General features: G+C 69.8%; 55 protein-coding genes and 1 pseudogene (1 of these 56 only partly in view). 25 read left to right on the top strand and 31 right to left on the bottom strand.

The window, feature by feature from the left end:
• Positions 1-403 carry the end of a 3-oxoadipate enol-lactonase gene (pcaD, locus tag ACESMR_RS10435; RefSeq protein WP_373046996.1) on the top strand. The gene continues 407 nt to the left of window position 1, outside the view, so the window shows 403 of its 810 coding nt (coding positions 408-810); its start codon lies off the left edge, out of view; its stop codon occupies positions 401-403.
• A gap of 121 nt (positions 404-524) precedes the next feature.
• Here pcaD and ACESMR_RS10430 read toward each other — a convergent pair whose 3' ends face one another.
• The 5 genes from ACESMR_RS10430 to ACESMR_RS10410 all read right to left on the bottom strand — a co-directional run bounded on the left by ACESMR_RS10430 (position 525) and on the right by ACESMR_RS10410 (position 2,968).
• A complete protein-coding gene (locus ACESMR_RS10430) occupies positions 525-935 on the bottom strand; it encodes a YciI family protein (RefSeq protein ID WP_373046995.1) in 411 nt (136 codons plus the stop codon).
• A 100-nt stretch (positions 936-1,035) separates the two neighbouring features.
• Positions 1,036-1,470 (bottom strand): SAM-dependent methyltransferase, encoded by a 435-nt coding sequence (locus ACESMR_RS10425; protein WP_373046994.1) that lies wholly within the window; start codon positions 1,468-1,470, stop codon positions 1,036-1,038.
• A 16-nt stretch (positions 1,471-1,486) separates the two neighbouring features.
• Entirely contained in the window at positions 1,487-1,705 is a 219-nt protein-coding gene (locus ACESMR_RS10420; protein WP_373046993.1) for a dihydrofolate reductase family protein, read from the bottom strand.
• 452 nt (positions 1,706-2,157) lie between these two features.
• Positions 2,158-2,619 carry an SRPBCC family protein gene (locus ACESMR_RS10415; RefSeq protein ID WP_373046992.1) on the bottom strand — a complete coding sequence of 154 codons (462 nt, stop codon included), beginning with the start codon at positions 2,617-2,619 and terminating at the stop codon, positions 2,158-2,160.
• A gap of 13 nt (positions 2,620-2,632) precedes the next feature.
• A complete protein-coding gene (locus ACESMR_RS10410) occupies positions 2,633-2,968 on the bottom strand; it encodes an ArsR/SmtB family transcription factor (protein WP_373047116.1) in 336 nt (111 codons plus the stop codon).
• Positions 2,969-3,096: 128 nt separating this feature from the next.
• Here ACESMR_RS10410 and ACESMR_RS10405 point away from each other — a divergent pair, with 128 nt between their 5' ends.
• Positions 3,097-4,020 carry a class I SAM-dependent methyltransferase gene (locus ACESMR_RS10405; protein ID WP_373046991.1) on the top strand — a complete coding sequence of 308 codons (924 nt, stop codon included), beginning with the start codon at positions 3,097-3,099 and terminating at the stop codon, positions 4,018-4,020.
• Positions 4,021-4,369: 349 nt separating this feature from the next.
• On the top strand, positions 4,370-5,851 hold the full coding sequence (locus ACESMR_RS10400; RefSeq protein ID WP_373046990.1) for an FAD-dependent monooxygenase: 1,482 nt from the start codon (positions 4,370-4,372) through the stop codon (positions 5,849-5,851).
• 304 nt (positions 5,852-6,155) lie between these two features.
• Here ACESMR_RS10400 and vapC read toward each other — a convergent pair whose 3' ends face one another.
• Both vapC and ACESMR_RS10390 read right to left on the bottom strand, forming a co-directional pair.
• Entirely contained in the window at positions 6,156-6,554 is a 399-nt protein-coding gene (gene vapC, locus ACESMR_RS10395) for a type II toxin-antitoxin system tRNA(fMet)-specific endonuclease VapC (RefSeq protein WP_373046989.1), read from the bottom strand.
• The gene (locus ACESMR_RS10390) at positions 6,551-6,784 is read right to left on the bottom strand and encodes an antitoxin (RefSeq protein ID WP_373046988.1); all 234 of its coding nucleotides are present in this window, start codon (positions 6,782-6,784) and stop codon (positions 6,551-6,553) included. The genes vapC and ACESMR_RS10390 overlap by 4 nt, the downstream gene beginning before the upstream one ends.
• 122 nt (positions 6,785-6,906) lie before the next feature.
• Here ACESMR_RS10390 and ACESMR_RS10385 point away from each other — a divergent pair, with 122 nt between their 5' ends.
• Positions 6,907-8,196: a hypothetical protein gene (locus ACESMR_RS10385; protein ID WP_373046987.1), complete on the top strand. Its 1,290-nt coding sequence runs from the start codon at positions 6,907-6,909 to the stop codon at positions 8,194-8,196.
• A 3-nt stretch (positions 8,197-8,199) separates the two neighbouring features.
• On the opposite strand, the gene ACESMR_RS10380 is transcribed toward ACESMR_RS10385, so the two are convergent.
• The 4 genes from ACESMR_RS10380 to ACESMR_RS10365 form a co-directional block, all read right to left on the bottom strand.
• On the bottom strand, positions 8,200-9,255 hold the full coding sequence (locus ACESMR_RS10380; RefSeq protein ID WP_373046986.1) for an NAD-dependent epimerase/dehydratase family protein: 1,056 nt from the start codon (positions 9,253-9,255) through the stop codon (positions 8,200-8,202).
• Positions 9,256-9,308: 53 nt separating this feature from the next.
• Positions 9,309-10,178: an RNA polymerase sigma factor SigJ gene (sigJ, locus tag ACESMR_RS10375; protein WP_373046985.1), complete on the bottom strand. Its 870-nt coding sequence runs from the start codon at positions 10,176-10,178 to the stop codon at positions 9,309-9,311.
• A gap of 15 nt (positions 10,179-10,193) precedes the next feature.
• Positions 10,194-10,664, bottom strand: a complete 471-nt coding sequence (locus ACESMR_RS10370; RefSeq protein WP_373046984.1) for a carboxymuconolactone decarboxylase family protein — start codon at positions 10,662-10,664, stop codon at positions 10,194-10,196.
• A gap of 110 nt (positions 10,665-10,774) precedes the next feature.
• Positions 10,775-11,434, bottom strand: coding sequence for a glutathione S-transferase family protein (locus ACESMR_RS10365; protein ID WP_373046983.1), 660 nt, complete (start codon positions 11,432-11,434; stop codon positions 10,775-10,777).
• Positions 11,435-11,526: 92 nt separating this feature from the next.
• On the opposite strand from ACESMR_RS10365, the gene ACESMR_RS10360 reads away from it, so the two are divergent.
• Positions 11,527-12,054 (top strand): winged helix-turn-helix transcriptional regulator, encoded by a 528-nt coding sequence (locus ACESMR_RS10360; protein WP_373046982.1) that lies wholly within the window; start codon positions 11,527-11,529, stop codon positions 12,052-12,054.
• A 23-nt stretch (positions 12,055-12,077) separates the two neighbouring features.
• Here the strand turns inward: ACESMR_RS10360 and ACESMR_RS10355 are convergent, their stop codons facing one another.
• The gene (locus ACESMR_RS10355) at positions 12,078-13,238 is read right to left on the bottom strand and encodes a mechanosensitive ion channel domain-containing protein (RefSeq protein ID WP_373046981.1); all 1,161 of its coding nucleotides are present in this window, start codon (positions 13,236-13,238) and stop codon (positions 12,078-12,080) included.
• Positions 13,239-13,306: 68 nt separating this feature from the next.
• Between ACESMR_RS10355 and ACESMR_RS10350 the strand changes: the two genes are divergently transcribed.
• From ACESMR_RS10350 to ACESMR_RS10340, 3 genes are all read left to right on the top strand, one after another.
• Positions 13,307-13,750, top strand: coding sequence for an SRPBCC family protein (locus ACESMR_RS10350; RefSeq protein WP_373046980.1), 444 nt, complete (start codon positions 13,307-13,309; stop codon positions 13,748-13,750).
• Positions 13,737-14,087 carry an ArsR/SmtB family transcription factor gene (locus ACESMR_RS10345; RefSeq protein ID WP_373046979.1) on the top strand — a complete coding sequence of 117 codons (351 nt, stop codon included), beginning with the start codon at positions 13,737-13,739 and terminating at the stop codon, positions 14,085-14,087. The genes ACESMR_RS10350 and ACESMR_RS10345 overlap by 14 nt, the downstream gene beginning before the upstream one ends.
• A gap of 149 nt (positions 14,088-14,236) precedes the next feature.
• Positions 14,237-14,731, top strand: coding sequence for a VOC family protein (locus tag ACESMR_RS10340; protein ID WP_373046978.1), 495 nt, complete (start codon positions 14,237-14,239; stop codon positions 14,729-14,731).
• Positions 14,732-14,744: 13 nt separating this feature from the next.
• Here ACESMR_RS10340 and ygiD read toward each other — a convergent pair whose 3' ends face one another.
• Complete coding sequence (ygiD, locus tag ACESMR_RS10335) at positions 14,745-15,620, bottom strand: 4,5-DOPA dioxygenase extradiol (RefSeq protein ID WP_373046977.1); 876 nt, start codon at positions 15,618-15,620, stop codon at positions 14,745-14,747.
• Positions 15,621-15,910: 290 nt separating this feature from the next.
• Here ygiD and ACESMR_RS10330 point away from each other — a divergent pair, with 290 nt between their 5' ends.
• From ACESMR_RS10330 to ACESMR_RS10300, 7 genes are all read left to right on the top strand, one after another.
• Positions 15,911-16,099 carry a hypothetical protein gene (locus ACESMR_RS10330; RefSeq protein ID WP_373046976.1) on the top strand — a complete coding sequence of 63 codons (189 nt, stop codon included), beginning with the start codon at positions 15,911-15,913 and terminating at the stop codon, positions 16,097-16,099.
• Between the two features lie 14 nt (positions 16,100-16,113).
• Positions 16,114-16,608, top strand: a complete 495-nt coding sequence (locus ACESMR_RS10325) for a helix-turn-helix transcriptional regulator (RefSeq protein WP_373046975.1) — start codon at positions 16,114-16,116, stop codon at positions 16,606-16,608.
• Positions 16,605-17,012, top strand: coding sequence for a VOC family protein (locus ACESMR_RS10320; protein WP_373046974.1), 408 nt, complete (start codon positions 16,605-16,607; stop codon positions 17,010-17,012). The genes ACESMR_RS10325 and ACESMR_RS10320 overlap by 4 nt, the downstream gene beginning before the upstream one ends.
• 78 nt (positions 17,013-17,090) lie before the next feature.
• Positions 17,091-19,478 (top strand): ATP-binding cassette domain-containing protein, encoded by a 2,388-nt coding sequence (locus ACESMR_RS10315; protein WP_373046973.1) that lies wholly within the window; start codon positions 17,091-17,093, stop codon positions 19,476-19,478.
• 89 nt (positions 19,479-19,567) lie between these two features.
• The gene (locus ACESMR_RS10310) at positions 19,568-20,044 is read left to right on the top strand and encodes a GNAT family N-acetyltransferase (protein WP_373046972.1); all 477 of its coding nucleotides are present in this window, start codon (positions 19,568-19,570) and stop codon (positions 20,042-20,044) included.
• Between the two features lie 110 nt (positions 20,045-20,154).
• Complete coding sequence (locus ACESMR_RS10305; RefSeq protein ID WP_373046971.1) at positions 20,155-20,667, top strand: hypothetical protein; 513 nt, start codon at positions 20,155-20,157, stop codon at positions 20,665-20,667.
• A complete protein-coding gene (locus ACESMR_RS10300; protein ID WP_373046970.1) occupies positions 20,664-21,209 on the top strand; it encodes a DUF6036 family nucleotidyltransferase in 546 nt (181 codons plus the stop codon). The genes ACESMR_RS10305 and ACESMR_RS10300 overlap by 4 nt, the downstream gene beginning before the upstream one ends.
• A 68-nt stretch (positions 21,210-21,277) precedes the next feature.
• On the opposite strand, the gene ACESMR_RS10295 is transcribed toward ACESMR_RS10300, so the two are convergent.
• Both ACESMR_RS10295 and ACESMR_RS10290 read right to left on the bottom strand, forming a co-directional pair.
• On the bottom strand, positions 21,278-21,778 hold the full coding sequence (locus tag ACESMR_RS10295; protein WP_373046969.1) for an SRPBCC domain-containing protein: 501 nt from the start codon (positions 21,776-21,778) through the stop codon (positions 21,278-21,280).
• On the bottom strand, positions 21,775-22,119 hold the full coding sequence (locus ACESMR_RS10290) for an ArsR/SmtB family transcription factor (RefSeq protein WP_373046968.1): 345 nt from the start codon (positions 22,117-22,119) through the stop codon (positions 21,775-21,777). Before ACESMR_RS10290 ends, ACESMR_RS10295 begins: the two co-directional genes overlap by 4 nt.
• A gap of 259 nt (positions 22,120-22,378) precedes the next feature.
• On the opposite strand from ACESMR_RS10290, the gene ACESMR_RS10285 reads away from it, so the two are divergent.
• Positions 22,379-22,735: a DUF1428 domain-containing protein gene (locus tag ACESMR_RS10285; protein WP_373046967.1), complete on the top strand. Its 357-nt coding sequence runs from the start codon at positions 22,379-22,381 to the stop codon at positions 22,733-22,735.
• Between the two features lie 78 nt (positions 22,736-22,813).
• On the opposite strand, the gene ACESMR_RS10280 is transcribed toward ACESMR_RS10285, so the two are convergent.
• The 7 genes from ACESMR_RS10280 to ACESMR_RS10250 all read right to left on the bottom strand — a co-directional run bounded on the left by ACESMR_RS10280 (position 22,814) and on the right by ACESMR_RS10250 (position 33,073).
• Positions 22,814-25,405 carry an ATP-binding protein gene (locus ACESMR_RS10280; RefSeq protein WP_373046966.1) on the bottom strand — a complete coding sequence of 864 codons (2,592 nt, stop codon included), beginning with the start codon at positions 25,403-25,405 and terminating at the stop codon, positions 22,814-22,816.
• 46 nt (positions 25,406-25,451) lie between these two features.
• On the bottom strand, positions 25,452-28,004 hold the full coding sequence (locus tag ACESMR_RS10275) for a PQQ-binding-like beta-propeller repeat protein (protein ID WP_373046965.1): 2,553 nt from the start codon (positions 28,002-28,004) through the stop codon (positions 25,452-25,454).
• A 17-nt stretch (positions 28,005-28,021) separates the two neighbouring features.
• Entirely contained in the window at positions 28,022-29,971 is a 1,950-nt protein-coding gene (locus tag ACESMR_RS10270; protein ID WP_373046964.1) for an Ig-like domain-containing protein, read from the bottom strand.
• A gap of 95 nt (positions 29,972-30,066) precedes the next feature.
• Positions 30,067-30,429: a hypothetical protein gene (locus tag ACESMR_RS10265; protein WP_373046963.1), complete on the bottom strand. Its 363-nt coding sequence runs from the start codon at positions 30,427-30,429 to the stop codon at positions 30,067-30,069.
• A 34-nt stretch (positions 30,430-30,463) separates the two neighbouring features.
• Positions 30,464-31,123 (bottom strand): DUF2306 domain-containing protein, encoded by a 660-nt coding sequence (locus ACESMR_RS10260; protein ID WP_373046962.1) that lies wholly within the window; start codon positions 31,121-31,123, stop codon positions 30,464-30,466.
• Between the two features lie 100 nt (positions 31,124-31,223).
• Complete coding sequence (locus ACESMR_RS10255) at positions 31,224-31,874, bottom strand: response regulator (RefSeq protein ID WP_373046961.1); 651 nt, start codon at positions 31,872-31,874, stop codon at positions 31,224-31,226.
• Positions 31,871-33,073: a sensor histidine kinase gene (locus ACESMR_RS10250; protein WP_373046960.1), complete on the bottom strand. Its 1,203-nt coding sequence runs from the start codon at positions 33,071-33,073 to the stop codon at positions 31,871-31,873. The genes ACESMR_RS10255 and ACESMR_RS10250 overlap by 4 nt, the downstream gene beginning before the upstream one ends.
• 240 nt (positions 33,074-33,313) lie before the next feature.
• On the opposite strand from ACESMR_RS10250, the gene ACESMR_RS10245 reads away from it, so the two are divergent.
• Positions 33,314-34,150 carry a class I SAM-dependent methyltransferase gene (locus tag ACESMR_RS10245; RefSeq protein WP_373046959.1) on the top strand — a complete coding sequence of 279 codons (837 nt, stop codon included), beginning with the start codon at positions 33,314-33,316 and terminating at the stop codon, positions 34,148-34,150.
• A 9-nt stretch (positions 34,151-34,159) separates the two neighbouring features.
• Here the strand turns inward: ACESMR_RS10245 and ACESMR_RS10240 are convergent, their stop codons facing one another.
• The 6 genes and pseudogenes from ACESMR_RS10240 to ACESMR_RS10215 all read right to left on the bottom strand — a co-directional run bounded on the left by ACESMR_RS10240 (position 34,160) and on the right by ACESMR_RS10215 (position 43,332).
• On the bottom strand, positions 34,160-35,608 hold the full coding sequence (locus ACESMR_RS10240) for a TolC family protein (protein WP_373047115.1): 1,449 nt from the start codon (positions 35,606-35,608) through the stop codon (positions 34,160-34,162).
• 36 nt (positions 35,609-35,644) lie between these two features.
• A pseudogene (locus tag ACESMR_RS10235) lies at positions 35,645-38,776 on the bottom strand (efflux RND transporter permease subunit); the annotation flags it as partial.
• Complete coding sequence (locus tag ACESMR_RS10230; protein WP_373046958.1) at positions 38,773-39,927, bottom strand: efflux RND transporter periplasmic adaptor subunit; 1,155 nt, start codon at positions 39,925-39,927, stop codon at positions 38,773-38,775. The pseudogene ACESMR_RS10235 and the gene ACESMR_RS10230, both read right to left, overlap by 4 nt.
• A 25-nt stretch (positions 39,928-39,952) precedes the next feature.
• A complete protein-coding gene (locus ACESMR_RS10225; RefSeq protein ID WP_373046957.1) occupies positions 39,953-41,053 on the bottom strand; it encodes a porin in 1,101 nt (366 codons plus the stop codon).
• 100 nt (positions 41,054-41,153) lie between these two features.
• Positions 41,154-42,599 (bottom strand): MFS transporter, encoded by a 1,446-nt coding sequence (locus tag ACESMR_RS10220; RefSeq protein WP_373046956.1) that lies wholly within the window; start codon positions 42,597-42,599, stop codon positions 41,154-41,156.
• A gap of 127 nt (positions 42,600-42,726) precedes the next feature.
• Positions 42,727-43,332, bottom strand: coding sequence for an SAM-dependent methyltransferase (locus ACESMR_RS10215; RefSeq protein ID WP_373046955.1), 606 nt, complete (start codon positions 43,330-43,332; stop codon positions 42,727-42,729).
• Between the two features lie 224 nt (positions 43,333-43,556).
• Here ACESMR_RS10215 and ACESMR_RS10210 point away from each other — a divergent pair, with 224 nt between their 5' ends.
• The 3 genes from ACESMR_RS10210 (at position 43,557) to ACESMR_RS10200 (ending at position 49,072) form a co-directional block, all read left to right on the top strand.
• On the top strand, positions 43,557-46,076 hold the full coding sequence (locus tag ACESMR_RS10210) for an ATP-binding protein (protein ID WP_373046954.1): 2,520 nt from the start codon (positions 43,557-43,559) through the stop codon (positions 46,074-46,076).
• A complete protein-coding gene (locus ACESMR_RS10205; RefSeq protein ID WP_373046953.1) occupies positions 46,073-48,067 on the top strand; it encodes a PAS domain S-box protein in 1,995 nt (664 codons plus the stop codon). Before ACESMR_RS10210 ends, ACESMR_RS10205 begins: the two co-directional genes overlap by 4 nt.
• Positions 48,068-48,148: 81 nt before the next feature.
• Positions 48,149-49,072, top strand: a complete 924-nt coding sequence (locus tag ACESMR_RS10200; protein ID WP_373046952.1) for a LysR family transcriptional regulator — start codon at positions 48,149-48,151, stop codon at positions 49,070-49,072.
• A 153-nt stretch (positions 49,073-49,225) separates the two neighbouring features.
• Here ACESMR_RS10200 and ACESMR_RS10195 read toward each other — a convergent pair whose 3' ends face one another.
• Entirely contained in the window at positions 49,226-49,786 is a 561-nt protein-coding gene (locus tag ACESMR_RS10195; RefSeq protein ID WP_373046951.1) for a class I SAM-dependent methyltransferase, read from the bottom strand.
• A gap of 107 nt (positions 49,787-49,893) precedes the next feature.
• Positions 49,894-50,175: a LysR family transcriptional regulator gene (locus ACESMR_RS10190; protein ID WP_373046950.1), complete on the bottom strand. Its 282-nt coding sequence runs from the start codon at positions 50,173-50,175 to the stop codon at positions 49,894-49,896.
• 97 nt (positions 50,176-50,272) lie between these two features.
• Between ACESMR_RS10190 and map the strand changes: the two genes are divergently transcribed.
• From map to ACESMR_RS10170, 4 genes are all read left to right on the top strand, one after another.
• Complete coding sequence (gene map, locus ACESMR_RS10185; protein WP_373046949.1) at positions 50,273-51,025, top strand: type I methionyl aminopeptidase; 753 nt, start codon at positions 50,273-50,275, stop codon at positions 51,023-51,025.
• Positions 51,026-51,140: 115 nt separating this feature from the next.
• Complete coding sequence (locus ACESMR_RS10180; protein WP_373046948.1) at positions 51,141-51,842, top strand: hypothetical protein; 702 nt, start codon at positions 51,141-51,143, stop codon at positions 51,840-51,842.
• A gap of 174 nt (positions 51,843-52,016) precedes the next feature.
• Positions 52,017-52,322 (top strand): PRC-barrel domain-containing protein, encoded by a 306-nt coding sequence (locus ACESMR_RS10175; protein WP_373046947.1) that lies wholly within the window; start codon positions 52,017-52,019, stop codon positions 52,320-52,322.
• A 213-nt stretch (positions 52,323-52,535) separates the two neighbouring features.
• Positions 52,536-53,558, top strand: a complete 1,023-nt coding sequence (locus tag ACESMR_RS10170; RefSeq protein WP_373046946.1) for a deoxyhypusine synthase family protein — start codon at positions 52,536-52,538, stop codon at positions 53,556-53,558.
• 193 nt (positions 53,559-53,751) lie between these two features.
• Here the strand turns inward: ACESMR_RS10170 and ACESMR_RS10165 are convergent, their stop codons facing one another.
• Positions 53,752-54,078: a PPC domain-containing protein gene (locus ACESMR_RS10165; RefSeq protein WP_373046945.1), complete on the bottom strand. Its 327-nt coding sequence runs from the start codon at positions 54,076-54,078 to the stop codon at positions 53,752-53,754.
• A 1-nt stretch (position 54,079) separates the two neighbouring features.
• Between ACESMR_RS10165 and ACESMR_RS10160 the strand changes: the two genes are divergently transcribed.
• Positions 54,080-54,370 carry a hypothetical protein gene (locus ACESMR_RS10160; RefSeq protein ID WP_373046944.1) on the top strand — a complete coding sequence of 97 codons (291 nt, stop codon included), beginning with the start codon at positions 54,080-54,082 and terminating at the stop codon, positions 54,368-54,370.
• The last annotated feature ends 325 nt before the right edge of the window (positions 54,371-54,695 follow it).

Here is a 54,695-nt window from a genome sequence, read left to right as displayed (position 1 = left end):
CCAGTGGGACGAGGCGATCGCTGCGGTCCTGCGCGCGCCGGACATGTCGGGCACCACGGAGATGTTTCTTCGCAACTGGTTCCCGGCAGCCTGGGTGGAGGGGAGCTCTCCTCTCGTGGAGCCGTTCCGGCGCACGCTCCTGAACACGGATCCCCGCGGGCTGGCCGGCGCGTGGTCTGCAGTACGCGACACGGACATGCGGCGAACGATCGCGCTGATCGCTCGGCCGACGCTCGTCATCGCAGGGCGCAACGACACGGTGACCTCCCCCCGGCACAGCGAGGAGATCGCCGGCACCGTGCCGGGCGCCAAGCTCGTGGTGCTACCCGCGGTCCATCTTTCGAACGTGGAGTGTCCGGAGGCGTTCCTGTCCGCGGTCGTCGGATTCCTGCACCAGTCGTAGGGCGGGCCATCCGCGCAGGGCATCGTCGACCGCGGCGGCGAGCAGCGCGCCCCACCAGCACGGGTGGCGGCGCGCCCAGCTGCAGCGCTCGCGATCAGGCCTTCGCCTGCTGCCGCTGGACCTAGGCGCGGATGCGGTCCTCCTGCGCCTTGATCTCGGGCGTGTAGGCCTCGCCGAAATCCTCCGGCTCGAAGATCGGCCGGAGCTCCAGCTCCGATTCCTCACCGGGCATCGGGGCGGGGCAGCGGCGGGCCCACTCCACCGCCTCCTCCATCGAGCGGACCTGCCAGATCCAGAAGCCGGCGATGAGCTCCTTGGTCTCGGCGAAGGGCCCGTCGACCACGGTGCGCTTGTCGCCGGAGAAGCGGATCCGCTTTCCCTTCGCGCTGGGGTGGAGGCCGTCGCCGGCGAGCATGATGCCCGCCTCGACCAGCTCCTCGTTGTACCTGCCCATCTCGGCGAGCATCTGCTCGCTCGGCATCACCCCGGCCTCGCTGTTCTTCGTCGCCTTCACGATCACCATGACCTTCATCTGCTGCTCCTTTCGATGCGGCGCCCGCAGGCGCCTTCGGGTGGTTCGTGGATGCGACGAACGACCCTCGGCGAGATCGACACGCCCTCGAAGCTTTTTTTCAGCGGCGGTCGAGGGGGACTTCGAGCAGGGGATCCCCGCCGTCGATGAAGAGCCTGCCGCCCGGGGCGAGCGCGTCACGGAGCCGCCGGAGGGCGGCCTGGCCTGCCGCCGGATGGCGCCCGTCGAGGGCGCCCACCCGAACGGCGAAGGCCAGGTCGTAGGGCGGCTCACCCTCGGCGAGCACGAAGTCCTCGACGGCGACGCAGCGGTATTCGAGGCGGCCCGTGGCCAGCTCTGCCACGGAGCCTCTCACAGCCTGCTCGATGGCCCGGGACGAGCGGTCGATGGCGAGGACGTGCCCCGTGCCGATCCGGTGGGCGACGGCCCGGGCCGCCACACCGGGACCGCAGCCGATCTCCAGCACCCGCAGGCCGGGGCGCAGGGGAAGCGCGTCGACGATCGCAGCGAGTCGGCTCGAGATCTTCTCCGGCATCGGTCGCCTCCCTGGCTCAGGCCGCCGTCGAGCGGCGCACCGTGTAGAACAGGTGGGTCACCATCGGCGAATGGACGGTGCGCACGATCTCGAGGCCGAGCCGCTCGCTGTCCATCCGCTCGAAGAGGCGGGTTCCCGCGCCGAGGAACACGGGGGCAAGCGCGATGTGGAACTCGTCGACGAGGCCTGCGTCGAGGTAGTCACGGATGACGTGCGCGCCGCCGGCGATGCGCACGTCCCTGCCGCCCGCGACCTCGCGGGCGCGGCGGAGCGCGCTCTCGACCCGTCGTTGACGAAGTAGAAGGTCGTGCCACCCGTGCGCTCCCAGGGCGTGCGCACCTGCCGCGTGAGCACGAAGACCGGCGTGTGGAAGGGCGCATCCTCCGGCCAATTCGGTTCACCGACGTCGAACATGCGCTTGCCCATGATGCTCGCGCCGGTGCGGGCGAATGCCTCCTCGAGGATGCGGTTGTCCTCGCCGGTCTGGCCGCCCTCGCCGAGCTTCAGGTTCTCGCGGAAGAACCGCTGGTCGAACATGTGCTTCTGGAGCGCCATCCACTGGCCGATCCAGCGCTTGTCTCCCACATCGTCGTAGCGCTGCTCCGGCGCAATGAACCCATCGAGCGACATCGTCACACTGAAGAACACCTTGCTCATCTTTTCCTCCGTGAAGGTTCGCCAGGCCGCCTACCCGTGGGCGGCGATCTCCCGTGCCAGCGCCTCGAGCAGCTGGAGCGTGCCCTCGCGCCGCGCCGCCGATCCGTCGTTGCCGTCGACGTAGGCGGTGTGCTCGGTCAGGCGCAGCAGCGTGCCGTCTCCCGCAGGCAGGAGCTCCATCGTGCCCAGCGAGGAGGACATCGGCGCGCCGTCGAAGGTCATCGAGTAGGCGAAGACCAGGCGCTCGTTGGGCACGATGTCCAGGTAGACGCAGTCGTTGGTCATCGGCGGTCCGCCCTCGGGACGGAAGAGCGTCCGCTCGAAGCCGCCCACGCGGAAATCGAGGCTGTAGCGCTGCACCTCGAAACCCTCACCCTCGGCGAACCAGCGGCGCTTCTTCTCCGGATCGGAGAAGGCCCGGAAGACCCGCGCTGCGGTGGTGGGGTAGGTGCGCTCGACGGTGAAGCTCTTGTGGATCACGGGATGCGTCATTTCGTTTCTCCTTTCAGGTTTCGTCTTCGTCTTCGTCCAGCAGGACAGCGAGGCGATCGAGGCGCCGCTCCCACATCGCGCGGTGGGCGGCGAACCAGTCTTCTGCTGCGGCGAGCGCAGCGGGCTGCAGCTCCACCTGGCGCACGCGCCCCTTCTTCACCGTGCGCACCAGCCCCGACGACTCGAGCAGCTGCACGTGCTGGCCGATGGCGGAGAGCGAAACGGGGAAGGGCGCGGCCAGCTGGCTGACGGAGGCCGCGCCGCGGGTGAGGCGCTCCACCATCGCCCGGCGGGTGGGATCGGCGAGGGCGTGGAAGACCTGGTTGAGCTGCGGCGAATGGTCAAGCATGTGCTTCACTATCCACACCGAGGCGCGGATAGTCAAGTAGGTACTTCAGCATCGGCAGGTGAGCACGCCGCCCGCGCCGTGGACCGGCCGAGCACCCGTATGGGAAGCTCCCCGGGAGGAGCGACCGAATGACCGCAGCCAGCCAGGCGCAGAAGCCCCATTCCGCCGACTATTTCGGGGAATCCCGCGATCACTGGTGGAATGCTGACTTCCTCCACCTCGTCGGCGACCGCCTCGGCTTGCGCCGCGCGAAACATGTCCTCGACGTGGGCTGTGGCGTCGGCCACTGGGGGCGCGTCCTCGCGCCCATCCTCGCCGCCGACGCCCGCGTCACCGGCATCGACCGGGAGCCGCGCTGGGTCGCGGAGGCTGCAGCCCGCGCCGAAGCCCTCGGCCTCGGCGGGCGCTTCCGCTACCAGCAGGGCGACGCGGCCGCGCTGCCCTTCGCGGACGGGACCTTCGACCTGGTGACCTGCCAGACGGTGCTCATCCATTTGAACGACCCGCGGCAGGCGCTGCGCGAGATGCTCCGCGTCCTCCGGCCCGGCGGCACGCTCTTCGTCACCGAGCCGAACAACTTCGCCAACTGCGCCATCGGCAGCAGCCTGACCGAGCGGCTCTCCGTCGACGAGGTCGTCGACCGGCTGCGCTTCGAGCTGCTGGTGCAGCGGGGAAAGCAGGCCTTGGGCCTCGGCTTCAACTCGGTCGGCGATCGGGTGCCGGGCTATCTGGCGGAAGTGGGCGCGGAGAACGTCCGGGTCTTCCTCTCCGACAAGCCCCAGCCCTTCGTGCCGCCCTATGCGACCGAAGGTGAGCAGGCGAGCCTCGCGGAGATGCGGGAGTGGGCGGCGCGGGGCTTCACGGGCTGGGATCGCGAGGAGATGCTGGCCTACTTCCTCGCAGGCGGCGGGCGCGCCGACGAGTTCGAGCGCTACCACGAGCTCCGTTTGCGCGACCTGAAGGAGACGATCGGCGCCATCGACAGCGGCACCTTCCACAGCGCCGGCGGCGTCGTGATGTACCTCGTCGCCGCAACCAGGCCTGCCGCCTGAAGCCGGGTGCTCGAACGAAATGCATCGATGCACCGATGAATTCGGCGCCCCGCCGTCGGTGGGGTGGGCATGAAACTGGTGCAGGAGACGCTGCTGCGCGTCTGGAACGCCCGCCGCCCCTACGACTGGTCCGCGGAGGTCGCAGCTCACTATCGCCGTGGCGGAGCCCTTCCTCGACGGATCGCGAGGCAGCTGGCTGGGGTAGGGGGGGGGGAGCGGCGGGGCGTCGTGCCCTCTCGCCACATCCGTTATCTGCCACGGTGGGGATCTTGCTGCAAGCCCCTGCTCCTGCCCCACAGTCGCCGGTCCTGGTCGCAGGTGAGCGACCAGAGGCGCGGGAGGCATGGAGATGCACGACGGATCCAGGAGGGCAGAACATGCGGTGGTGATCGCCGGCGGCGGTCCCACCGGCCTGATGCTGGCGGCAGAGCTGGCGCTCGCAGGCGTCGACGTCGCCGTGGTCGAGCGGCGGGAGACCCAGGCGCTCCCCAGCTCGCGCGCCGGCGGGCTGCACGCACGCACCATCGAGGTCTTCGACCAGCGCGGCGTCGCCGAGCGCTTCCTCTCGGAAGGGCAGGTGGCCCAGGTCGCAGGCTTCTCGTTCATCCCGCTCGACATCAGCGACTTCCCGACCCGCCACAACTACGGGCTCGCGCTCTGGCAGAAGCACATCGAGCGCATCCTGGCGGATTGGGTCGGCGAGCTGCCGGTGACGTTCTATCGCGGCGTCGAGGTGAGGGGCTTTTCGCAGGACGACGCCGGCATCGACGTCGCGCTCTCCGACGGCCGATCGCTGCGCGCGCATTATCTCGCCGGCTGTGACGGTGGCCGGAGCCTCGTGCGCAAGCAGGCCGGGATCGACTTCCCCGGCTGGGAAGCCTCGACCAGCTATCTGATCGCCGAGGCCGAGATGACCGAGGAGCCGGCCTGGGGGATCCGCCGCGGGGAGAAGGGCGTCAATGCGCTGGGCAAGCGCGAGGACGGCAACGTCGGCATCGTGCTGGTCGAGCCGCACGTCGGCACGGGCGACGAGCCGACGCTCCAGGAACTCCGAGATTCGCTCACCGCCGTCTACGGGACGGACTTCGGGGTTCGCAACCCGACCTGGCTCTCCCGCTTCACCGACATGGCGCGGCAGGCGGCGTCCTACCGGAAGGGACGGGTGCTCCTCGCCGGCGACGCGGCCCACGTGCACGCCCCCGCTGGCGGGCAGGGCCTCAACATCGGCGTCCAGGACGCCGTGAACCTGGGGTGGAAGCTCGCGCAGGTGGTCCGAGGGATCTCGCCCGAGAGCCTCCTCGACACCTACCAGGCCGAGCGGCACCCGATCGCTGCACGGGTGCTCCGCCTCACCCTGGCGCAGACCGCGCTCGGCCGTGGCGACGATCGCACCGAGGCCCTGCGCGAGACGGTATCCGAGCTCCTGGGCATGGACGAGCCCCGCAGGCGCTACGCCGCGATGATGTCGGGCCTCGACGTGCACTACGATCTCGGCGAGAGCCACCCGCTGCTCGGGCGGCGCATGCCCGATCTCGATCTGATCACCGAGACCGGCCCGCAGCGCGTCTTCGCGCTCTTGCACGAGGCCCGGCCGTTCCTCCTCAATCTCGGCGTGCCCGGCGCCTTCGATCTCGGCCCCTGGGCCGGTCGCGTGCGGCAGATCGACGCTCGCTACGAGGGCGCCTGGGAGCTGCCGGTGCTCGGCGGTGTCGCTTCTCCCACCGCCGTGCTCGTCCGTCCCGACGGTTACGTCGCCTGGGTCGGAGACGGCGCGGACCGCGGCCTTCGTGAAGCCCTCACCACCTGGTTCGGACCACCAGCCGCGCAGTAGTCCGCGTTCCGCGGGCCCCGTCGTCAGGCGGCGGGGCCTGCCTGCAGCGCCGCGGGCGCCGGAGCCCCGCGACCAACATCCGGGGCGCCGCCGAGCCCAGCTTCGCCGCCACGACGCCGCCGACGAGGACCTGGCTGAAGTGGGCGAGAAAGGGCACGAGGAACGCCAGGGCCGGCAGCTGATCCCGAGCAGCACGCCGGCGACGTTGCGAAGCGTCGAAGCAGTCTCCTCGGCCTGCGATGCTGACACAGGCCCTGCCCGGAAGCAGCCGCGCCTTGCGTCCCTTCCTGTTGGGGCTCCTCCCTCACGCTGCCCAGTTCTCGATCCGGAAACCCGCGACCCTGCCAAACGCCCGCTCGTCGTTCGTCACCAGGGTGAGCTGCCGTGCGACGGCCTGGGCGGCGATGAGGGTATCCAGCGGACCGATCGGCGTCCCAGCCCGCTCGAGCCTGGCCCGCACGTTCGCGTAGGCCACTGCGTCACCGGAGCCGAATTCGACGATAGCGAGAGGGCGCAGGAAGTTCTCGACGAGGCGCAGGGTCTTCGTGCGGGCGCTGCTCTTCGCAGCTCCCGTGCGGAGTTCGGCCTCGGTGATGACGCTCACCGCTACGTCGGAGCGGCTCTCGGCGAGGAGCCGCTCGAGCACCCGCGGGTGCTGCTTCATCGCGTAGATGCAGATGTTGGTGTCGAGCAGGACCCTCATTCGAAGCCCTCGCGCTCGTCCTCTTCACCCTGCGGCGGCCGTCCGAAGTCCGCTGGTACGCCTGCGAAAGACTCGACGTATCCCTCCGGCCACTCGTCGGCAGGCTCGAGGATGATCGCCGCGCCCTCCCGACGCACGAGCACGGTGTCGCCCTCGAAGCGGAACTCCTTGGGCAGGCGAACCGCCTGGCTCCTGCCGGTCCAGAAGACCTTCGCACGCTTTCCGCTCATGGCGCCTCCGAAGTATACAGCAGTGGTACGTATCAGGGATGCCGGCGTCAAGGACGAGCGCTGGGGCGCCCCGCGGCCGCTCCACTTGCGAAGAACCCGCGATTGCAGGCACATCCGGCGCGATGACGCGCTCCTTCGTGACGACAGCTACAGCCATCCCGGCACCTCTCGACGCCCCCTCCCTCCAGCGCGAGGCAGCGGCCTCCCTGGCGGAGGCGCTCGCGCAGGCGAACGTGCTCCACCAGCCGGGCGTACGTGACCGGCACCGGCGCCTGCTCGAGCAGGCGATCGAGCTGGCGGTAGGGGCGCTGCAGGGAGCGGATGAGGCGACCATCGCGGCAGCGCGCCTCACCCTGGTGAAGGCGCACGCCGCCCGCGCCCAGGACGCGCGCCATGGCGCGGGCCAGATCTCCCTCGGCTCCCAGCGCGCCCCGACGCGTGCTGCCTGCGACGACGGTTGGGAGCGGGTGGAGTCGATCGTGGCGGTTGCCGAGGCCTCCGCAGCCGAAGCCAGGCGGCAGGCTGCGCTGCTCGGTCGACCTGCCGCGTACACCGCTGCGCGGGCCGCGGAGGCTGCAGCCCGGGAGGCGCGCCGGATCGTCGACGAGCGCAACCACGCCTACACCTTCCACGCCGATCCCGGCTTTTCCTTCGGCGAGGGCTGGTACCTCGCGGCGTCGGGCCTCCTCGCCGGCGTGGCGATCCAGATCGAGCCGGACCAGAAGCAGACCGCGCAGGCGGAGCGCTTCCTCCTCGATGCCGGCCTGGGCTCCCGGCTGCAGCCCTACCGTTCGCGACCGCGGGCCAACAAGCACCTCACCGAGATCGTCGCGCAGGCCTTTCGTGCCGACGCCCTCGCTGCCCAGGCCACGCTTCGCGCCGCCTTCCTCGGCGGTGCGCCGATCCCCCAGCCGATCATCGACTGGATCGACAGCCGGCTCGCCGGCGCCCCCGCGCAGAAGAAGGTGCTGCTGTGGGTCCGCTACGGCGCCCACGACGCGCATCGCAACACGACCTGGCCCGAGATCGCCGCGCTCTCGGAGCGCGCCCGCACGCTCGGCCTCGTCCCCGTCCTCATCGGCGACGCCCTGCGGGACGGCCCGCTTCCCACGGGCGCCCTCGATCTCACCCTCTTCTGGAAGGAGCCGCTCTTCCAGGGCTTCGACATGCGGCGTGCGCAGCTCCAGCTCTTCGAGCACCTCAAGACCGCGCACCGCCTCGTCGGCCAGCTCGGCGTCACCACCGCCGGGATGGACGGCCCGGCGCTCCTCGGCCTGCCGACGATGTACCTCACCCAGCAGTCGAACGTCCGGATGCGCGAGTGGGTCGGTGCGATCCCGGGCTACGAGGAGGTGGTGCGCGGCGATGATTTCCTCGAGCGCATCACCGCCACGCTCCGCCGCTGGGCCTGATCCTCAACCAACCCGCCTGTCTGCCGCTGCGAGCAGGTCCCGCCACGAGGGCGGCAGACCCTTCTCGATCTCGAGGGCGCCGAACGCCTTGCTCGCCCGCGCGCCGATCTGCTGCACCCAGGCGGCCATCGCGCCCACGCCCTCTTCCAGACCGACGCGGTCCTCGAAGCCGAGCAGCGCCCGCGCCTTCTCGTGTGACGCGTGCGTGTGCAGCACCTCGTGGCGGGCGGGCAGGTAGTGGGGCCGGAAGGGCACGCCCATCGCCCGGCTCACGGTCTCGCCCAGCTCGTTCACGGTGACGGGACGATCCGCCCCGATGTTGAAGATCTGGTCCCACGCCTCGGGCCGGTGGATCGAGTCGGCGATCACGGGCGCCACGTCCGAGATGTAGCTGAAGGCCCGGCTCTGCTTCCCGTCGCCGAAGATGGGGAGCGGCTCGCCCTGCAGGATCTTGTTCATGAAGATCCCCACCACGTTGCGGTAGGGGTCGCCGATGTTCTGCCGCTCGCCGTAGACGTTGTGGGGCCGGAAGACGACGTAGCGCATGCCGAAGAGGTCGCGGCTCACGCGCAGGTCCTGCTCCACCGCCGCCTTGGCGATGCCGTAGGGATCTTCGGGGGAGGGCGCCATCTCCTCGAGGACAGGCGGCCTCGCGTGCCCGTAGACGGCGATCGAGGAGGTGAAGACGAAGCAGCGCACTTCGTGGCGAACCGAGGCATTGATCAGGTTCACGCTCCCGATCAGGTTGCTCTGGTAGTTGTAGCGCCGGATGAAGTGGCTGAGGCCTTCTGCCGCGTAGGCCGCCAGGTGGAAGACGTAGGCGAACCTGTGCTCGTCGAAGAGCCTGTCGACGAGCGCCACGTCGAGGATCGAGCCCTCGACGAAGGTGGCCCGCTCGTCGACGTTGCTGTGGAAACCGCCCGAAAGATCGTCCAGGGCCACGACCCGGTGGCCGCGAGCGAGCAGCTCGCTGACCACGTGGGAGCCGATGAATCCGGCGGCGCCGGTGACGAGGATCGAGTCGCCGGCCGAGCCGGTGGCGGGGGAGGCGGTGTGCATGCGGCCCCGTGTAGCACAGGCGCCCGGGGGCGAGCACCAGGCCGCCGGCGCCGCTACGCGATCGCGGGCCCCAACCCGCGCAGTTTGTCGGGGTTCGCCTGCACGAAGGCGGCGGTGATCCGGCCCGCGCGGATCTCGAACGCGAAGAGACGCACCGGCCCATCGGGCGGGCGATAGACGATCGCCGGCGCGCCGTTCACCTGCACGGTGGAGAGGTGCTCGCGTGTGTAGCGGCGGAAGACGCCGGCGAAGAAGCGCGCCGCCCGATCGCTCCCGTGGATCGGAAGACGGGCCGCAGGGGCCTTGCCGCCGCTGTCGGACCAGATGACGACCTCCGGATCGAGGAGCTCGAGGAAGCCCGCGGCGTCGGGCCGGGCGCTCGCCTCGAGGAAGCGCCGCGCCATCTCCTCCGCCTCGGGCTCGGAGGCGGAGAAGCGGCGCGGCCCACCGCCGATCCTGTCGCGCGCCCGCTTCGCGATCTGCCTGCAGGCGGCCTCGCTCCTGCCCACCATCCGCGCGATCTCCGCGTGGTCGTAGGCATAGACCTCCCGGAGGAGGAAGACCGCCCGCTCGACCGCCGAGAGGCGCTCGAGCAGATGGAGGAAGGCGATGGAGAGCGACTCGGCGCGGGCGACGCTGTCCTTCGCCTCCGCGGGCACGTCGACGAGGGGCTCGGGAAGCCACGAGCCCGCGTACGTTTCCCGTCGCACTCGCGCGGAGCGCAGGTGGTCGATGCAGAGCCGGGCGACGGTGGCGGAGAGGAAGTCGCGAGGCGACTCGGCCTCCGCCGCGCGGCTCCAGCGCAGCCAGGCCTCCTGGACCACGTCCTCCGCGTCGGCGACGCTGCCCAGCATCCGGTAGGCGAGCGAGAAGAGCAGCGACCGATGCTCGGCGAATGCTTCTTCACGTGCAGGCTGCTTCATCATTCCCCATCAGCTTCAGCCGGTCCTTCCCGCAGCTGCGGGCACGTACCCGCCCACCTCGGGCCGGAAGGCCTCGGTGAACCGATTCCAGCTGTTGATCGCGATGATCGCCGAGGTGAGGGCGACGATCTCCTGCTCGTTGAAATGCACCCGGGTCGCCTCGAAGAGCTCGTCGGACGCGCCCTGGGTGTGGACCAGGGTGAGCGCCTCGGTCCAGGCGAGGGCGGCGCGCTCCCGCTCGCTGAAGAAGGGTGCATGGCGCCACACGCTGGTGGCGTAGATGCGCTGCTCGGTCTCACCGTCCGCCCGGGCCTCCTTGGTGTGCATGTCGATGCAATAGGCACAGCCGTTGATCTGCGAAGCCCGGATCTTCACCAGGTGGATGAGGGAATGCTCGAGTTCGGACGAGCGAACGTAGGCCTCGAGGCCGAGCATGGCCTGGATCGCGCGCTGTGCAATCTGGTGGTAATCGATGCGCTGCTTCATCGCTTCCTCGTCTCTCGGAAGGGCGGCGAAGTCCCGGCACCACGCCGGGAACGGCCCCTGCGCGAAAGACGAAGTGGCGCGCGCGGATGTGACATGCAGCGCGAAGAGCGTCAGTCCCGGTTCGGCGCGCCCAGCGGGAAGAGGTGCCGGTAGGGCCTCGCCTCGTCCACCGCGCGGGCGAAGGAGGGGCGGGCGAGGAGCCGCGCGCGGTAGGCACGAAGCACCGGGTAGCGCTCGCCGATCCGGTGGATCCAATCCGCGTAGAAAAGCGAGGGGGCGGCGGCGCAATCCGCCAGGGTGAACGCCTCGCCTGTGGCCCAGGTCCTGCCGGCGAGGGCGCCCTCGAGCCAGCCGTAGGCGCGCTCCAGCTTCTTCTCGGACAGCGCCTGTCCATCCGCGCGTTTGACCGGATCTCCCGTGAGCGCCCCGTCGACCGCGTGCTGCGCCGCGTTCATCACGTGCAGGTCGAAGAAGCGGTCGAAGAAGCGCACGTCGAGCGCCGCCATCGGATCCTCCGGCAGCAGGCGCGTCCGGCCGGGATGCACGAGCTGCAGGTACTCGATGATGATGCTGGTCTCGACCACGCTCCGCTCGCCGTCCACGAGGAGCGGGAACTTGGCGATCGGCCAGCGCTGCAGCCATTCGGCAGCGTGCTGCGGCGTGTCCGGCCCGAGGAGGCGGAACTCGAAGGGCGTTTCGTTCTCGTAGAGCGCGATGAGGACCTTCTGCGTGTAGGAGGAGAAGGGGTGGCCGTAGATCACGAGCGACATGGGGGACTCCCGGTTTCCGTGCTGCTTGCGATTTGCAAGTGGTCCAACCATAGCCCTTCCACTTGCGAACTGCAAGTAGTAGCCTCTCCCGCATGGCCGTATCGCAGGCAGGACGCTCCGGGTGCCCGATCAACCTCACGCTCGAAATCCTCGGCGACCGCTGGAGCCTGATCGTCGTCCGGGACGTGATGTTCGGAAACCGGCGCACCTACGGCGAGCTCCTCGCGCAGAGCGAAGAGGGCATCGCCTCGAACATCCTCGCCGACCGGCTGAAGCGCCTCACGGCCTCCGGGCTGCTGACGCGAACCCCGGATCCGAACCACCGGCAGAAGGGGATCTACAGCCTCACCGAAGCGGCCATCCAGCTCGTCCCCCTGCTCGCACAGATGGCCGCCTGGGGCCGCCGCCACACGAACCCCACCAGGGAATTGTCCGTGCGCGCGGCGCTGCTGGAAGCGGGCGGTCCGCCGCTGTGGGACGCCTTCATGGACGAGCTGCGCCACCTGCACCTCGGCGCGCCCCGCCCGGCCCGCTCCGTCTCCGCCGAGCTCCAGGCCGCCTACGAGGCGGCCGTAGCCGAGACGCCCGCCCGCGGCCCGGGGAATCCTCGCAAGCGATAGAGGCTCGTCGCGAAGCAGGCCCCTCAGCGAACCAACTGGTCGAAGCGGGATCGGATCAGGAGGAGCAATTCGCGCTGGGCCTCGCGCCGGTCCCTGCCGCGTCGCAGCCAGGCCGAAGCCTTGAGATGCAGGCCATCGTGATGCCCGGCGATCCACACGCGCGGCTCTCGATATTCGGAGACGAATTCGCTCGCGCGGAGGTCGTCCTCGATGATGGCGCAGGCTGCCCGCAAGGTCTCGGCAGGGATCCCTTCATCGATCGGCAGCTCGAACTCGAGCCTGCGGCGATTGGCGTGCGACAGGTTCTCGACCCGCAGCTGCCCGACGAGCGCGTTGGGGATCGCGATCAGCGTGCGCCGCTTCGAGCGGATCGTCACCGCCGAGAGCGAGAGCGCGACGACCTCGCCCTGGGCTGCGTCGCCCCCGCGGTAGTCGCCGATGCGGACGCGATCGCCGATGTGGAAGGGAGGGTCGACGAGCATCCCGGCAAATGCGACCGCATTGGCGATCGGCGCACGTGCGGCGAAGGTGAGCGCGGCGCCGATGGCGCCGAGGGCGACATAGAGCTGCGCCGAGGCTCCCATCCGAACGGCTATCACGGCGACCGCGCCGAAGACGAACGCCGCCTTGCCCAGCTGCCGGGTGGCCAGCAGCGCCGAGCCGACGCCGCGCAAGCGCCGCAGCCGCGCGCTACTCGTGCCGGTGGTCCAGACGACGTCCAGCACCCGGGCAGCGAGCCAGAAGACGGCGGCGATTCCAAGAAGCTCGATCACCACCCCGACGATCGGCGGATCACGCGGCGTGCGCAGCAGGATCAGCCACGCGGCGAGGAGGGTCGCGACGAGGGTGACCGGCGCAGCGAGACGCTCGAGCCCGCGCAGTCCGAGACGGGTCGTCCCTTTCAGGAGCCGAGCGAGAAGCTTCGCGGCCACGAAGGTGACCAGCGCTACGAGCAGCAGGGTGGCGAGCGCCAGCGCCCGCTCCCAGAGAACCGACTCTCGAACGACCTCCTGCTCCACGTTTGGCCCGGCCTTCGTCGACGGTGAGCGCCGACTGCCACGGTGGATACCCGCACCCGGCGGCGTGACCCGCGATCGCTCGTTCAGAGGCCCCCGTCTCGTGCTGGCGCGTTGGCGCACACGCAGGCCGGACGCGCATCCAATCCGGCTCGCTCTCCCCCACATAAGGCGCAACCAAAAGGTTGCGCAATTCGACCGGCCTGCGCCATGATGATGCAACCAGGAGGTTGCACATGTCCCCGACCGATAGAATCGAGAAGCAGATCGTGCTCCGCGCGCCGCGCTCCCGCGTCTGGCGTGCACTCACCAACCACGAGGAGTTCGCCAGCTGGTTCCGGGTGAAGCTCGACGGCGCCTTTGCGGTGGGCCAGATCGTGAAGGCGCAGAGTACCTACCCGGGCCAGGAAGAGGCGAAGTGGGAGATGCGCATCGAGGTGATGGAGCCCGAGCAGCTCTTCGCCTTCACCTGGCCCGCGGGTGATGCCGAGGCTGCCGACCGCTCCCTCTGGAACCGCGTCGAGTTCCGGCTGGAGGAGGTGCCGGAGGGCACCCGCCTCACCCTCGTCGAGTCGGGCTTCGATCGCCTGCCGCCCGAGCGCCGTGCCGAAGCCTGGCGTCTCAACGACGGCGGGTGGACGGAGCAGACCCAGAACATCCGCCGCCATGTCGAAGTCTAGGCGGGGCGCGGGCCCGCGCCTGGTCGACGCGGCGCCGGTCTTCGCCGCGCTCGGCGACGCCACCAGGCTGCGGCTCCTCGGCCGCCTCGCCGAGGGCGGCCCCGCCTCGATCGCGGCCTTGAGCGAGGACGCCGAGGTCACCCGCCAGGCGATCACCAAGCACCTCGAGGTGCTCGCCCGGGCGGGGCTCGTTCACGGGGAGCGCAGCGGCAGGGAGCGGATCTGGGCCCTCGAGGCCAGGGGCCTGGACGCAGCCCGTATCTACCTCGACCGCATCTCCGCCCAGTGGGACGAGGCGCTGGGATCCCTGCGCGACTTCGTCGAGCGGGAGCGCTGAGCACCGGGAGGACCACTTTCGGGATACCCGCCCGGTGTGTTGCCAGCTCCTTCCTCGCCGGCAGGATCGCCGAGCGATGAGTTCCGGCGCGCCGGACCGTCCATCCCTGCGTGAGCGAAGAGCCGGACCCCCGGCAGGAGGAGACCGCCATGGCCGTGCAGGCACGAGCAAAGATCTTCCCGCACCTCTGGTACGCGAAGGAGGCCGAGGAGGCGGCCCGCACCTACGCCTCGATCTTTCCCGACTCCCGGGTCGACCGGGTCACGGCGCTGCCGAGCGAGTCGCCCAGCGGCCCGCCGGGCTCGGTGAAGGTGGTCGACTTCACCCTCTTCGGCCAGCGCTTCCAGGCGATGAGCGCCGGCCCCCACCACGACTTCAACGACGCCATCTCGTTGGTCGTGCTCTGCGACGACCAGGCGGAGCTCGACCGCTACTGGAACGCGCTGCTCGCGGGCGGCGGCAAGGAGCAGGCCTGCGGCTGGCTCATCGATCGCTACGGCGTGCGCTGGCAGATCGTCCCGGCGGCGCTGGACCAGCTGATGACCGACACCGATCCCGCCCGGGCCAAGCGGGTGAGCGATGCGCTGATGCAGATGGTGAAGATCGACATCGCCGCCCTGGAGCGGGCCCGCGCCGCGGCGTAGCACGCCCGGCGGCTCACACGTTCGTGTCCTCTGCCGGCACCAGCGCCGGATCGGGCAGGCCCGCCGCCGGCCGGCCTTCGCCGGAGGCGGCCGGCGGATTTGCATCGAGCATGTAGGCTGCCATCGAGAGCGAGCCGTACGCGTACCCGTCGATCAACACCTCGGCGCCGCGGCCTGCAGCCGCGGCGAGGCCGGCGACGTAGAGCAGCGGGATGAAGTGATCGGGGGTGGGGTGGCTGCTGGTGTAGTCCCCATGTGCCCGGAGCCCGGCGGCATCGCCGGGCCGCTCCGCCAGTACCGCGCGCGCCGCCTCGTCGAAGCGGCGGTTCCAGTCGAACGCGAGCGCCGGCTGCGACCACGCGAGCGCCCGCAGGTTGTGCACCACGTTGCCGCTGCCGAGGATCAGCACGCCGCGATCGCGCAGCGGCGCGAGCCGCGCGCCGAGCTCCACGTGGAAATCGAAGTCCTTCAGCGCGTGGATGGAGAGCTGCACCACCGGTATGTCCGCCTGCGGGAAGGCGTGCACGAGCACCGACCAGGTGCCGTGATCGATTCCCCAGCTGTCGTGATCCAGGCCCACGCTCGTGGGTTTGGCGATCTCGGCGACCTCCTCCGCGAGCTCCGGGCTGCCGGGCGCGGGATACTCGACCTCGAAGAGCGCCCGGGGAAAGCCGTAGAAGTCGTGGATGGTCCGCGGGCGCGGCATCGCGGTGACCGCGGTGGCGTTCTCGTACCAGTGTGCGGAGACGACGAGGATCGCCCGCGGCCGCGGGACGCTGCTGCCGAAGCGCTGCCACGCCTCGGAGTAGCGGTTGCGCTCCAGGGCGTTCATCGGGCTGCCATGCCCCAGGAACGCCGCCGGCATCTTCGTGTTCGGGACGACCGCCATGCGCACCTCGCATCGCCGAGGTGGCGACCCGGAGGGCGGCGCGCAACCGCCGCTGCGCACCTCGGATGAGGGGGCGCCGCGCCAGATACGGTCAGCAGGAAGATGCTCGGCGACGTGCCGGAGCCGCTCGGCGTCTACTGGCACAACCGGCCGGTGCTCAAATTCATCTTCGCGATCGGCCAGAAGGCGAACGAGTGGAATGCCTGCGACGAGAGCCTGAAGTCGTTCGCACACATGGCGGTCGCCAGCCTGGTGGGCTGCACCTGGTGTGCCTCGATTTCGGCTGCTGCATGGCAAACGACGAGGGTCTCGCCATCGCGAAGGCGCGCGAGGTGCCGCGGTGGCGCGTGTCCGACGTCTTCACGCCGCTGGAGCGGGACGTGATGGAATACGCCGCGGCCCAGGGCTTCGCGGCAGCATGCGGGCTGAAGCCCCTCGCCGAGGCGGCCACGTCGCTACAAATCGCCGTGCCGAGGTGAGATGATCGGGGGCGATGCCCCCCGCCAGCCAGGACCCAGATCTGCTCCGCCGCCTCCTGCGCGCGAAGGACCGGATGGACGCCGCCTCGCACGAGGAGTGGCCCGTCAAGCGGCTCGCCCGTGTCAGCGGCGTCTCCGAGGCCCACTTCGCGCGATCGTTCAAGGAGGCCTTCGGCGTCCCGCCGCACCGCTACCTGCTCACGAGGCGCCTGGAGCGGGCGGCGGCGCTGCTCCGCGACACCGAGCTCTCGATCACCGAGATCGCCTTCGAGACCGGCTGGACCAGCCTGGGGACCTTCGGTCGCACCTTTCGCGACGTCACCGGCCAGAGCCCGGGGGAGCTGCGCGCCAGGGAAAAAGCCGCGCTGCACGAGCACGCGCTGGTGCCGGCCTGCTTCCTCAGCGCCGCCCAGCGGCCCGATCTCACGATCGCAGTTTCGGAGAAGCGGCGGCAGGAGGCCGACGATAGAAACGGGGCCGTTCCAACCCATACCAAGGAGGTCCCATGAGCCAGGGAGTCGGCGTCGTCGGCATCTATGTCCGTGACCAGCAGGAAGCGCTCGAGTTCTACGTGGAGAAGGTCGGGTTCCGCGTCCACACCGACGTGGGCAACGGCGGCTACCGCTGGCTGACGGTGCAGCACCCGGAGCAGCCCTCCTTCCAGCTCGGCCTCTTCCAGCCGCAGGCGCCGATGCACGACGAGGCCACGGTGCAGGCGCTGCAGGAGCTGGTGGCGAAGGGCGCCATGCCGCCGCTGGTGCTCATGGTCGACAACTGCCGCGCCGCCTACGACCGGATGCTCGCCCGGGGCGTGGAGTTCACGCAGGAGCCCACCGAGCGCTACGGCACCGTCGACGCCGGCTTCCGGGACCCTTCCGGGAACGGTTGGAAGATGATCGAGGCGCGCCGCTAGGCGGCAGGCAGGCACCCGCAGGCGGCCGGCGCGCCTGCGGGTCCTTCGCATTCGATCGCCGGTGACAGGACCGCGAAGATGGCCCCCTCCCGCCAGCACCCCGCAGACAGCCACGATCTCATCCGCGTCCAGGGCGCGCGCGAGAACAACCTCAAGGACGTCAGCGTCGAGCTCCCCAAGCGGCGGCTGACGGTCTTCACCGGCGTCTCGGGCTCGGGCAAGTCGTCGCTCGTCTTCGGCACCATCGCTGCCGAATCGCAGCGGATGATCAACGAGACCTACAGCGCGTTCGTGCAGGGCTTCATGCCGACCCTGGCCCGCCCCGAGGTCGACGTCCTCGATGGGATCACCACCGCGATCCTCGTCGACCAGGAGCGGATGGGGGCGAGCTCCCGCTCGACGGTCGGCACGGTGACCGACGCCAACGCGATGCTGCGGGTGCTCTTCAGTCGCCTCGGCAAGCCGTACATCGGCTCGTCCAACGCGTTCTCCTTCAACGTCCCCTCGGTTCGTGCGGTCGGCGAGATGACGACCGAGAAGGGCGGGGGCAAGACCGAGAAGCGCGTCTTCACCCGCGCCGGCGGCATGTGCCCCCGCTGCGAGGGGATGGGGCAGGCCAGCGACATCGACCTCACCCAGCTCTACGACGACACGAAGTCGCTGAACGAGGGTGCGCTCACCGTCCCCGGCTACAACGCCGACGGCTGGTACGTGCGCATCTTCACCGAGTCGGGCTTCCTCGATCCCGACAAGCCGATCCGCAAGTACACCAAGAAGGAGAAGCAGGACTTCCTCTACAAGGAGCCGACCAAGGTGAAGGTCGGCAACGTGAACCTCACCTACGAAGGGCTCGTCCCGCGGATCCAGAAGTCGTTTCTCTCCAAGGACGTCGACGCGATGCAGCCGCACATCCGGGCGTTCGTCGAGCGTGCGGTCACCTTCTCCGCGTGTCCGGAGTGCGGCGGCACCCGGCTCAACGAAGCGGCGCGCTCCTCGAAGATCAAGGGGAAGAACATCGCCGATGCCTGTGCGATGCAGATCAGCGATCTCGCCGATTGGGTGCGCGGCCTGAACGAGCCCTCCGTCGCGCCGCTGCTCCACTCGCTGCGGCATACGCTCGACTCGTTCGTGGAGATCGGCCTGGGCTACCTCAGCCTCGACCGGCCCTCGGGCACGCTGTCCGGCGGCGAGGCCCAGCGCACCAAGATGATCCGCCACCTCGGCTCCTCCCTCACCGACGTCACCTACGTCTTCGACGAGCCGACGGTGGGCCTCCACCCCCACGACATCCAGCGGATGAACGAGCTGCTCCTGCGGCTGCGCGACAAGGGCAACACCGTCCTCGTGGTCGAGCACAAGCCGGAGGTGATCGCGATCGCCGATCACGTCGTCGATCTCGGGCCCGGCGCCGGCACCGCAGGTGGCGAGGTGGTCTTCGAGGGCAGCGTCGAGGGGTTGAAGAAGAGCGGCACCCTCACCGGCCGTCACCTGAGCGACCGGGCCTCTGTGAAGTCCGCGGTGCGCAAGCCGACCGGGGTGATGGAGGTCCGCGGCGCCAACACCCACAACCTGAAGAAGGTCGACGTCGACATCCCGCTCGGCGTGCTGGTGGTGGTGACCGGCGTGGCCGGCTCCGGAAAGAGCTCCCTGATCCACGGCTCGGTCTCCGGCAGGGACGGGGTGGTGTCGATCGACCAGGCGGCGATCCGCGGCTCGCGCCGCAGCAACCCGGCGACCTACACCGGCCTGCTCGAGCCCATCCGCAAGGCCTTCGCCAAGGCCAACGGGGTGAAGCCGGCGCTCTTCAGCGCCAACTCCGAAGGCGCCTGCCCGACCTGCAACGGCGCCGGCGTGATCTACACCGACCTCGGGATGATGGCCGGCGTCACCACCATCTGCGAGGAGTGCGAGGGGCGGCGCTTCCAGGCGTCGGTGCTCGAGTACCGGCTCGGCGGGCGGAACATTGCGGAGGTCCTCGACCTGCCCGTGGCGGAGGCGGTCGGCTTCTTCGGCAAGGGTGAGGCGCGCACGCCCGCAGCCCACGCGATCCTCGAGCGCATGGCCGACGTGGGCCTGGGCTACCTGCGGCTCGGCCAGCCCCTCACCACGCTCTCGGGCGGCGAGCGGCAGCGGCTCAAGCTCGCGACGCACATGGGCGAGGACGGCGGCGTCTACGTGCTCGACGAGCCGACCACCGGGCTGCACCTCGCCGATCTCGAGCAGCTCCTCGGGCTGCTCGACCGGCTGGTCGACGCGGGCAAGTCGGTGATCGTGATCGAGCACCACCAGGCGGTGATGGCGCACGCCGACTGGATCATCGATCTCGGGCCCGGCGCAGGCCACGACGGCGGGCGGATCGTCTTCGAGGGCACGCCTGCCGACCTCGTGGCGGCGCGGTCGACGCTCACCGGCGAGCACCTGGCGGCGTTCGTCGGCGGCGGGCGCAAGGCCGCCGCAGCGCGCTGAGGGATCGGGCGCGGGGCGGTACTGCCGGTCGCTGGCGAATGAGGCCTTTCCCGCGGCAGACTCGAGCTGGATTCTCGACGGAGCCACGGATGGACGTTCGCCTGCGCCTGGTCGCCCCGGGGGATATCGACCACTTCTTCCAGCACCAGCGGGATCCGGACGCCCGCTGGATGGCAGCTTCTACCTCGAGCAATCCGGACGACCGGGAGGCCTTCGCCGCTCGCTGGGCGCGCACGCTGGCGGAGCCGTCGGTCGTCGCGCGGACGATCGAGGGCGAATCGGTGCCTATCGGCTACGTCGCGAGCTTCGTGCGGCAGGGCAACCGCGAAGTCGCCTATTGGCTCGGGCGCGAATTCTGGGGCCGCGGTCTCGCCACCACGGCGCTCGGCCTCTTCCTCGCCGAGCTGGTCGAGCGGCCGCTGCACGCACGGGCGGCGGTCGACAACGTCGCCTCGCTCCGCGTGCTGGAGAAATGCGGCTTCGTCGCCGTGGCGAAGGATAGCTTCCGCTCCGCCGCCCGGGAATGCGAGGTCGACGAGGTGGTGCTCGCCCTCGCGAAGGGGTGAGTGCGCTGCGGGCCGCCCAGGAAGGCACGAAGTGCTTCTCCATCCCTTTCACGGGTTGGTAGCGAAGGGGCCGTCTGGAATTCTGCTGGCGACGAAGCTACGTTCAGGGCGTGAGCGCGAAGGGAACCACCAAGCCGGAACCGAGCCGCACGGCCCTCTCGGACGCGGATATCCGTTCGTCGCTGGCCTTCTTCGGTGCCCCCCTCCAGGGATGCGAGCCGCGCGAGGTCCTGGACCTGGACGCGACGCTGATTGCCGCTCTCGCGCTTTCCCGGATGGATCCAACCGTCTTCAGGGTCCTGCCGTTGGTGCTCAAGCGCAACCTTGGCCAGTTGGACCTCGAGCGGTTGCGTGAGCTCGCCTGTAGCCGTGAGCTCCTTGCCGAGTGGGGCATGTTGGTCGACCTGGCGGGCGAGGTGTTGGGGGTACCCGCCCTCACGGCGCAAGCCAAGAAGCTCTCTCGCGAAGTGGAGCAGCGCGAGCGCGGCCAATACTTCCGGTCCCGGAGCTACTTCGAGGGGCTCTTGGCGGAACGGCGTACGCCCGACGTCGTTCGCCGTTGGGGATACTTGATGAACATGCCGCTCCACGTGTTCAGGGGCCTCGTCGAGAAGCACGCTTGAAGCAGTATTCCTCGGCGGACCTCGAGGAGCTGCTCCGGCGTGCGGACGCCCGGCTTTCGGAGCCGGAGGTAGTGGTGCTCGTTGGCGGGGCCGTGGTCGGGCTGGTTCACGGAAGCAGCCACGCTACCAAGGATCTCGATTACGTCGATGGTTCGTCCGCCGCGCTCCTCGCCCTTGCAGAGGTGGGAGCTGAGATGGGAATCCCGATTCAGAACGTAGCGGGAATCTACTGCGCGCCACACGACTGGGAAGACCGGCGGACCGAGTTCAAGCTCGCCGGACTGAGCTGGTTGCGCGTCTTCGTCCCCGAAAAGCATGACTTCGCGATGATGAAGTTGGCGCGAGGTACCGACCACGACATCGACGCGATCGTCGATATCCATAGCAAGGCGCCGTTCGCTTTCAATGTTTTGTGCGCGCGATTCCGCGATACACAGGTCCTTGGGGACGGTATCGACTTCAAGTACGCGTTCGCGGCGACGGTCGAGCGCCTCTTTGGAATCGAAGCCGCGTTGGCTGCAGTCGGAGAAGCCGAGCAGTAGCGGCGCCGCTGGTACATCGCCGACTTCCCCTGCCGAACACGCGCCGACCCGGCCGCACGTCCGCGTGCCTACCGGCGCGCCGCGAGCGCCGCGGGGACCTTCGTCAGCTGGCTCTCGAAGCCCTGGGCGGAGCTGCGGGTCCAATGGTCGTCCGGGTGCGGATCGATCGCGACCACCATGCGGACGTTGGCACCCTCGGGGATGAGCTCGACGAGCATGTCGTTGTCGTAGGGCTCGACCCCCGGGAGGAAGTCGATCGAATGGCGGAGCCGGAGGCGCCGCTTCGGCTCCAGCTCGACGAAGTGACCGCGGGTGGCATGCGAGAGCGGCATGCCCTGGCTCTCCATGTAGGCGATCTCCTCGCGGCCCGCGGCGATCATGTCGTAGACCAGCTCGCCGCCGACGCGCAGCTCGAGCTTCAAGACCTCGACCCGAAAACCCTCCGGCCCCCACCACGACTCGAAGCCGTCCTTCGTGGTCCAGAGGTCCCAGAGGTCGTCGACCGGACCCTCGTAGGTGCGCTCGAAACGGATCGGCTGGCGGTTGGGTGCTGCCTTCTCGCGGTTCATCGCTTCCTCTCCTTCGCGTGGGCGGCGCGTGCATTGCGCCGTTTCTGCAGCGCCTCGTCGAAGCGATCCAGCCGCTTCTCCCAGAGGCCCCGGTAGCTCGACAGCCACGTCTCGAGCTCCTGGAAGGGCTCCGGACGCAGCGAGTAGAAGCGGCGCGGCCCGTCCGGACGCACCTGTACGAACCCCGCCTCGAGCAGGATCCGCAGGTGCCGCGACACGCCGGACTGGTGGATGTCGAGCTTCCCGACGACGTCGTTGACCTGCTGCTCCCCCGAGCGCAGCGCCTCGACGATCTGGCGCCGCGTGGGGTCCGCGAGGGTCTGGAAGGCGTCGGTATGCATAGAGGTGTATATGCATATGCGTGCATGAGGCGTGCGTCAAGTCCCGGCGGATCAGCTTCACCGGCCCGCCCCGCAAAGCGCGTGCGGCTCCCCTCGGCGTGGGCGAGGCCCGCCGCCCCTGCAGCCCCGTCCTGCGTTCCTCGCTGCGACCCGGGCGACGCCGCGACCGATGAGTCCGCGCTCGCCAGGGCGTCATCACATCCGTTCAACCGAGCTCCCCCGAGTACGGAACGGGAGCGCGACCTGCCGGAGGAGAGCCATGGCCTACGTAGACGGATTCGTCGTAGCAGTCCCCGCCGCGAAGAAGGAGGCCTACCGCAAGCACGCGGCGGAGGCGGCGCTGCTGTTCAAGGCTTTCGGCGCCACGCGCATCGTCGAGGCGTGGGGCGACGACGTCCCCGCGGGGAAGGTCACCGACTTCCAGCGCGCCGTGCAGGCGAAGGATGGCGAAGTCGTCGTCTTCTCGTGGATCGAATACCCCGACAAGACGGTGCGGGACGCGGCGATGCAGAAGATGATGAACGACCCGCGCATGCAGGCAATGGGCGCCGAGATGCCCTTCGACGGCCAGCGCATGATCTTCGGCGGGTTCGCGGTGCTCGTCGACCAGGGCTGACCGTCGAGGCTGCGGGCGGGCAGCGCCGCGCGGCGGGAGTCACCCAGCGATCGCTGGCTGGCTCCCGCAGGCGCGACCTCACTCCCGTACGACAGCCAGCGCAGGATCGAGCAGGTACCCATCGGCATGGCGCAGCAGCACCGGCGCAAGGCCCAGGCCCCGGAGGATCCTGATGGCGTTCCACACGCGGGTGGCGGCAGCGGTCGGCAGGATCTTCTCACCGGGCCAACCGATGGCGGCGAGCTCGTCGGCACTGGCGCCGACGCCGGGCGCGATGAGGCGGTTCTCGACCAGCCCACGCAGCAGGTGGCGGACGGCGCCGCGCCGGCGCAGGTCGACGCGCTCGCCGCCGGCGAAAGAAAAATAGGTGGCGTCCCTGGCGACGACGAGCGCGCCGGGATGAAGCCCGGGCGGCGCCGCCTCGGCTGCAGCACGCCGGGCGAGCGCCTGCCCGAGCAGACGCCGCGCCACGAAGAGCCCCTCGACCGTCACGCCGGTGCAGATCGGCGCGGCGAGCAGCTCCCGCGCACGCGCCTCGAGGCTCGACGCATCGCTGCCCGAACACGTCACGCGGCGTGCCTCGGACAGCGCGACGATCCCCTCGAGCAGTGCGAGCATCTGCATGCCCGCGGGATCACCCAACTCGTCGAAGGCCGCGCGTGCCTCGGAGAGCTCGGCGCGTGCCTCCGCGGTGCCGCCGAGCAGCGCGAGAGCGGCAGCGTGGAAGGGCAGGAGCATCGCACGTTCACGCTTCACACCGAGCTCGCGCAGTGCGGCGATGCCGTCGGCGAGTCGCCGCTCCGCTTCGCGCAGTTCGCCGCGCTCGAGAGCGACGATGGCCAGCTGGCCCGTGGCGATCCCGTGCAGCTGGCGGTTGCTCGAGCGGCGATCGAGCGCGAGCACCTCGAGCAGGTGCTTCTCGGCCTCGTCGAGATCACCCATGGCGAGCGCGAGGCTCCCGAGGTTGGTCGTGGCGTAGGAGAGCGACGTGAGATTCTCGAGTGAGGCAAAGATGGCGCACGCCTGCTCGAGGGCGTTGCGCGCCGCGCTGAACCGGCCGCGGTGCGAGTGGATGGCGCCGAGGTTCAGCAGCGCGATACCGCAAAAGCGGAGGTGGCCGCCGCGCCGGAAGAGCACGAGCGCTTCCTCGGTGCGGGTGGCGGCGGAGTCGATCGCACCGCGGCTCTCCTCGAGCGCGCCGAGTACGAGGAGGGCCTGTCCTTCGATGAATGGCTCGCCTTCATCGGCACCGATTGCGAGAGCGCGCTCGAGCTCGGTGCGCGCTTCAGGGTCGGACGCCGGCACGCGGAGCGAGGCGGAGGCGATGAGGAGATGGCCTTCGCTCGCGCGATCGCCGTGGGCCCGGGCAACGCAGAGTCCTTCATCGACGTCCGCTCGGGCGGCGGCCGATCCGCCCTCGCGCTTGCGCACCCGCCCCCGCTCGTGAAGCGCCTGCACCAGGAGCTGCGGATCACCCGTGCGCCGCGCGGCCTGCACGCACGCGTCGAGGAGCTCCCGCTGGAAGGCCACTGGACCGCCACGGCTGAACAACGCCGCGAGCGCCAGCCCCGTGCGCGCAGCCAGCTCCGGTGCCGCACCGAACGAGCGGCGGTGGGCGGCGAGCAGGTTCTCGCGATCGGTGGCCAGCCAGCGCAGCGCAGCGAGTGCTTCGGGGCCTTCCGCGCGCCCGGCCCGTGCAGTGCCCTCGCTCGCGAAGTAGGCCGCGTGTTGGCGCTCGAGCTCCGTGGCGCCGCCCAGCTCGCGTAGCCGCAGCGCTGCGAATTCCCGCACGCTTTCGTAGAGCGAGAAGCGATCGACATCGAGCTGCAGCAGCGCCTTCGCGCGCAGTCCATCGAGGTGGTCGACGAGGAAGTCGCTGCGGAGGATTGCCTCTGCGGCCGCGAGCGTGAACCCGCCCGCGAACACCGAGGCCCGCGCGAGCACGCGCTGCTCGTCGGCGGTCAGAAGATTCCACGAGAGCGACAACGCGTGGGTGAGCGAGCCCTCGGCGGAACGCAGGAGAGCGAGGCGCTGCGAGATGCGTTCGAGGAGCTGCCGCGGTGGCAGCACACGCACGCGCGCAGCAGCGAGCTCGATGGCGAGCGGCAGACGATCGAGCCGCAGCACGAGCTCGTCGAGCGCCTCGCGCTCGGCCGGTGCGAGCGGACGATCGGCGGCGGCGTCGCGCGCACGGTCGAGGTAGAGCACGACGGCGTCTTTCTCACCGAGCGGCCCGAGCTCGAAGCGAACCTCGCCGCGGATGCCGAGTGGAACGAGCGAGGTGACGAGCAGCGTGAGCTCGGGGCACCGTTCGAGCCACTCTTCGAGCACGCCGGCGAGTGGCCGCGCGTGCGGATCGACGTTGTCGAGGACGAGCAGGAGCGGGCCGCGCGCTGCGAGCGCATCGCCGACCCTCTCGCCGGCCAGGCGCAGCCGCTCCGCCACGGCTGCGCGCAGGTCGGCCTGCGTCGCGCAGGCCTCGACGCCGAGGAACTCGCCGTCCAGCTCACTGGCGAGACGGCGCGCGATCCGTGTCTTCCCCATCCCCGACGGCCCGGTGAGGGTGATGAACGGGATGCCATCCGCGATCATCGTCCGCAGCGCCGACAGCTCCCGCTCCCGTCCGACGAATGAGGTGCGGTCCGGTCGGACCTTCGGGGCTCGGTGCACGGGCGACTCCTCGATGGCGTCGCCCGAGGGTAACAGGTCCGTGGCGCTACTCCTCCGCCTTCACGCCGAAGGCGTAGACGCCGAGGAGGGCCTGCGCCGCCACGACCGATGGTTTCTCGCCCCGGCGGAGCAGGTGGATGCGGAGCGCCTCGGACGCCATTGGTACCCGGCCCACGATGGTCCCGTCCATCGCGACGGCGACCGCATCCGCGCGCCTGCGCGTGTCGGCGTACTGTGCGGTCACGAGGTGGGGCGGCGTGCTTGCGGTCCCTGGCACCAGCACGAGCGGTCCACCGATGCGGCGGAGGTTCGGCCAGTACTCTTCCAACTCCGTGTCGACGCTCCATCGGATGTCGCCCGTCGCTCCGTCGAGCAGCACGAGTTCGTTGTTGTACGTGGTGAGCGCGAGGTCGAAGCCATCCTCGCCGGGGATTACGTGGCCGAACCACGAAGCACCGGGCAGCGTTTCCCCCTCCGGGTTCGCTGGATCGATCTTCGAAGGCAGCAGCGTCTTCCAGAGCTTCTCGCCGGTCTGCGCGTCGCGCAGCGCGGCGAAACCGTTGCGCTCGGTGGTTGCGCCACCCGATAGCAAGCCGCCAGGGACGGCGCGGGCCCACAGGCTGAGCTCCTCGTCCTCGTCGAGCGTCCAGCGAACGGCGCCACCTCGCTCGAGCAGCGAGAGCGTACTCGGCGCGTAGTAGAGTCCGGGATCCGTGCGCACGGCGATCTCCACGGCGCCGTCACCGTCCACGTCGGCGACCGTGATCTCGCCCGCCATGCAGAGTTCGATCGGGGCGGACCACATCTGGGTGAGGTCCGCGTCGTAGCACCGCACGTGGCAAGTGGTCTCGCCCACCCGGGCCGATTCGACGACGAGGATCTCGTCGATGCCATCGGCATCGAGATCGGCCGCGGTGAGTGCGACCGGTTCGCTCGGCAGGGGCAGCGAGGCCTCGCGGATGCCCTCATGCGAGAAGCGCTCGATGATGCCGGATGCGCCGGGGAGCGCCGCCTTCGCAGCCGCGACGATACGAAGTGGCTCGTCGCGCTCGAAGCGAGCGGTGGTGACGTCGATGGTCCAGCCGAACGCCCCGACCGCCAGGCGCTGGAACCAGCGGCGTGCACCGGTAGAGTCGAGAAGGGCGATGTTGCCGCTGTTGTCACCCGTCACGACCCAGTCCTCGTCGTTCATGGGCACGACGGCCGAGGCCGAGAGGAACGAGGAGAGGTAGCGGCTCCAGCTCAGCTCCCCCGCCCCGTCGAGTGCACGCAGGATCCCGTCTGCCGTGCCGAGGACGAGCGTGCCGTCTCGTTCGGCGAAGGTCTGGATGCCGGCGGAGATCTCGTAGCGGAAGAGCTTGCGAGGCGCGTTGCCCTCCCCGAGTTGCAGTGCGACCGCGGTGCCGGGCGCGCCGAGATCCGGTACGCCAGTCGTCAGCAGGAGCAGCGGCCGTTCGTCGCGAAGGACGATCTCGGCCTGCGTGACCGTGCCCTCGATTGCGTAGCGCCAGCGCTCGGTGGCGTCGGCTCCCAGTGCCACTACGAGCGTCGGCGTGCGGGTCGGGTCCATAGCCCACGCGTCCCGCGCGATTGCGAGAACTTCGTCGTGGCCGTCCCCGTCGAGGTCGTGGGATAGCAGGTGACTCACCAGCGTGCGATCGGGCTCGGTTCCGAACAGCAGGAGATCGCGCGACCACCGCAGCTCTCCCGCTGGGTCGAAGGCACGGAGCGGCCGGCTCCATGTCGCGACTACGGCCGAGTCGCTCCCGAGGCCGTCCAGATCGGCCGATCCCAGCGCGGTCGGCTGATCACCGTCCTGGAACTCGAACGAGAAGATGAGCTGGCCATCGGCGGTGGTGCTGGTGAGTGAACCCGGCCGACCGGCGCCGGGGCCGCCGACCACGCGGACGCCCTCATCCACGAGGAAGAGGCCATCGAGAGCGTCTGCCCGTGCGGCCGTTTGGACGAAGGCAGGCACGGCGGCAACGGGCAGCTGCCACAACTCGTCGCCGGTCTGCACGGAGTGCGCGGCGCTGCCGTAGTTGGGAAGGAACGCGAGGCCCGCGGACGTCTCGAAGGTCGTGAAGAGGGGGAATGTGTGGCGCAGCTGCGGGAACGTCCGCCAGATGGTCGAGCCGTCGCGGCCATCGAGCAGGAAGGCGTCCCCTATGCTGCTCGTGACGAGCAGGTTGGAGCGGCCGTCGCCTGCGGGAACGGCGGCGAGCTCGTAGACCCAGTCGTTGTCGCCGCCGAGGAGGAGGTTGTCGTCGACCTCCCAGTCGGCGAACCAGAGCTCGCGCGTTCCGTCGGCGGAGACGAGCAGCGGGCGCCTGGCGCCGACGGCGATCTGTGCGGTCCCGTCGCCGACGAAATCGGCTACGGCGAGGGAGCCCACCTCACCGAACCCCTGGTGACGCCAGGTGAGGTGGAAGGCGAGACCTTCCCAGCCGGGTTGTGGGTCGCCGCCGGTTCCGCCGGATCCTCCGGAGCCGGCGCTTCCGCCCGCGTTGCCCGCGGCGTGAGGAGGGTCTTCGTCGACGCAAGCAGCTGAAGTCAGGCTTGCGGAAAGCAGGATGGTGAGCAGAAAGAGCTTACGCATGAAGTGTCCTCACCGATTCAAGGAGATGCGGCTGCGAGAACGGGGGTCGGAAATGGACGCATCGACGTGCTGCCTGCGCCGAGCTGGCCGTAGTCGGACGCCCCCCAGCAGTAGGCCCCGCCGGACGAGGTGATCCCGCAGGTGAAGTCGCCGCCTGCACGGAGGTCACGAAATGCGAGGCCGCCGAGCACCGGGACCGGCGCCTCGGTGGACGTGAGATCGCCGGTGCCGAGCTGGCCGGCCTGGTTGCCTCCCCAGCACCACGCCGCGCCTGCTGCGTCGAGCGCGCAGGTGTGGCGGTTGCCCGCAGCGATCGTGGCAAAGAGATGACCTCCGCCCACCTGCACCGGCTCCCAGGTCTCGCCCATCGGATCGTCGGTCGCGGGAGCGACGCCGAGCTGCCCTTCGAGCGACCGGCCCCAGCACCAGGCAGCGCCCATCGCGTCCACCGCGCAGGTGTGGTTGCCACCGGTAGCCAGCGCCGTGAAGACGTGTGCGCCGGCTACGGCCATCGGCATCGCGTAGCGCGTGACGTCACCCTGCACCGGACCGATGCCGAGCGCGCCGGTGTGCGCGCCCCAGCACCAGGCCGCGCCGGCTTCGTCGACTGCGCAGGTGAAGGCGGACGAAGGCGCGATCGATTCGAAATGGTGGCCGCCGGCGACGGGCGTGGGCACGCGCAACTGGAACTCGTCGGTGCTGCCGGTGCCGAGCTTGCCGAACCAGTTGCTCCCCCAGCAGTACGCCGCGCCCACCGCGTCGATGCCGCAGGTATGCGCGTCGCCGGTGGCGAGTCGGGTGAACTCGAGCGTGGCCGCAACCGGGACCGGCACCTCGCTGTTGAAGACGGTCTGCGACTGCTCGTCGACGCCGAGCTGTCCCTCGTCGTTCGCACCCCAGCAGAATGCGGCTCCCTGGTTGTCGAGAGCGCAGGAATGGCGGGCGCCCGAGGTGAGCCAGGCGAAGCCACCGCTCCCGGCGACGCGCAGCGGCGTGCTCTCCGACGGGTTGGTGGAGCCGGCGCCAAGCTGGAAGGTCGAGTTGTCGCCCCAGCAGAGCGCGCCGCTGCTGTCGAGGCCGCAGGCGTGGCTGGCGCCGGGCGCGAGGAGGTCGAGCGTGAGCTCCGGTGCTGCGACCGTGGCAGGGATCACGTGAAAGGGAAGCAATCCCTCGACGCCCGGCCCCTGGCGGCTGGTGACGCGAATCGTGGTGGAGCCTGCGGCAAGTGCGTGCACCATGATCGCGGGCTGCGTGCCAACCACCTGGTGGCTCTCAATGGCGGCGATGGCCGGGTCGGCGATCTCCCAGGTCGCGTCGAGCAGGTCGACCGGGCGCACGAACCACCCGTGCCCCTGCTGCCCTGCGGCGCGGACGAGGGTGCTGCGGCCTTCGAGGAGCGCGATTTCGCGGAGGCCGTCCGGCGTCTCGACGTAGATGAGGTTGACGCCTTCGCCGCCGACCTCGAGTTCGAGCGAGGTGGTGAGGTCGCCGGCCGTGGCGGTGAGCTCGACCGGCCCCGGCGCGATGGCGGTGACCATGCCGCCATCGACCGTGGCCCGCGATTCGTCGCTGATCGCCCATTCGACCGGGATCTCCTCGAGGGTATTGCCGTCCGCGTCGCGTACGGTGGAGACGAAGAGGCGCGTCATGTGCTGCGGGAGGAAGCTGCAGTCCGGCGCGCAGGCCTCGGCTGCGGCAGGCGTGATCTCGAGCGAGCCGACCTGCAGGGTGCCGCCAGCCCCACCCGACCCTCCGGCCCCGCTGGAACCGCCGTCGCCGCCCGTGCCGCCGGCACCACCGCCGCCGATGCCGCCGGCGCCTCCACCAGCTCCGCTGCCGCCGGTGCCACCGGTGCCACCGGTTCCGGGCGCGGGATCGGGATGGTGATTCGTCGTGTCGTCGCCGCAACCGGCCGCGCAGACGGCGAGCGTGAGAACGGCGGCCAGGAGGTACCTGGGGGCGTGCATGTGGCGCTCCTCGTGTCGGGTAGATGGCCAGTATCGTTGGCCCGAGGGCCGATGCGCCTGATTCCTCCTGACAGCGGAGGCGGCGGCCTGATCGGTCATCGTGCGGCGGTGGCGGCTGACTTCCGGGAGACGGCAGTTCCCTCGACCTCCCAGCAATCCTGCCCGAAGAGGAAGTACTCGTATCGGTGGGAGATGACACCGTCGACGAGTGCGTCGAAGCCCGGTCCGGCGCGGTCGATCGCGTCTTCGATCGCTTCTTGCACGCTGGGTTCGCCCCACTGCACGAGGACGACCGGGACGCAGTCCCTGCCGGTCACCCGCACACCGTCGCCCGCGTCGTCGACGGCACGGAGGGTGTTCCTGGTGGAAATGACGGTGAAATCGGTGAGGGGTTTGCTGCAACCGGAAACGAGGGAGATGGAGGCGCATGCAGCGGCGAAAGCCATGCGGTGATTCATGGTGGTTCCAGTTTCGTGAGTGCGGGGGAGGTACTCAGCTGCTCTGGGCAGTGAGAGGGAGGGCGCGCGCCGTCACCGGCCGCCTGCGGATGATCCACTCCGCGACGGCGGCGTTGATCGCCCAGCCTGCGCCCAGGCACAGCGCGCGGGACAGCTCGCCCTGGATCTCTTCGAAGACGAAGTACGGGATGTGCGTCAGCACATGCGTGCCGGCGCCGAGACCCAGCGCATAGCCGCGCAGCATCCAGGCGCCATGCGCGGTCACGTCCCTGCGGCGGATGGCGGCTACACCGAGGGCGATGGACAGCGCCATCGCCGAGCCCACGACCAGCCGAAGGAAGAAGACCAGCGGCCCGTCGTGTCCGACCGTCGGGTAGAACCAGGTCATCCACAGTCCGGAGAGCGCGGCGACGAGTCCGAGAGGAACCAGAACGCGCCCCGCGCCGCGGTGGAGGCCGGGCTTGCCACGGCGGAGGCGAGGGGAGAACTGGAACGCACCCAGCACGCTCCAGACGCTGGCACTCAGGATGTGCAGAAACACCGGGACGGGGTCTGCAACGAACCGTGCGTTTTCGGCGGTGACCTCGGCAAGGCCTGCCAGACGCACCGCGCCGGCGACCACGGGGACCACGCTGAGCGCGAGCAGAAACATGGTCGCGCGCCCGATTTTCCTTGTCTGCGTCATGTTCTTCATGGCGCAGAAGGTACCGGGAGAGCCGAGTGCGAAACCATTCGTCCAACGGCCAAATCTGTATCGTCCGCGAGGTGGACGGTGGCGTCGTACTTTCGGCCAGTCAGCCTCGAACGCGGCCGGTTTCCCAGGCCCAGATGGCGATCTCGACCCGATTTCGCGCGCCGATCTTCGTCATGAGGCTGGCGACGTGGCTCTTCGCGGTGCTGAGGCTGATGTGCAGCATGTCCGCGATCTCGGTGTTGGTCAGCCCGCCGGCCACGCGGAGGAGGACTTCCTCCTCCCGAGCGGTGAGAGGCTCCTTAGGCTGCGCCCGCGGTGCGTCCGGCCGGGACGCGGCGAATGCGGAGAGAAGCCGTGCGGTCACGCGGGGCGCGATCAGGGCATCGCCGGTGGCGGCAGACCGGATGGCCTGGGCCAGCAGCTCAGGGCCCGCATCCTTGAGCAGGAAGCCGCGGGCGCCGGCCTTGAGCGCTGCGTAGACGTAGTCGTCGTGATCGAAGGTTGTGATTACGACGACGCCGATCGAAGGGGCGAATCCGGCCAGTCGGCGGGTGGCCTCGATCCCATCGATACCGGGCATGCGCACGTCGAAAAGACACACGTCCGGGCGAAGATCGCGTGCGAGCTCGACCGCCTGCAAACCGTCGGCGGCGACGCCCACGACCTCGATGTCGGGTTGGGCCTCGAGGATCATCCGCAGCCCGGTGCGCACGATCTCCTGGTCGTCGGCGACGATCACGCGGATGCTCATGCGACGGCTCCTTTTCGAGGCAATACTGCGCTGACCGTCCAGCCACGCTCTGCGTCCGGGCCTGCGCTGCACCTGCCGCCGAGCAGCTCCGCCCGCTCGATCATGCCGGTGAGCCCGTAGCCCCGTCCCCAGCCGCGAGCGTGCGGGGGCTCGCCGTCGTCGCAGACGCGCAGATGGACCGAGTCGTGGTCGGCGGTGACGCCGACCCGGATGCGAGTCGCGCCACGTGCGTGCCGGCGGGCGTTGGTGACCGACTCCTGCGCGATACGGAAGAGCGCGGCCGAGACCGAGGGCGGCAGGTCGTCGAGGTCGCCTGCGATCTCGACGACGACGGCAGGGACGCCCGCGGATTGGTCGGCGAGCCGATCGAGATCCGCGACGCGCGGACTGGGTGCGAGCTCCGCGGATTCGTCCCCCCGCAGCAACCGGACGATCGCCCGCATCTCGGCGAGGCTGCGCGAGGCCTCGGTCCCGATCACCCGGAGTGCGTCGACTGCCGCCGCGGGGTCCCGAGGCGCCGTCGCCAGGCCTGCCTGCGCCCGAATCGCGATGGCGGACACGTGATGGGCAACGGTGTCGTGTAGCTCGCGTGCAAGGCGCTCGCGCTCCCGCATCTTCACCTGTTCCAGCTCCTGCGTGCGCACGCGTGCGCGGTATCGGACCGCGGCACCGAGCGTCGTGGCGGCCAGCAGCACGGCGAGCGCACCGAGCATGTCGCTCGCTGTCGCCCCCTGCGAGAGCAGACCGAGCGACGCCGACCCCAGCAGGATCGGCAGCGCGAGCACCATCTCGCGCCCTGCGCCCCATCGAAACAGCGCGTAGACGAGCAGCAGCAGGAAGGCCAGCGTGTGCAGCTCGGGAACGTCGAAGTCGGTCAGCAGGCGGACGGCCGATACGACCGCCGTCGTGCCGAAGCCCACCGCGAACATCGCCAGCGGAAGCGATCGCCTCCACACCAGCGTGGGGAGCAGGGAGATCACCAGAGCGAGGGCCAGGGCCTTGTGTGGCAGCTCGGGCCTCGCGCTCACCTCCACGATCGCCACCAGGGCGAGGCCCGCCACGAGAAGCCAGTCACGGAAGCTCGGAGCGGGGGGGCCAGGGTCTCTCGGTTCGGACCACACCAGGCGAAAGAGGTCGCGCATCGCGGCGGAAGATACGCCCGCAGCGACTGTCGGATCAGCAATATCGCTGCCGTCCATGCGTATCCCCTGCGATGGCAACCGGTCGGACGCCGGCTCGTGACCCCTCCGGCTCTCCCGAACGAACCAATCTCGCATGCGCGCCTCCTGGCTGGAACAACCGGCGAGCGCGGAAGACCCATCTTCCAGATGGCGAGGACCCTCTCGCGGAAGAATCTCTTCGACTACGGCAGCGGGAAGGTCGAACCTGCTGTGGACGCTCGCCGGGCGAACCTACGGGCGGAGCGAACGGAAGTGCTCATGAGCGACCCCAACTCCCTGGACTGGGCAACGACGCGCGGCGAGAAGTGGTCCGCGCAGCTCGCGGGCATGGAAGCGACGCTCGCGCCGGTGGACGCGCCGCTGCTCGCAGCGCTGCGGCTCGAGGTGCCTTGCTCGATCGCGGACGTCGCCTGTGGCGGCGGCGGGACGACCCTCGAGATTCTGCGGCGGGCACCGGCGGGAAGCATCGTGCACGGCTACGACATTTCGCCGGCGCTGATCGGCCGGGCGCGCGAGCGGGTGCCCGCCGGCGTGCAGCACGTCGGTTTCGAGGTCGCGGACCTCGCGACCGCTGTGCCGAAGAAGCCGTACCAACGGCTCGTCTCGCGTTTCGGCGTCATGTTCTTCCACGATCCGCCTGCCGCATTCGCGAACCTCACCCGCTGGCTCCAGCCGGGCGGTCGTTTCGCATTCGCGGTGTGGGGGCCGCCCTCGGACAATCCCTGGATGACGACGGTACGCGAGGTGGTCGCGCGGGCGGTCGAGGTACCGAAGCCGGACCCGGATGCGCCGGGTCCGTTTCGCTACGCGGACGTCGACCGGTTGCTCGCGTTGCTCGAGGGGGCCGGCTTCGCCGGCGCCGAATGGGCCGACTGGCGTGGCCTCCTCCCGATTGGTGGCGGGATTCGATCAGCTGCCGCAGCCGACTTCGCGCTCACGGCCTTCTCGTCCTTCGGCGAGCTGCTGGCCGCAGCGGGAGACGGCGCGCTCGACGAGGCGCGCCGTGAATTGACGAATTCGTTCTCCCGGTACGAGAGCGACGGCGCCGTTCGCCTCGATGCTCGCGTTCACCTGGTGAGCGGCACGCGCCGGTGATGGGCGTGATCAGAGATCCACGTCGGTGCCCCTCGCGGAGCGCGCCTCGAGCCTGCCGACGACGCGTTCGAGCTGGAAACGCTGGGTGAGGTGGTCGGTCACCGCCGCGATCCGTGCGTTGCGCGCGGCGGCGAGATCGGTCTCCAGGCGCAGGAGCCGGAAGGAGGTCGAGTGCCCCACCTCGAGCAGGCGCTTCTCGGCCCGAAGCTGCTCGCCGGCGAGACGAACCGCCTCACGCGTGGCGAGGACCCGCTTGGCGCTGGTGTTCACCGCTCGGACGGCACTGCGCACCTCGCTGGCGACCCCCAGCTCCGCATCACGGAGGGCGAGCCTGGTACGGCGAACGGAGAGTTCCGCCGCGTCCCGACCCGACCTGGCCAGACGGTTGCCGAGGGGCATCGTGAGCTGCAGCCCCGCGGACCAGCGGTACTGCGAGTCGAACTGCGAGCCGAGCTCGCGGTGTCCGTCCGCCCACCGCCCGGCGAGGCCGCCCACGCCGACGGAGCCCACCGCGTCGAGCGCCGGGAGGAGCTGGTTCCGTGCGAGCTTGAGGCGGTCCTCCTCGTTGTGGAGGGCGAGGCGGAGGGCCTCCAGCTCGGGACGGTTGGCCTGGGCCTTCTGCAGCAGCGGCTGCAGCTCCACGGCCCGTACTTCGGGCTCCATGCGCTCGGTCGGTACCACCTGGCGGTCGAGCTTCGTCGCCTCGTCGCCCAGGACGAGGCGCAGCAGAGCATCCTGCGCGTCGCCGATCTCGGCCTGCGCCCGAATCACCGCTTCCTCGCGAAGCGCGACGCCGGCGCTCGCCTGCGTCACCTCCACGGGCTCGAGGGTCCCAGCCGTGACCTGGATCTGCGCCTCGCCGCGAAGCTCCTCCGCCACCCGCAGCGACTCGGAGGCCACCCTGGCCGCCTCGAGGGCACGGGCGAGGCGCCAGTAGGCCTCGACGGTGCTGGCGAGGACCGCGTCGCGCTTGCGCCGCAGCTCCGCGTCGGCGATGCCCACCGTTCGCTCGGCCCGGGTGACGGCGGTGCGCCCTTCGATCCCCCACGCGCCCTGGAGTAGCGGCTGGCGCACGCCGAGGTGGAGCCGCGCTCCGTGGGTGGGGCTCGGGGCCTGGTCTGCCGCGAGATCGATCCGGTCGTAGCCGTAGCCGACCTCGTAGCTCGTGCCCCAGGGCAGCTGCTGCCGCACCACCGCTTCGTAGGAGAGCGCCTCGATATCGTCAGGGCGAGCAACGAGCTGGGGGGGCTGTCGGTCCCGCGTATAGCCGATCCGCGAGGAGAGCGTGGGATCGAACACCGCCTCGGCACCGCCCACGGCTGTCTCCGCGAGCTCGGGCAGGAGCCGCTCACCCGCGAGCTCGAGGTTGTTGTGGAGCGCGAAATCCAGCGCCTGTGCGAGGGAGAGCTCGAGCCGCTCGCCCTCCTCCGCGGAAGCGCCGAAGGGGACCGCCAGCATCGCCGCCACGGCGCCGATGGCCAGCGTGCGAGCGAGGCGGCGAACCTCGAATTTTCGGATCACCACGTAGAAGACCGGGGTGAGAAGCAGACCGAAGAGCGTCACGCCCAGCATGCCGGCGAGGACCGCGATGCCCATCGCCTGCCGCATCTCCGCCCCGGCACCCGTGCCGAGGGCGAGGGGCACCACGCCCATGATGAAGGCGAGCGACGTCATCAGGATCGGCCGCAGTCGCAGCCGGCACGCCTCGAGCGCGGCTGCAATCGGCTCGAGCCCCTCGTCCTCCTTCGATCGGGCGAACTCGACGATGAGGATGGCGTTCTTGGCAGCGAGCCCGACGAGAACCACCAGTCCGATCTGGGTGAAGATGTTGTTGTCGCCGCCGGTGAGAAGCACGCCTGCCAGCGCGCTCAGCACCGAGAGCGGAACGATCAGGACCACGGCGATGGGCAACGTCCAGCTGTTGTACTGCGCGGCGAGGATCAGGTACGCGAGCAGGATCGCCAGCGGAAAGATCCAGAGGCCCGCGTTGCCCGCCCGCTTCTCCTGGTGGGTGAGGTCGGTCCACTCGTAGGTCATGCCCGTCGGGAGGACGGACGCGGCCAGCCGCTCCATCGCGGCGACGGCGTCACCGCTGCTCACGCCGGGGGCCGGAGCGCCGCTGATGTCGGCGGACGGGTAGCCGTTGTAGCGCATCACGCGATCGGGGCCGGACGTGTCGGCAACCCGGACGAGCGAGCCCAGGGGCACCATCTCGCCGCGTCCGTTGCGGACCTTCAGCGCTGTGATGTCACTCGCCTCCGCACGGTGCTCGGCATCCGCCTGGACGTTCACCTGCCAGGTCCTGCCGAAGCGGTTGAAGTCGTTCACGTAGAGCGAGCCGAGGTGGACCTGCAGCGTCTCGAAGAGATCGGCGAGCGCCACGCCCTGCGTCTTCGCCTTCACCCGATCGATTTCGAGGCGCACCTGCGGCACGTTCACCTGGAAACTGGACAGGAGCTTCGCCAGTGCGGGATCGCCGGAGGCCTTCTGGAGCAGTTCCTGCGTGGCAGCGAAGAGCGCCTCGTCACCGTGTCCGGCGCGATCCTCGATCTGCATCTTGAACCCGCCGAGGGAGCCGAGCCCCGGCACCGGCGGTGGCGGGAAGATCCCGATGAAGCCCTCCTGGATCGCGGAGAACTTGCCCCAGAGCCTGCCAGCGATGGCCCTGGACGAGAGGTCGTCGGTGGTGCGCTGCTCGAAGGGATCGAGCATCGCGAAGACCACGCCCTCGTTCGACGAGCTGACGAAGCCGTTGATGGAGATGCCGGGAAACGCGACGACGCTCTCGACGCCGGGCTCCGCCAGCGCGATCTCCGAGACGCGCCTCAGCACGTCCTCGGTGCGGTCGAGGGAAGCCGCGGGCGGAAGCTGCACGATGCCGACGAGGTAATACTTGTCCTGCATCGGGACGAAGCCCTTCGGCACGTTCGCGTAGCCGAGCCAGGTGAGCGCGAGAAGGCCGCCGTAGACGACGAGGGTGATGGTCGAGACCCGCAGCGTGCGCTTGACCACGCGGACGTAGCTCGCGGAGCCCGCATCGAAAAAGCGGTTGAACGGTTGGAAGACCCAACGACCGAAGAGCCGCTCGATGATGCGACCGAGCCTGTCCTGTTGGATGCCGTGCCGCCGAAGCAGCACGCCGGCCAGCGCCGGGCTCAAGGTGAGCGAGATGAACGCGGAGAGGATCGTGGAGATCGCGATCGTCAGGGCGAACTGTCGGTAGAATTGACCGGTGAGGCCCCCGAGGAAGGCGGTGGGGATGAACACGGCAGCGAGCACCGAGGTGATCGCGATGATGGGCCCCGTGACCTCGGTCATCGCGCGGCGTGCGGCTGCCTTCGGACCGAGGCCCGCCGCGAGGTGCCGCTCCACGTTCTCGACCACCACGATGGCGTCGTCGACCACGATGCCGATGGAGAGCACGAGGCCGAAGAGCGAGAGTGTGTTGAGGGAGAAGCCGAGGACGTGCATCACCGCGGCGGTACCGACGAGCGAGATCGGAACGGCGACGAGCGGAATGATCGAGGCGCGCCACGACTGGAGGAAGAGGATCACCACCAGGACCACGAGCAGCACCGCCTCGAGGAGCGTGGTGAACACCTCGTCGATCGAGGCCTGCACGAAGATGGTCGGATCGTATGCGATCCGGTAATCGACGCCCTCGGGAAAGTCGGCCTCGAGCTCGGCCATCCGGGCGCGAACCGCCGCAGCCACGTCGAGTGCGTTTGCGCCGGGCGTCTGGGCGATCTGGAGGGCTACGGCGGGCTTGCCATCGATCAGGCCGCGGAACGCGTACGTGTTGGCGCCGAGCTCGACCCGCGCCACGTCCTGCAGCCGGGTGACCTGGCCATCGGCGCCGGTCTTGATCACGATCTCGCGGAACTGCTCCTCGTCCGAGAGTCGACCCTGGGTCGTCACCGGGATCTGGAAGGCGGAAGTGGGGCCGCCGGGCGGCTGGCCCAGGGTTCCCGCGGCCACCTGCACGTTCTGCTCACGGATCGCGCGGACGACGTCGCTCGCGGTCAGCCTGCGCGCGGCGAGCTTCTGCGGATCCAGCCAGACACGCAGCGAGTACTCGCCCGCACCGGTGATGCGGACGCTACCCACGCCAGGCGTACGCGCGATCTCGTCGCGGACCTGCAGCCGCGCGTAGTTCGAGAGGAAGAGCGGATCGCGTGTCTCGCCGGGCGAGACGAGGTGCACGACCATGAGCATGGCGGGCGAGGTCTTCTCGGAGGTGACGCCGAGCCGCTGCGTCTCGGGCGGTAGACGCGGCAGGGCGCGTGCCACGCGGTTCTGCACCTGCACCTGGGCCAGATCCGGATCGATCCCCTGCGCGAAGGTGACGGTGAGCGTCAGCCAGCCATCCGCCGTCGCCTGCGAAGACATGTATTCCATGCCCTCCACGCCGTTGATCTCCTGCTCGATGGGGCCAGCCACGGTCTCTGCGATCACCTTCGGGTTGGCGCCCGGATAGCCGGCGCGGACCACCACCGTGGGCGGGCTCACCGACGGGTACTCGCTCAAGGGCAGATCCACGAGGGCCAGGCCGCCGACGATCACGAGGATCACCGAGAGCACGACGGCGAAGATGGGCCGATCGACGAAGAAGTGGGTGAACTTCACGGCGTGCCTCCTGCGAGCGGCGCATCGCTGTCCGCCGGCAGCCGGGGCCGGACCGTCATCCCAGGCCGGACCCTTCCGCCGACCACGACCTTCTCGCCGGGGGTGAGCCCGTCGCGTACGACACGCTTGCCGTCCTCCATGGCGCCGAGCTGCACCGCTCGGTGTCGCACGACGTTCTGCTCGTCGACGACGAGGACGTAGCGGCCGCCCTGATCCGACGCGACGGCACGATCGCTCACCAGCGGGGTGGGCGCCGGTGCGGAGGTCGGCACCCGTACGCGGGCGAACAGGCCGGGGCTCAAGGCGCCGTCGGAGTTGGCGAGGACCGCGCGGGCCCGTGCGGTGCCAGAGGACGGGTCGATCCGGTTGCCGAGGAAATCGAGCCGTGCGTATCGAGTGATCGTCTGCGCGCCAGCGATCTCCACCTCGACCTCTACCTCTTCGTGCCGGGCGGCAGCGAGCCGGAGGTATGTCGGCTCGTCGACGTCGAACTGCACGTGGATCGGATCGATCGAGACGATGGTCGTAAGCAGCGTGGCGCCGTCGGTACCGCCACTGACCAGGTTGCCCGGACGCACGAGTGCCTCCCCGACGCGACCGTCGATGGGCGACGCGATGCGGGTGTAGCCGAGCTCGAGCTCCGCTGCAGCGAGCGCGGCCCGTGCCGCATCGACCTGCGCCCGTGCGTCTCCGCGGGTTGCCGCGATGTCGTCGAATCTGCTCTGTGAGATGACCCGATCGGCTGCGAGGGACTCGGCCCGTTCCGCCTGGCGCTCTGCAAGGGCGAGCCGCTCCCGCGCCTGCGCCAGCTCTGCGCGAGCGCGGTGGAGCGATGCCTGGAAGGGACGAGCGTCCAGCGAGAAGAGGAGCTGCCCCCGCTTCACCACGCCGCCCTCCGGCACGGAGATCGACTCCACGTAGCCGCTCACCTGCGAGCGGAGGTCCACGCTCTCCACCGCCGCGAGCGTCCCCGTCAACTGCACTCGTTCTGCGAGCGTGCGGACCGCCACTTCCTCCACCGGGATTTCGGGTACCGCGGCGGCGCCACTGGTCGCCTCCGCTCCGACCTTCGCTTCTGCACGCCCTACGAGCCAGGCGCTTCCAGCAACGGCCGCTGCGAGCAGCACCGCGATCACGATTCGCCTCTTCATGGTTCTTCTCCGTGTCGTGAGTGCGTCAGAGCGCGAGGGTGAGCTGGGACTGGAAGCGCACGTCCTGCGTGTCGCTCCCGCCGCCTGGCTGGAGGCCGACCGTCACGACGTTCTGCAGCTTCAGCGCATGCCCGTGGAAAAAGACGTTCAATCCGCCCGCGACCTCGTGCCGGTCAGGCGCCGGACCTTCGGGCAGCAGGAACGAGTAGCGAACGACCGGCTCGAACCGGCCGGCGATGACGTGGCCCAACTGCGTGTAGTGCCCGATGCCGCTGAAGCGCTGGTCGGACCAATCCGAGCCGTCCTGGCGCGTGCCGACGTAGATGGCCGAGGTCAGCGAGGTCCCGTAGGATTTGAACATCGCGTCGACGAGACCGCTCGTGAACGACTGGTTGTCGCCGTCCGCATCGAAGTCGAGGAGGGCCGCCGCACCGATGCCGAAGCGCGGCGCTCCGCCCTCGAGATCGCTTTCACGGTACTGGCTCAATCCGCCGGTGTTGTAGCCGACGCGCATGCCGACCAACGGATGGGCTTTTTCCGGCACCACGTTGGGGCCGGCGCCGCTGAAGACACCCACCGAGTATTCGAACGGGTTGGACGTGCCGTTGTGCAGCATCACGCCGATGTCGGAGCTGTCTCCGAAGACGTCCGGGCCGACGGTCAGCGGTCGATCGATCATCGACATGCTGCTGGCTTGCGTGATGAAAGGCCTCGAGAAAGGCCGCTTCATCTGGCCCACGCTCACCGCGAGCCAGTCCGGCACGAACGTGTAGTCGAGGCTCAAGAACATGAGCTTCGGGCTGGCGCCGCTGAACTCGGCAACGAACAGGTAGTTCAGGTCCTTGCTGAATACGTTTCCAAGGAGGCCGATTCGAGCGCGATTGAGGAAGAAGGCATTCTCGTCCTCAGCAGGATCCTGAGCAGCGAATTGGGGCTGGAACAGACCGGAAATCCGGAGACGGTTCACTCCGTCGGCGCTGCGCAGTACGAAACCGTTGTCGTAACCCGAGCTCGGCGCCTGGGCAGCCGCTGGCACCTCCTCGGCAGGCGTCTCCGCCGCTGCGGCTCCGGGGCCGGCGAGTGCGAAGAGAGATGCAATCAATATGGCCTTTGTCTTCGTGTTCATGTCGTCACCAGATGGCAATAGGGGACCCGCGAGACGCGTGAGTCGCGTCTCGTGAGCTGTGTTTTGGCGAAGAGAGCGGGGGGCGGCGTAGGGACGCGCGTCAGGCCGCGGCGTCCGGAAGGCGCGACCTTGCCGGGAATGCGTGGCTTGCCGCCACGCAAGCGAGCGCAAGCAGGACGAGCGCTGCCGCGACCGCGAAGGTAATCCGCATGGCCGCTGCGATGGCCGGGGGAGATGCGGTCGTTACGTCGTCAGCGCCCGTGGCGAGGGCGAAAACGGCGCCCATGGCGGAGGCACCCGTGATGAGTCCGAGGTTGCGGGAGAGGTTGAGCGTTCCCGAGACGACGCCTCGCTGGCTCGAGACGACGTCGCGCATGACCGCGGTGTTGTTGGCCGCCTGGAAGAGCGCGTAGCTCGCCGTGACGAGCGCCACGGGAGCGACATACCCCGCAACGCCGAGAGGGGCGGGCAGGACCCCCAGGATCGTCGCACCGAGCGCGATACCGCCGAGTCCTGCGATCGTCATGCGCCGGGTGCCGAAGCGGTCGACGATGCGCCCCGCCGGAAAGCCGGTGAGGGCGGCGACGATCGGCCCGACCGACATCACCATCCCGACCGACCCCACGTCGAGGCCCAGCGCTCGTGCGAGGTAGAACGGCCCGACGACCAGCGTCGACATCAGCACCGTGGAGACGAGCACGTTGGCCGCGAGGCTCGCGCTCAATGCCGCATCGCGGAACATCGCAAGGCGGACCAGAGGCGACGCCGCCTTCGTCTCCGCGACGAGAAAGAGGGCGGCTCCGATTCCCGCAGCGAGGAGCAGCGCGACGTTCTTCACGCCGAAGTGCCCTCGGCCGAGGGTGACGGCGATCGCGTATGCGGCAAGCGTCATCGCGAGCAGCACCGTGCCGGCGTGGTCGAACGCGACACGCTTTGCCGGCGCAGGGCGATCGGCAGGCAGGAACCGGTACGCGAGGAGAACCGCGAGAAGGCCGAGAGGGACGTTGACGAGGAAGACGGCGCGCCAGCCGAACGAGTCGATGAGAGCACCACCCAGCGACGGCCCGAGGCCGGTTCCGATCGCCGATGTGGTTCCGAGCAGGCCCATCGCGCTGCCGGTCTTCGCCTTCGGCACGACCTCAGCCACGAACGCCATCGTGAGCGCCATCATCACGGCGGCTCCCAGGCCCTGCGCCGCACGCGCGGCGATCACCAGCCAGAGGGCCGGCGCGATCCCGCTCACGACCGAGGCTGCCGTGAAGACGACGATCCCCGCCCCGAGCAGCCGGCGCCTGCCGACGAGATCACCGAGTCGCCCGACGCTCACGATCGAGGACGTGATCGCGAGCAGGTACGCCAGGACGACCCACTGGACGGCAGGGAAGGTGGCCTGGAAGTCCGAGGCCAACGTCGGCAGCGCCACGTTGGCGATGCTGGTGCCGAGCGAAGAGAGGAGCATGGACAGCGAGAGGCCGGCGAGCGCCCATGAGGCCGCGCGCGTCGACTGCACCCGTTCGGTTGCATGGTCCTGTGAGAAGCGAATCAAAGGAGACTCCTTCGCCCGATGGCGGGCCGTCGATACATGCAAGGAGCGTAGGGGCGAGCCAGACATGGCGGAAGACGCACGAAACGCACTTCGATCGTGCGCGTGGCGCCATGTGTATGGGCCCACGTCACGCTCGCCGGGCGCGCACGATGCAGTCGATCGCCACCCGGGTCCCCTCTTCGGTCTCTACCGGCCGCTCGACGGTCCCTGCCTTCACGATCGCCAGTGCACCCGCCAGTGCGCCGACGACCTGCTCTGCGGTGTAGAGCACGTCCGCGCTGCGAGGCCCGCCGTAACCGCCGGCGAGATTGGTCGAGTCGTGACCGACGAGCAGGAAGGTGCCGCCCGGTGCGACCGCACGTGCCGCTCGCACGAGGATCGGGGCGAGATCGGCCCACGGGATCTGCAGGTAGACGAGCGCAACGAGGTCGTAGGCTTCGACCTCCGGCTCGTACTCCCGCAGGTCGGCGATCTGGAACTCGACCCGGTCGGCGACGTTCCGGCGCGCGGCGAGTTGCCTGGCCTTCGTGATTGCGACGTCGGAGAAATCGACCGCGCGCACGGACCAGCCCCGCTCTGCCAGCCAGACCGCATTGCGCGCCTCACCCGCGGCGAGATCCAGCGCGCGACCAGGCGATAGACCCTCGGTCTCCGCGACCAGGAAGCGATTCGCCCTGGCAGTCCAGATGAGTCCTTCTGCCGCATACCGCTGGTTCCAGTCTTCGCGTTCCATTCCGTTCTCCTGGCTCATGACCCGTGAAGTGGGCTTGCTTCCGCGAGGTTCACCCGCCGCGCGAGAGAGCGGAAGGCGCGCCAGCCGCACTGACTCCGTGCGTCTGGCGCCATCCCCGGCCCCGTCCGAGCGTGGATGCTTATGGTTCGAGCCAATTGCCGTGATCGAGCTGTGTCGGCGCTGGGCGCGCTCCGACCAGGGAAGGAATGCAAGAAGGGGGAGACATGACCTTCCCGAAGGAATCGGGAGGCGCGGCGCTTCGACACGCGTGGCTCCGGCTCACCGTCGAATCGGGTGCCCTCGCGGTCACCTACGTTCTCCTCGCGATCGCCAGCCTGCACGGACCGAGGCAAGGCCTACTCACCGCTTTCTGGCCCGCAGGCGGCGTAGCGCTCGCGGTGCTCGTCTGGCGCGGGGTCTCCCGCTGGCCCGGCGTCTTCGTCGGCATGCTCGTCGTTGCCTTCCTCTGGATCGCCGGGACGCCGCACGAGCCCGACGCCCAACCCTGGATCCTGGGCGTCGCGATGGCGGTGATGCGAACGGCGGGCACCGTGCTGTGTGCGGCGCTTCTCGTGGGTTGCGATCTGCATCGAGTCCCCGGCGTCGTCCGCTATCTCGTCGTCGCGGGATTGCTGTACCCGGCGATCACGACCGCGGGTACGGTCGCGTCCTTTGCTGTCGCCGGCTTCGACGCAGTTGCAGCGTCGTTGGCCGATTCGATCCGGGTCTTCTTCGTGCCCAACGCCACCGGCGCGATGGTGTTCGCCGCTCCGGTTCTCCTTCTCGTGGAGCGTCCGCGGGACCGTGTGGAGCGAGGCAGACTGGAGGCTCTGCTCTGCGCAGCGGCGGTGGTCGGAACGGCGGCGTTCGTCTTTCGTGAGTCGGGATCGCTGCCGCTCACCGAGCGGCCGTTCTACCTGACATTCCTCCCGCTCCTATGGGCGGCGGTGCGCTTCCACGTCCGCGGGGCGGCGCTGGGCGCGGTCGCCGTAGCGACGGTGGCACTCGCCGCCACGGGTGGAATCGCCGCGCCTCTCGACGTCGCGCAGCGCACCATCGCCGGCCTGCAGCTGTACCTCGACATGTTGGTCGTCTCCATGCTGGCCATCGGCGCCGCGGTGGAGGAGAGACACCACGCCGCTCGCTCCCTGGAACACGCCCGGCAATCGCTCGCGGAACAGGTGGAGGAGCGGACTGCCGCCCTGCGGGTCGCGCACGACTTCACCGAACTGGTGGTGGAGACGAGCGGCGCGCTGGCAGCGCTCTTCGACAGGGAAGGCCGCCTGCTCAGCGCCAATGCCGCGACCGAAGCGATCTTCGGTGACATGACCGGGCTGTCGCCGGCCGACTATCTGCCCGAAGATTCGGTGCCGATCTTCGCACGAGCGCTGCGCCGGGTGCGCGCGGGGCTCCCGTTCGAGAGCAGCGACATCGAGATGATCGATCGGGACGGCAGGCGGCGGCAGATTCACTGGACCGGAACGCCCTATCGCGGGGCGGATGGTCCCGTCGACCGCCTCCTCTTCACCGGCGTCGACTTCACCGAGCGCGTCGCAGCAGCACACGCGTTACGCGATTCGCTCGCCCTGCTTCGTTCAACCCTGGAGGCGACGGCGGACGGAATCCTGGTCGTGAGCCGCGAGGGACGCATCCTCGCGTGGAACCAGCGCTTCGCCGAGCTGTGGAACGTTCCGCGAGACGTCCTCGCCGCCGGGGAGAACGCCGGAGCCCTTCGTCATGTCCGTCCGCAGCTCGTCGATTGGCAGGGTTTCCACGAGCAGCTGGAGGCGCTGCATCGTCACCCCGAGGAGGAGAGTGCCGACGTGATCGAGCTGCGCGACGGCAGGATCTTCGAGCGATACTCCAAGCCGCAGCGCATCGGTGGGAGGATCGCCGGCAGGGTCTGGAGCTTTCGCGATGCGACCGCACGACATGTCGCAGAGGCCCAGCGGGATCGCCTCCTGGTCGAGGAGCGGCGGGCGCGGCTCGCAGCGGAACAGGCATTCACTGCAGCGCAGCAGGCGATCCACGTACGTGACGAGTTCCTCTCGATCGCCTCCCACGAGCTCAAGACGCCGCTCACGTCTACGAAAGCGCAGCTCCAACAGATGCGTCGTCTCATCGAGAAGGCCGGCGTCCTCGACGAACGGCGGCTGCGTGGACCGCTCGCCCTCACACACCGCCAGCTCGGCCGGATTCGCCAGCTCGTGGACGAGCTGCGCGGGATCTCCCGCCTCACCAACGAGCCGATCCGGCTCGAGCCAGTCCAGGTCGACCTGCGCGCGCTGGTCGTCGCGGCGGTAGCACGGCAGGCGGAAGCGGCAGCACGGGTAGGGGTGGAACTGGAGGTCGCGGACGGTCCACCGCTCGCCGCACATGTCGACCCGGCGCGGATCGCCCAGCTGCTGGGGACCGTGATTTCCAATGCGATCAAGTTCGGTGCGGGGCAGCCGGTCGACGTAGCGCTGGCGTCGGAAAGCGGCCGCGCGCGGATCGCCGTCACCGACCACGGGATCGGCGTCGACCGGGCCGATGCCGAGCGGATCTTCGAACGTTTCGAGCGGGGGGTGGACAGCAGGCACTACGGCGGCTTCGGCCTGGGCCTATGGCTTGCGCGGCGCATCGCCGAATCGAGCGGGGGGACGATCGCTGTCGAGAGCAGGCCCGGCGCGGGCGCCACCTTCGTGATCGAGCTGCCCGTCGCACCGGGTGCCGGCATCCTTCCGTCCGAGGAACTCACATGAAGCACGTGCTGCTCGTCGAGAACGCATGGGTCGCGGGGCTCTGCGTCGCCGCCTCGTTGCTCGCGCAGCTCTTCGTCTTCTCTCCAGCCGCTCTTCCGGTGCTTCCCGCTGGCCTGGGCATCGCGCTCGGCATCGCCGTCGCACGCGGTCCACGTGTGGCGATGGGCGTCTTGATCGGTGCGCTGGCGGGTAGTGCGATCGTCGCGTCGAACCAGCCGCAGGGCGCCAGCGGACGGGGGCTCCCCGCAGCCCTCTTGTTCGGGGCGGCGATCGCCGTAGCCTCTGTCGTGTGCGGCGCTCTGTTGCGCTCGCGTGGGCCCGCTTCGCGGTTGCTTTTCCACGTGCGCGGGGTGATCGCTTTGACCTTGGTGGGCGGCGTGCTCTACCCGACGCTGCTGACCGCGGTGCTCGCCGCGGAGAGCAGCATCGGCGGTCTGGGCCTTTCGTTGCTCCCCGCGAGCCTGACGAGCTTCTGGATCGCCGCGAGCGGCGCTGCGATGGTGGTGGCCCCGCTCGTGTTGGCAGCCCCCCAGCTGCGCGGTGCTCCGAGGAGGCCCTGGGAGATGGCGGCGTGTGCGACGACGCTCGTCGCTGCCTGCGTCTGGGCCTTCGGCCCTTCGGGCCCGTCGTGGCTCGGCCATGCGCCGGTGCACGTGCTGGTCCCGGTGCTCCTCTGGGCGGCGATTCGGTTCGGCACCAGAGGTACGGTGGTTGCCGTGGCGGCCATGGCGGTGGCAGCGCTGGCCACCACCGCTCTGCGCCTCGAGCCGGATGCAGGGGATGCGGCGATGCGTCGCCTCCACCTGGCGATCGTCGTCCTCTCCGGTGCCTTTCTGCTGCTCGCGGCGACCCTTCATGAGCGTGAAGAAGCCCGAAAGGCGATCGAGCGCGAGCGCGCCGAGCTCGAGGGGCGGGTTGCCGACCGGTCCGCCGCGCTCGAGGCGGAGCGGACGCTCAGCGAGCGCGTCATCGAGGCCACCGGCGTGATGCTCTTCGTGCTCGACCGACAGGGCCGGATCGTTCGGGTGAACGAAGCATCCACCAGTCTCACCGGGTACGCCGAAGAGGATCTTCTGGGAAGACCCTACGCCTCGCTCCGCCCGGACCGCGAGAGCGGCGCCTCTGCTGCACGCTTCGCGAAGCTGCTGCGGGGCGAGCGCGCCAGCGCCGGCGATGCGCACCTGCTCCGCAAGGACGGCAGCTGGCTCGAAGCGAGCTTCTCCAGCGCGCCTGTCCGGGGGGCCGACGGAAGCGTGGGCGGTGTGCTCATCACGGCGATCGATGTCACCGCCCGCAACGACACGCGGAGGCGCCTGGAGGAGGCGGTGTCGATCCTGCGTACGACCCTCGACGCAACCGCGGACGGCATCCTCGTGGTCGATCGGGAGCGTCGGATCGTCGCCTGGAATCGGCGCTTCCTGGAGCTCTGGGGGATAGGCAGCGAGCTGCTCGAGGACCGTGACGACGAGTCGGCCATCGCCTCGATCGTAGGCCGGGTGAAGCATCGGTCCGACTTCATGGAGCGCGTGCGCTGGCTCGAGCGCCACATCGACGCCGAGTCGGACGAGGAGATCGAGCTCGACGATGGGCGCATCTTCGAGCGCTACAGCCGCCCGCACCTCCTGGCCGGCGAGGTCGTCGGACGGGTGAGCAGCTTCCGCGACATTACGAGCCGGCGAAGGGCGGAGCAGGAACGCGACCGGCTTCTCGTCGAAGAAGGCGAAGCACGCCGGGCGGCGGAGGCGGCCTACGCCCAGGTCCGCGACGCGATCCGTTTCCGGGACGAATTTCTCGCGAGCGCGTCGCAGGCGATGGTGCCGCCGATCGACGCGATGGAGGGGGTGTTGGCGCGGATCGAGCGGCTGGCACCGGAGGAGTCGGCTGCGAAGGTCCTCCCGCTCATGGACCAGGCGCTGCTGCAGCTCGCACAGGTTCACGGTGTGGTGGACGAGTTGCTGCGCCTTCCCGAGGAGACGCAGCCGGTCCATTGATCCGCAGGCTGGGCGGCAGACCGGCAGACGGAGTCGGATCGCGCCTTTGACGTCAAGGGGCCGCATGGCTAACCTTGCCCGGTGTCTCCCCCCGATCTGAACCTTCTGCTCGCCCTCGAAGTGCTCCTCGAGGAGGGGAGCGTCGCCGCGGCAGCGCGCCGGATGAATCTCAGCGCATCGGCGATGAGCAGAACCCTGGCACGATTGCGGGAGACCACCGGCGACCCGCTTCTGGTCAGGGCAGGACGCGACCTGGTACCGACGCCGCGCGCCGCCGAGCTCCGCGAGCAGGTTGGCCGGATCGTGCAGGAAGCCGAGTCCATCCTCCGACCCGCTGCGCAAATCGACCTCGCGGAGCTCTCCAGGACCTTCACCCTGCGCACCGGCGAAGGGTTCGTCGAGACGTTCGGCCCGGCGCTCCTGCGTCGGGTGAGCGCGGAGGCTCCCCGCGTGATGCTGCGGTTCGTGCCGAAGCTGGACAGGGACAGCGCTCCCTTGCGCGGCGGGACGGTCGATCTGGAAACCGGTGTCATCGCGAAGGCGACGGGCCCCGAGGTCCGTGCGCAGGCGTTGTTCCGCGATCGCTTCGTCGGCGTGACGCGAGCGGAGCATCCACTCGCGCAGGGGGCGATCACGGCAGAGCGTTATGCGAGCGGCCAGCACGTAGAGGTCGCGCGGCACGCCGCGCAGCCGGGCGTCGCCTCGGCGCCGGTCGACGGCGCGCTGGAGCTTCTCGGACTCGAACGCCAGATCGTCGCCATCGTGGGCGGCTTCGCGACGGCGCTCGCTCTGGTACGCTCCACGGACATGATCGCCACGGTTCCGGAGCGGCATACGGCGCAGCTGCGTGCCGGGATGCACAGCTTTCCTCTGCCTTTTCGCACATCCGAGATGGTCGTTTCCCTGCTCTGGCATCCGCGCCTCGACGCCGACCCGGCGCATCGTTGGCTACGGCGGTGTATCAAGGATGTATGTGGACAGGAGCTCGGTCACCCGCTGATGTAGGCGCCGCCGATCTCCCGCCTCCACAGTGGTTCGGCGGCATCGCTGGTCTCTCGGGGGGGACGAGCCCGCGTACGGAACGCGGCGGCCGCGCGGTGGCACCGCTTGCCGCAATCGCGACTCCGGGCCGGCCCCCCATGACGAACGAAGGGGCCTCTACCGCGTCGCGCGGATCAGCTTCACCGGCCGCCCGGCGAAACGGGTGCGGCTCCCCTCGGCCTGGGCGAAGCCCGCCGCCCGCAACGCCTCGGCGAGCGACGCCGGATCCACCTCGTCGAAGTGGAGGCCGCTGCGCCGCCGCCGCTCCTGGAAATGCGCGTGCTCGGGATGCGCGGCGTCGTCGAACGCCTCGTCGAGCAGGAGCACCCGCCCGCCCTTCACGAGCACCCGCGCCAGCTCCCGCGCGGCGGCGTCGCGGTCGGTCCAGTGGTGGAGGGTGTTCACCGTCCAGAGCGCGTCCACGCTTCCGTCCGCGGCGGGGATCGCCTCGGCAGCGCCGTCCCGGACCTCGATGGCGTCGCCCTGCCGATGCAGGCGCCGCCGCAGCCCGAGCACCGTGCGCATGAAGGGCATGGGGTCGACGGCGAGGACCTGCGCGCCCCGCCTTGCCGCCACCGCCGTCGCTGCCCCGGCGCCAGCTCCCAGATCGACGACGCGCTCGCCGGGCTGGAGCGCGAGGTCGTGCACCACCGCCTCGTTCAGCTCGGAGTGCCACATCCATGGGAGGAGCCGCAGGTAACGAAGCGCCGCGCGGGCCCCCTGGTCGTGGTGATGGCCGTGGGCATGTCCATGGCGTTGGGGGTGATGGTGACCGTGGTGCGTCGTCATCTCTTCTCCGGCGCCGTGGCGGTCTCGGCCCGGGCCGCATCGACCGCCCGATCGACGGCGGCGAGGATCGAGCGCGCGTGCTCGAGGAAGGCGCGCCCGGGCGGCAGGAGCGTCATCCCGCGCGGCGTGCGCTCGAAGAGCGGCGTCCCGATCTCGTCTTCGAGCGCGCGGATCTGCCGGCTCAGCGGCGGCTGGGCGAGATGAAGCCGCTGCGCGGCGCGGCCCACGTTGCCTTCCTCGGCGACTGCAACGAAATAGCGGATCTGGGAGAGGCTCACGGCCGGAGTCTCGCCCCGAGCGCCGCCGGGGGCAATGGCCCAAGGCAGATCGAAAGGGTATTGGACGCCCCACGCCCCTTCGCCGCATGAAGGAGCGATGGCCATCGAGATCCTCAGCTCCTCCCAGATCGAGCGCATGCGGCGCGCCGGACGTGCAGCAGCCGAGACCCTCGCCTTCGTCGGCGCGCAACTGCGCCCCGGCATGTCCACCGCCGCGATCGATCGCCTCGTCCGGGAGGACACCGCCCGGCGCGGCGGTCGCCCGAGCCAGCTCGGGTTCCAGGGCTTTCCCGCGGCGGTCTGCACCAGCCGCAACCACGTCGTCTGCCACGGGATCCCGAGCGAGTGGGAGTTCCTCGAGCCGGGGGACATCGTCAACGTCGACGTGACCACCAACCTGGACGGCTACCACGGGGACAACAGCGCCACCTTCGTCATCGGCGAGGCGAGCGAGACGGCCAGGCGCCTGGTCGATGTCGCCCGCCGCTGCCGCGACGCGGGGATCGCCGTCATCCGCGAGGGTGCCCGCCTCGGCGACATCGGCGCTGCCATCGAGGAGCTCGCCCGCTCCGAAGGCGTGAGCATCGTCACCGAATTGGGCGGGCACGGCATCGGGCGGCAGATGCACGCCGAACCCCACGTCCCGCACACGGGCCGTCGCGGCACGGGCCCGCGCCTCAAAGCCGGCATGGCGATCACCGTGGAGCCGATGGTGAACCTCGGCGGCCCGGCGGTACGCTTCCTCGACGACGGCTGGACGGTGGTCACCGCGGACGGCAGCCTGTCGGCGCAGTGGGAGCACACGGTGGTGGTGACGCGGGAGGGGTGCGAGATCATGACGCAGCTCTGATCCCGAACGCCCTTTGCCGGAGATGCGGCTTGCCCGAAATTTCGCCCCGCGTGTCCAATGGGACGAGGCGCTCGCAGGTCCCGACGAGGGCGACGACGAGCGCCGGGGAGAGACGATGGCCAGGTACGTTTCGAGCCTCCAGGTGGCGGTGGTGGCGGTGCTTCTCGGTGGCTCGGGCTGCGCCACGCTGCGCATGGTGCCGCCCGGCGACGTGGCGCGGCAGAGTGAGGTCTTCGAGGCGACCGAGCGCAGCTCTATGACCGGCTCGTTCGTCGACGAGTCCTTCGTACTCGGGCCCTACCAGGTGGCCGAGGTGGATCGGGACTGGAACCGGGGGAGCGGCTTCAGCGTCGCCGGCTTCTCGAAGGACGATACCCGGACGGCCTACACGTTCCAGTTCGTGGACCGCGCGGAGAAGCTTCCCGCGCAGTGCACCTCGCTCACCGAGCGCAAGGGCCTCTCTCTCGGCAAGGCCGGCAGCTTGAGCTCCCAGGACGCGCGCCTCGTCTGCACCTGCGGCGTGGGCGACGGGGCTGCGCGGCTCGAGCTCGAGGACCGGCGCGGTGATCACGCCGGCCGGGTGGCGCTCGCCGGGCGCACCTTCGATCTCACCAGCGTCCACGAGACCACCGCGGCGTGGTCCCCCGGCGAGCCGGCGGGCTTCCGTGTCGACGGCGCCGAGGGGCCTGCAGCCGCCGTCGAGGTGCTGCGGCCCGGGCGCATCTGGCTCTCGAAATCGCTCGACGACGGCGAGCGCCGCCAGCTCGCCTGCCTGCTCGCCGGCGTGATGCTCTACGTCGAGCCCACGGACGATTGAGCTGCGGCGACGGTCGTCGCGGCCTGCCGATGCCACGAGTTCCGCAGCGACCGCGCGCACGTTGTAAGGCAGCGGGCGTGGGCATGGTCGCGAAGCGGGCGACCTGCTGCCCGTCGCGGTACCGGCGCTGTGCGTACCTCCCGGCGGCACTACGTTGTAGCGAGGAGGTTCGAGATGAGGCTTTCAGACGACGATCTGCACGGACGGAGCGTGATCGCAGCCGACGGGATGGCGATCGGAGAGCTCTCCGTTTTCTACTTCGACAGCGACACCTGGCAGGTGCAGTCGTGCGAGGTGAAGCTGCGCAAGGATGCGGCCGAGCGCCTCGGCGCGGAGCGGAGCATGTTCCGTGGCCCCGGAACGATCGAGATCCCCACGCGGCTCATTCGCTCCGTCGGCGATGCGATTCTCCTCTCGGTGACGATCGACGAGCTGCGCCAGGTTCTGCCCAGCGCGAGCGAGCCAGCGCCGGCCCCGTAGCGGCGGGCTCCGCACCAGACGAGGGCCGGACCCGCGCGCCGCCGCCGCTGCGGTGGCGCGCCCAGGCCCCGCCGTGCTACACGCCGGCCTGCCACTCGACGCTCCGATGGCGGCGCGACACCGACGTCGTGACCGTAGGGCGTCCCCGGGTGGCATCCGATCGACACGGCGCCATCCGGGCATCGACCACCCAGTCGTTGCAGGAGGCTGCCCGTGACCCCCACCGATCTCCCAATCCTCGATTTCGTTCTCGGCAACTACAAGAACTTCAACGCCCGCTCGACCCGCGACGCGATCCTCGCCTACTGGAAACACGTCGAGGGGGGCGGCCGGATGTACTGGGCCGTGGCCGGCGCCATGTCGTCGGCGCAGCTCGGCATCACCCTCGCGCCCGCGATCCGCGCCGGCCTGGTCCACGGCCTCTCGGTCACCGGCGCGAACCTCGAGGAGTCGCTCTTCCGCCTCGTCGCCCACCACGGCTACAAGGACTTCCCCGACTACCGCTACTTCACCAAGCAGGACGACACGAAGATCCTCGCAGACCGGATGCGCCGGGTCACCGACACCAGCATCCCGGAGGACGAGGCCTTCCGCGCGGTGGAGAAGATCATCGTCCCGATGTGGAAGCGGGCCAGCGAGAGCGGTGAGCGCAGGTTCTGGCACGAGTACTTCTACGACGTGATCCAGGCGATCGATCCCGCCGCGTACGAGGGGGATCCCGAGAGCTGCTGGCTGCTCGCCGCTGCGAAGGCCCGCCTGCCGCTGGTGGTCCCCGGCTACGAGGACTCGACCTTCGGCAACATCTTCGCCTCCTACGTGAAGTCGGGCGAGTGCAGCGCGAGCATCGCGAAGTCCGGCGTCGAGTACATGGCCGACTTCTACGACCGCTACCAGGCGCTCTCGGAAGGCGCAGGCGTCGGCTTCTTCCAGATCGGCGGCGGCATCGCCGGCGACTTCCCGATCTGCGTGGTCCCGTCGATCAAATACGACCTCGGGCAGCCGGTGAAGCCCTGGGCCTACTTCTGCCAGATCAGCGACTCGACCACCTCCTACGGCTCCTACTCCGGCGCCACGCCCAACGAGAAGATCACCTGGGACAAGCTCACCGAGCAGACGCCGATGTTCGTGATCGAGTCGGACGCGACGATCGTGGCGCCCCTCGTCCTCGGCGCCCTGCTCGAGTGCAAGGCCGATCCGGCTGGTGCCCGGGCGCTGATCACCCGCCACCTCGGCTGAGAGTTTGTGAAACAAACGCTCCAGCGAAGCCGAAGGCGAAGTGATCGCAAAAAGGAGCGTTTCTCGCGCGAAGCGCGAGCGAAGAAAGCGGGCCGGCGCTTGCCGGACCGATTTCTTCACACGCTCTGAGACGACGCAAAACGACGCCGCCCCCTGCTCGAAGGGGGCGGCGTCACCCTGGCGCAGGCCAGGATCAGTCGATCCAGAGGTACCAGATGTTCACGGCACTCCCTGCAGCGCCGCTCACCTCCACGTAGTGGGTCCCGGAGCTGGCTGCCACGAAGGTGAGCGCAGCGCAGCCGTTGTTCGGCGAGGCGTTGTCGTTTTCGTCGACGAGCCCGCCGTTGGCGTCGTAGACGCGCAGGTAGGTGTTCCGCCCATGCAGGAGTGTGTGGCAGGGGTTGCGGTTGACGTCGACCGCGGTGGCGAGCGTGTAGCTCGTCGCCGCCGTCACCTCGAAGGAGAAGACGTCGAGATCACCTGCCGGCGCGCTGCCGGTCGCGTAGCGGTAGGGGCTCAAGGTGTTGGCCGTCGCCGTGGTGTCGTTGGGCTCCGTCTCGGTGAAGAGCTCGAGCTGGCAGGCGCTGGAGCAGCTCGATGAGGTGCCGCGCGCTGCGCAGCTGTCCCCGCTCGAGCGCCACCACGGCGAGGTTGCCGGTGGCCAGCGCCTCTCCCTGGATCCGACCCAGCTCGTGCTGCACCGCGCGGGCGCGCTCGATGGCGAGCTGCTGCACCACCTCGGTGCGCGCGAGCTCGCCGCCTGCCTCGCCCAGGCGGACGACGCCGCGGCGCCAGGCGGCCGAGGGCGGTGACCGCGTAGGCGCGGATGCTCTCGAGGCGGCCGAAGCGCGGCGGGTCTGCCTCGTCGGCAGTGAGCAGCACCTTGCGGGCGGCGTGCCCGGGCGCCACGCGGAGCAGGGCGAGGCGCTGATCGATGCGCGCGGTCGAGCAGGGCGCGGGCGCCGGGATCGAGGTGCTCGCAGTTGTCGAGCACGATGAGAAGCTCGTCTCGTGCGGCGAGCGCGTTGCCGAGCTGCTCTGCGGGGGCCTCGCCACCGTGGGGCACGCCGAGCCGTGTTTTCCCACCCCCGGCGGTCCGAGGAGGGTGACGATTCGTTCGCCGTGGGTGAAGTGGCG

This window comes from Vulgatibacter sp., assembly GCF_041687135.1.
Lineage (GTDB): Bacteria > Myxococcota > Myxococcia > Myxococcales > Vulgatibacteraceae > JAWLCN01.
The sequence above is the reverse complement of the archived record's forward strand: the minus strand, read 5'-3'. Positions and strand labels throughout refer to the sequence as shown.

What these genes read in the sequence shown, in the direction of transcription:
- ACESMR_RS10320 (WP_373046974.1), top strand. Translation starts at nt 16,605, where the DNA reads ATGAGCCAGGGAGTCGGCGTCGTCGGCATCTATGTCCGTGACCAGCAG.
- ACESMR_RS10295 (WP_373046969.1), bottom strand. Translation starts at nt 21,778, where the DNA reads ATGAACCGCGAGAAGGCAGCACCCAACCGCCAGCCGATCCGTTTCGAG.
- ACESMR_RS10310 (WP_373046972.1), top strand. Translation starts at nt 19,568, where the DNA reads ATGGACGTTCGCCTGCGCCTGGTCGCCCCGGGGGATATCGACCACTTC.
- ACESMR_RS10195 (WP_373046951.1), bottom strand. Translation starts at nt 49,786, where the DNA reads ATGTGGCACTCCGAGCTGAACGAGGCGGTGGTGCACGACCTCGCGCTC.
- ACESMR_RS10315 (WP_373046973.1), top strand. Translation starts at nt 17,091, where the DNA reads ATGGCCCCCTCCCGCCAGCACCCCGCAGACAGCCACGATCTCATCCGC.
- ACESMR_RS10225 (WP_373046957.1), bottom strand. Translation starts at nt 41,053, where the DNA reads ATGAACACGAAGACAAAGGCCATATTGATTGCATCTCTCTTCGCACTC.
- ACESMR_RS10290 (WP_373046968.1), bottom strand. Translation starts at nt 22,119, where the DNA reads ATGCATACCGACGCCTTCCAGACCCTCGCGGACCCCACGCGGCGCCAG.
- ACESMR_RS10275 (WP_373046965.1), bottom strand. Translation starts at nt 28,004, where the DNA reads ATGCGTAAGCTCTTTCTGCTCACCATCCTGCTTTCCGCAAGCCTGACT.
- ACESMR_RS10255 (WP_373046961.1), bottom strand. Translation starts at nt 31,874, where the DNA reads ATGAGCATCCGCGTGATCGTCGCCGACGACCAGGAGATCGTGCGCACC.
- ACESMR_RS10390 (WP_373046988.1), bottom strand. Translation starts at nt 6,784, where the DNA reads ATGAGCGGAAAGCGTGCGAAGGTCTTCTGGACCGGCAGGAGCCAGGCG.
- ACESMR_RS10355 (WP_373046981.1), bottom strand. Translation starts at nt 13,238, where the DNA reads ATGTGGGGGAGAGCGAGCCGGATTGGATGCGCGTCCGGCCTGCGTGTG.
- ACESMR_RS10250 (WP_373046960.1), bottom strand. Translation starts at nt 33,073, where the DNA reads ATGGACGGCAGCGATATTGCTGATCCGACAGTCGCTGCGGGCGTATCT.
- ACESMR_RS10410 (WP_373047116.1), bottom strand. Translation starts at nt 2,968, where the DNA reads ATGCTTGACCATTCGCCGCAGCTCAACCAGGTCTTCCACGCCCTCGCC.
- ACESMR_RS10405 (WP_373046991.1), top strand. Translation starts at nt 3,097, where the DNA reads ATGACCGCAGCCAGCCAGGCGCAGAAGCCCCATTCCGCCGACTATTTC.
- ACESMR_RS10350 (WP_373046980.1), top strand. Translation starts at nt 13,307, where the DNA reads ATGTCCCCGACCGATAGAATCGAGAAGCAGATCGTGCTCCGCGCGCCG.
- ACESMR_RS10230 (WP_373046958.1), bottom strand. Translation starts at nt 39,927, where the DNA reads ATGAAGAGGCGAATCGTGATCGCGGTGCTGCTCGCAGCGGCCGTTGCT.
- ACESMR_RS10425 (WP_373046994.1), bottom strand. Translation starts at nt 1,470, where the DNA reads ATGCCGGAGAAGATCTCGAGCCGACTCGCTGCGATCGTCGACGCGCTT.
- ACESMR_RS10240 (WP_373047115.1), bottom strand. Translation starts at nt 35,608, where the DNA reads ATGCTGGCGGTCCCCTTCGGCGCTTCCGCGGAGGAGGGCGAGCGGCTC.
- ACESMR_RS10360 (WP_373046982.1), top strand. Translation starts at nt 11,527, where the DNA reads ATGGCCGTATCGCAGGCAGGACGCTCCGGGTGCCCGATCAACCTCACG.
- ACESMR_RS10415 (WP_373046992.1), bottom strand. Translation starts at nt 2,619, where the DNA reads ATGACGCATCCCGTGATCCACAAGAGCTTCACCGTCGAGCGCACCTAC.
- ACESMR_RS10400 (WP_373046990.1), top strand. Translation starts at nt 4,370, where the DNA reads ATGCACGACGGATCCAGGAGGGCAGAACATGCGGTGGTGATCGCCGGC.
- vapC (WP_373046989.1), bottom strand. Translation starts at nt 6,554, where the DNA reads ATGAGGGTCCTGCTCGACACCAACATCTGCATCTACGCGATGAAGCAG.
- ACESMR_RS10325 (WP_373046975.1), top strand. Translation starts at nt 16,114, where the DNA reads ATGCCCCCCGCCAGCCAGGACCCAGATCTGCTCCGCCGCCTCCTGCGC.
- ACESMR_RS10245 (WP_373046959.1), top strand. Translation starts at nt 33,314, where the DNA reads ATGAGCGACCCCAACTCCCTGGACTGGGCAACGACGCGCGGCGAGAAG.
- ACESMR_RS10210 (WP_373046954.1), top strand. Translation starts at nt 43,557, where the DNA reads ATGACCTTCCCGAAGGAATCGGGAGGCGCGGCGCTTCGACACGCGTGG.
- ACESMR_RS10370 (WP_373046984.1), bottom strand. Translation starts at nt 10,664, where the DNA reads ATGAAGCAGCGCATCGATTACCACCAGATTGCACAGCGCGCGATCCAG.
- ACESMR_RS10215 (WP_373046955.1), bottom strand. Translation starts at nt 43,332, where the DNA reads ATGGAACGCGAAGACTGGAACCAGCGGTATGCGGCAGAAGGACTCATC.
- ACESMR_RS10285 (WP_373046967.1), top strand. Translation starts at nt 22,379, where the DNA reads ATGGCCTACGTAGACGGATTCGTCGTAGCAGTCCCCGCCGCGAAGAAG.
- ACESMR_RS10430 (WP_373046995.1), bottom strand. Translation starts at nt 935, where the DNA reads ATGAAGGTCATGGTGATCGTGAAGGCGACGAAGAACAGCGAGGCCGGG.
- ACESMR_RS10260 (WP_373046962.1), bottom strand. Translation starts at nt 31,123, where the DNA reads ATGAAGAACATGACGCAGACAAGGAAAATCGGGCGCGCGACCATGTTT.
- sigJ (WP_373046985.1), bottom strand. Translation starts at nt 10,178, where the DNA reads ATGAAGCAGCCTGCACGTGAAGAAGCATTCGCCGAGCATCGGTCGCTG.
- ACESMR_RS10265 (WP_373046963.1), bottom strand. Translation starts at nt 30,429, where the DNA reads ATGAATCACCGCATGGCTTTCGCCGCTGCATGCGCCTCCATCTCCCTC.
- map (WP_373046949.1), top strand. Translation starts at nt 50,273, where the DNA reads ATGGCCATCGAGATCCTCAGCTCCTCCCAGATCGAGCGCATGCGGCGC.
- ACESMR_RS10270 (WP_373046964.1), bottom strand. Translation starts at nt 29,971, where the DNA reads ATGCACGCCCCCAGGTACCTCCTGGCCGCCGTTCTCACGCTCGCCGTC.
- ACESMR_RS10380 (WP_373046986.1), bottom strand. Translation starts at nt 9,255, where the DNA reads ATGCACACCGCCTCCCCCGCCACCGGCTCGGCCGGCGACTCGATCCTC.
- ACESMR_RS10365 (WP_373046983.1), bottom strand. Translation starts at nt 11,434, where the DNA reads ATGTCGCTCGTGATCTACGGCCACCCCTTCTCCTCCTACACGCAGAAG.
- ACESMR_RS10340 (WP_373046978.1), top strand. Translation starts at nt 14,237, where the DNA reads ATGGCCGTGCAGGCACGAGCAAAGATCTTCCCGCACCTCTGGTACGCG.
- ACESMR_RS10345 (WP_373046979.1), top strand. Translation starts at nt 13,737, where the DNA reads ATGTCGAAGTCTAGGCGGGGCGCGGGCCCGCGCCTGGTCGACGCGGCG.
- ACESMR_RS10385 (WP_373046987.1), top strand. Translation starts at nt 6,907, where the DNA reads ATGACGCGCTCCTTCGTGACGACAGCTACAGCCATCCCGGCACCTCTC.
- ACESMR_RS10180 (WP_373046948.1), top strand. Translation starts at nt 51,141, where the DNA reads ATGGCCAGGTACGTTTCGAGCCTCCAGGTGGCGGTGGTGGCGGTGCTT.
- ACESMR_RS10205 (WP_373046953.1), top strand. Translation starts at nt 46,073, where the DNA reads ATGAAGCACGTGCTGCTCGTCGAGAACGCATGGGTCGCGGGGCTCTGC.
- ygiD (WP_373046977.1), bottom strand. Translation starts at nt 15,620, where the DNA reads ATGGCGGTCGTCCCGAACACGAAGATGCCGGCGGCGTTCCTGGGGCAT.
- ACESMR_RS10175 (WP_373046947.1), top strand. Translation starts at nt 52,017, where the DNA reads ATGAGGCTTTCAGACGACGATCTGCACGGACGGAGCGTGATCGCAGCC.
- ACESMR_RS10330 (WP_373046976.1), top strand. Translation starts at nt 15,911, where the DNA reads ATGGCAAACGACGAGGGTCTCGCCATCGCGAAGGCGCGCGAGGTGCCG.